44 protein-coding genes (1 of these 44 running past the window's edge) are annotated in these 57,671 nt (G+C 57.9%); 18 read left to right on the top strand and 26 right to left on the bottom strand.

The genetic code is table 11. The features are described from left to right. From GSQ73_RS12940 to GSQ73_RS12930, 3 genes are all read right to left on the bottom strand, one after another. Window positions 1-220, bottom strand: the 5' portion of a protein-coding gene (locus tag GSQ73_RS12940) for a hypothetical protein (RefSeq protein ID WP_158884616.1). The gene continues 26 nt to the left of window position 1, outside the view; only the first 220 of its 246 coding nucleotides appear in the window; the start codon lies at window positions 218-220; its stop codon lies beyond the left edge, outside the window. A gap of 247 nt (window positions 221-467) precedes the next feature. Next, window positions 468-644 (bottom strand): hypothetical protein, encoded by a 177-nt coding sequence (locus tag GSQ73_RS12935; protein WP_158884614.1) that lies wholly within the window; start codon window positions 642-644, stop codon window positions 468-470. Window positions 645-1,056: 412 nt separating this feature from the next. Next, a complete protein-coding gene (locus tag GSQ73_RS12930) occupies window positions 1,057-1,674 on the bottom strand; it encodes a GIY-YIG nuclease family protein (RefSeq protein ID WP_158884612.1) in 618 nt (205 codons plus the stop codon). A 152-nt stretch (window positions 1,675-1,826) separates the two neighbouring features. Between GSQ73_RS12930 and GSQ73_RS12925 the strand changes: the two genes are divergently transcribed. After that, window positions 1,827-2,459, top strand: a complete 633-nt coding sequence (locus GSQ73_RS12925) for an NAD(P)H-dependent oxidoreductase (RefSeq protein WP_158884610.1) — start codon at window positions 1,827-1,829, stop codon at window positions 2,457-2,459. Between the two features lie 55 nt (window positions 2,460-2,514). Here GSQ73_RS12925 and GSQ73_RS12920 read toward each other — a convergent pair whose 3' ends face one another. Beyond that, the gene (locus tag GSQ73_RS12920; RefSeq protein ID WP_158884608.1) at window positions 2,515-3,105 is read right to left on the bottom strand and encodes a type 1 glutamine amidotransferase domain-containing protein; all 591 of its coding nucleotides are present in this window, start codon (window positions 3,103-3,105) and stop codon (window positions 2,515-2,517) included. 197 nt (window positions 3,106-3,302) lie between these two features. On the opposite strand from GSQ73_RS12920, the gene GSQ73_RS12915 reads away from it, so the two are divergent. Together GSQ73_RS12915 and GSQ73_RS12910 are read left to right on the top strand one after the other, a co-directional pair. Then, a complete protein-coding gene (locus GSQ73_RS12915) occupies window positions 3,303-3,455 on the top strand; it encodes a DUF3309 family protein (protein WP_216844814.1) in 153 nt (50 codons plus the stop codon). A gap of 75 nt (window positions 3,456-3,530) precedes the next feature. Continuing rightward, a complete protein-coding gene (locus GSQ73_RS12910; RefSeq protein ID WP_158886469.1) occupies window positions 3,531-4,139 on the top strand; it encodes a UdgX family uracil-DNA binding protein in 609 nt (202 codons plus the stop codon). A 13-nt stretch (window positions 4,140-4,152) separates the two neighbouring features. Here the strand turns inward: GSQ73_RS12910 and GSQ73_RS12905 are convergent, their stop codons facing one another. The 7 genes from GSQ73_RS12905 to GSQ73_RS12875 all read right to left on the bottom strand — a co-directional run bounded on the left by GSQ73_RS12905 (window position 4,153) and on the right by GSQ73_RS12875 (window position 11,127). Beyond that, a complete protein-coding gene (locus GSQ73_RS12905; protein WP_158884604.1) occupies window positions 4,153-7,242 on the bottom strand; it encodes an error-prone DNA polymerase in 3,090 nt (1,029 codons plus the stop codon). Further along, window positions 7,239-8,642 carry a DNA polymerase Y family protein gene (locus GSQ73_RS12900; RefSeq protein WP_158884602.1) on the bottom strand — a complete coding sequence of 468 codons (1,404 nt, stop codon included), beginning with the start codon at window positions 8,640-8,642 and terminating at the stop codon, window positions 7,239-7,241. The genes GSQ73_RS12905 and GSQ73_RS12900 overlap by 4 nt, the downstream gene beginning before the upstream one ends. 12 nt (window positions 8,643-8,654) lie before the next feature. Next, window positions 8,655-9,278 (bottom strand): translesion DNA synthesis-associated protein ImuA, encoded by a 624-nt coding sequence (gene imuA / locus GSQ73_RS12895; protein WP_158884600.1) that lies wholly within the window; start codon window positions 9,276-9,278, stop codon window positions 8,655-8,657. After that, complete coding sequence (gene lexA, locus GSQ73_RS12890; RefSeq protein ID WP_158884598.1) at window positions 9,278-9,898, bottom strand: transcriptional repressor LexA; 621 nt, start codon at window positions 9,896-9,898, stop codon at window positions 9,278-9,280. The genes imuA and lexA overlap by 1 nt, the downstream gene beginning before the upstream one ends. Before the next feature lie 101 nt (window positions 9,899-9,999). Further along, on the bottom strand, window positions 10,000-10,290 hold the full coding sequence (locus GSQ73_RS12885; RefSeq protein ID WP_158884596.1) for a DUF3253 domain-containing protein: 291 nt from the start codon (window positions 10,288-10,290) through the stop codon (window positions 10,000-10,002). Further along, complete coding sequence (locus GSQ73_RS12880) at window positions 10,290-10,481, bottom strand: hypothetical protein (RefSeq protein ID WP_158884594.1); 192 nt, start codon at window positions 10,479-10,481, stop codon at window positions 10,290-10,292. Before GSQ73_RS12880 ends, GSQ73_RS12885 begins: the two co-directional genes overlap by 1 nt. Window positions 10,482-10,566: 85 nt before the next feature. After that, on the bottom strand, window positions 10,567-11,127 hold the full coding sequence (locus tag GSQ73_RS12875; protein WP_216844779.1) for a hypothetical protein: 561 nt from the start codon (window positions 11,125-11,127) through the stop codon (window positions 10,567-10,569). A gap of 2 nt (window positions 11,128-11,129) precedes the next feature. Here GSQ73_RS12875 and GSQ73_RS17925 point away from each other — a divergent pair, with 2 nt between their 5' ends. Beyond that, window positions 11,130-11,309 carry a hypothetical protein gene (locus GSQ73_RS17925; protein ID WP_216844778.1) on the top strand — a complete coding sequence of 60 codons (180 nt, stop codon included), beginning with the start codon at window positions 11,130-11,132 and terminating at the stop codon, window positions 11,307-11,309. Window positions 11,310-11,345: 36 nt separating this feature from the next. Here the strand turns inward: GSQ73_RS17925 and GSQ73_RS12870 are convergent, their stop codons facing one another. The 6 genes from GSQ73_RS12870 to GSQ73_RS12845 form a co-directional block, all read right to left on the bottom strand. Further along, window positions 11,346-11,645, bottom strand: a complete 300-nt coding sequence (locus GSQ73_RS12870; RefSeq protein ID WP_158884590.1) for a hypothetical protein — start codon at window positions 11,643-11,645, stop codon at window positions 11,346-11,348. Between the two features lie 88 nt (window positions 11,646-11,733). After that, window positions 11,734-14,328, bottom strand: a complete 2,595-nt coding sequence (locus GSQ73_RS12865; protein WP_158884588.1) for a glycoside hydrolase family 3 C-terminal domain-containing protein — start codon at window positions 14,326-14,328, stop codon at window positions 11,734-11,736. A 155-nt stretch (window positions 14,329-14,483) separates the two neighbouring features. Further along, entirely contained in the window at window positions 14,484-14,738 is a 255-nt protein-coding gene (locus GSQ73_RS12860) for a CsbD family protein (RefSeq protein WP_158884586.1), read from the bottom strand. A gap of 75 nt (window positions 14,739-14,813) precedes the next feature. After that, on the bottom strand, window positions 14,814-15,983 hold the full coding sequence (locus tag GSQ73_RS12855) for a PAS domain-containing protein (protein WP_158884584.1): 1,170 nt from the start codon (window positions 15,981-15,983) through the stop codon (window positions 14,814-14,816). Window positions 15,984-16,274: 291 nt separating this feature from the next. Further along, complete coding sequence (locus tag GSQ73_RS12850; protein WP_174236122.1) at window positions 16,275-16,544, bottom strand: hypothetical protein; 270 nt, start codon at window positions 16,542-16,544, stop codon at window positions 16,275-16,277. A 24-nt stretch (window positions 16,545-16,568) separates the two neighbouring features. Next, window positions 16,569-17,660, bottom strand: a complete 1,092-nt coding sequence (locus tag GSQ73_RS12845) for an NAD(P)-dependent alcohol dehydrogenase (protein WP_158884582.1) — start codon at window positions 17,658-17,660, stop codon at window positions 16,569-16,571. Between the two features lie 257 nt (window positions 17,661-17,917). Here GSQ73_RS12845 and GSQ73_RS12840 point away from each other — a divergent pair, with 257 nt between their 5' ends. Beyond that, window positions 17,918-19,081: a zinc-dependent alcohol dehydrogenase gene (locus GSQ73_RS12840; protein ID WP_158884579.1), complete on the top strand. Its 1,164-nt coding sequence runs from the start codon at window positions 17,918-17,920 to the stop codon at window positions 19,079-19,081. 278 nt (window positions 19,082-19,359) lie between these two features. Here GSQ73_RS12840 and GSQ73_RS12835 read toward each other — a convergent pair whose 3' ends face one another. After that, window positions 19,360-20,013 carry a response regulator transcription factor gene (locus GSQ73_RS12835; protein WP_254063404.1) on the bottom strand — a complete coding sequence of 218 codons (654 nt, stop codon included), beginning with the start codon at window positions 20,011-20,013 and terminating at the stop codon, window positions 19,360-19,362. 203 nt (window positions 20,014-20,216) lie between these two features. Here GSQ73_RS12835 and GSQ73_RS12830 point away from each other — a divergent pair, with 203 nt between their 5' ends. The 9 genes from GSQ73_RS12830 to GSQ73_RS12790 all read left to right on the top strand — a co-directional run bounded on the left by GSQ73_RS12830 (window position 20,217) and on the right by GSQ73_RS12790 (window position 30,637). Then, the gene (locus GSQ73_RS12830; RefSeq protein ID WP_158884577.1) at window positions 20,217-23,117 is read left to right on the top strand and encodes an ATP-binding protein; all 2,901 of its coding nucleotides are present in this window, start codon (window positions 20,217-20,219) and stop codon (window positions 23,115-23,117) included. 495 nt (window positions 23,118-23,612) lie between these two features. Beyond that, window positions 23,613-24,056 carry a hypothetical protein gene (locus GSQ73_RS12825; protein ID WP_158884575.1) on the top strand — a complete coding sequence of 148 codons (444 nt, stop codon included), beginning with the start codon at window positions 23,613-23,615 and terminating at the stop codon, window positions 24,054-24,056. Between the two features lie 189 nt (window positions 24,057-24,245). Next, window positions 24,246-24,650 carry a hypothetical protein gene (locus tag GSQ73_RS12820; protein WP_158884573.1) on the top strand — a complete coding sequence of 135 codons (405 nt, stop codon included), beginning with the start codon at window positions 24,246-24,248 and terminating at the stop codon, window positions 24,648-24,650. Between the two features lie 809 nt (window positions 24,651-25,459). Further along, a complete protein-coding gene (locus GSQ73_RS12815; protein ID WP_158884571.1) occupies window positions 25,460-26,233 on the top strand; it encodes an SDR family oxidoreductase in 774 nt (257 codons plus the stop codon). Window positions 26,234-26,349: 116 nt separating this feature from the next. Further along, on the top strand, window positions 26,350-27,108 hold the full coding sequence (locus tag GSQ73_RS12810; RefSeq protein WP_158884569.1) for a type 1 glutamine amidotransferase domain-containing protein: 759 nt from the start codon (window positions 26,350-26,352) through the stop codon (window positions 27,106-27,108). A 141-nt stretch (window positions 27,109-27,249) separates the two neighbouring features. Next, window positions 27,250-28,068: an SDR family oxidoreductase gene (locus tag GSQ73_RS12805; protein ID WP_158884567.1), complete on the top strand. Its 819-nt coding sequence runs from the start codon at window positions 27,250-27,252 to the stop codon at window positions 28,066-28,068. A 102-nt stretch (window positions 28,069-28,170) separates the two neighbouring features. Continuing rightward, entirely contained in the window at window positions 28,171-29,547 is a 1,377-nt protein-coding gene (locus tag GSQ73_RS12800) for an aldehyde dehydrogenase family protein (RefSeq protein ID WP_158884565.1), read from the top strand. A 234-nt stretch (window positions 29,548-29,781) separates the two neighbouring features. After that, window positions 29,782-30,045 carry a hypothetical protein gene (locus GSQ73_RS12795; RefSeq protein WP_158884563.1) on the top strand — a complete coding sequence of 88 codons (264 nt, stop codon included), beginning with the start codon at window positions 29,782-29,784 and terminating at the stop codon, window positions 30,043-30,045. 346 nt (window positions 30,046-30,391) lie between these two features. Next, window positions 30,392-30,637, top strand: coding sequence for a hypothetical protein (locus GSQ73_RS12790; protein WP_158884561.1), 246 nt, complete (start codon window positions 30,392-30,394; stop codon window positions 30,635-30,637). Window positions 30,638-31,804: 1,167 nt separating this feature from the next. On the opposite strand, the gene GSQ73_RS12785 is transcribed toward GSQ73_RS12790, so the two are convergent. From GSQ73_RS12785 to GSQ73_RS12775, 3 genes are all read right to left on the bottom strand, one after another. Next, the gene (locus GSQ73_RS12785; protein ID WP_158884559.1) at window positions 31,805-32,710 is read right to left on the bottom strand and encodes a LysR family transcriptional regulator; all 906 of its coding nucleotides are present in this window, start codon (window positions 32,708-32,710) and stop codon (window positions 31,805-31,807) included. A gap of 337 nt (window positions 32,711-33,047) precedes the next feature. Beyond that, the gene (gene bamE / locus GSQ73_RS12780; RefSeq protein ID WP_158884557.1) at window positions 33,048-33,881 is read right to left on the bottom strand and encodes an outer membrane protein assembly factor BamE; all 834 of its coding nucleotides are present in this window, start codon (window positions 33,879-33,881) and stop codon (window positions 33,048-33,050) included. A 92-nt stretch (window positions 33,882-33,973) separates the two neighbouring features. Continuing rightward, window positions 33,974-47,077 carry an ESPR-type extended signal peptide-containing protein gene (locus GSQ73_RS12775; RefSeq protein ID WP_158884555.1) on the bottom strand — a complete coding sequence of 4,368 codons (13,104 nt, stop codon included), beginning with the start codon at window positions 47,075-47,077 and terminating at the stop codon, window positions 33,974-33,976. A 339-nt stretch (window positions 47,078-47,416) separates the two neighbouring features. Here GSQ73_RS12775 and GSQ73_RS12770 point away from each other — a divergent pair, with 339 nt between their 5' ends. From GSQ73_RS12770 to GSQ73_RS12760, 3 genes are all read left to right on the top strand, one after another. Then, entirely contained in the window at window positions 47,417-48,010 is a 594-nt protein-coding gene (locus GSQ73_RS12770) for an ECF-type sigma factor (protein ID WP_158884553.1), read from the top strand. Window positions 48,011-48,354: 344 nt separating this feature from the next. Then, window positions 48,355-51,195: a protein kinase gene (locus GSQ73_RS12765; RefSeq protein ID WP_158884551.1), complete on the top strand. Its 2,841-nt coding sequence runs from the start codon at window positions 48,355-48,357 to the stop codon at window positions 51,193-51,195. 124 nt (window positions 51,196-51,319) lie between these two features. Then, window positions 51,320-51,973, top strand: coding sequence for a response regulator transcription factor (locus GSQ73_RS12760; protein ID WP_158884549.1), 654 nt, complete (start codon window positions 51,320-51,322; stop codon window positions 51,971-51,973). 656 nt (window positions 51,974-52,629) lie between these two features. Here GSQ73_RS12760 and GSQ73_RS12755 read toward each other — a convergent pair. Both GSQ73_RS12755 and GSQ73_RS12750 read right to left on the bottom strand, forming a co-directional pair. Beyond that, on the bottom strand, window positions 52,630-52,995 hold the full coding sequence (locus GSQ73_RS12755) for a hypothetical protein (protein ID WP_158884547.1): 366 nt from the start codon (window positions 52,993-52,995) through the stop codon (window positions 52,630-52,632). 62 nt (window positions 52,996-53,057) lie between these two features. Then, window positions 53,058-53,711: a hypothetical protein gene (locus tag GSQ73_RS12750; protein WP_158884545.1), complete on the bottom strand. Its 654-nt coding sequence runs from the start codon at window positions 53,709-53,711 to the stop codon at window positions 53,058-53,060. A gap of 49 nt (window positions 53,712-53,760) precedes the next feature. Between GSQ73_RS12750 and GSQ73_RS12745 the strand changes: the two genes are divergently transcribed. After that, on the top strand, window positions 53,761-54,033 hold the full coding sequence (locus GSQ73_RS12745) for a hypothetical protein (RefSeq protein WP_158884543.1): 273 nt from the start codon (window positions 53,761-53,763) through the stop codon (window positions 54,031-54,033). A 139-nt stretch (window positions 54,034-54,172) separates the two neighbouring features. On the opposite strand, the gene GSQ73_RS12740 is transcribed toward GSQ73_RS12745, so the two are convergent. The 3 genes from GSQ73_RS12740 to GSQ73_RS12730 all read right to left on the bottom strand — a co-directional run bounded on the left by GSQ73_RS12740 (window position 54,173) and on the right by GSQ73_RS12730 (window position 56,117). After that, the gene (locus GSQ73_RS12740) at window positions 54,173-54,508 is read right to left on the bottom strand and encodes a hypothetical protein (protein ID WP_158884541.1); all 336 of its coding nucleotides are present in this window, start codon (window positions 54,506-54,508) and stop codon (window positions 54,173-54,175) included. Between the two features lie 325 nt (window positions 54,509-54,833). Then, the gene (locus GSQ73_RS12735; RefSeq protein ID WP_158884539.1) at window positions 54,834-55,427 is read right to left on the bottom strand and encodes a hypothetical protein; all 594 of its coding nucleotides are present in this window, start codon (window positions 55,425-55,427) and stop codon (window positions 54,834-54,836) included. A gap of 354 nt (window positions 55,428-55,781) precedes the next feature. After that, window positions 55,782-56,117 (bottom strand): hypothetical protein, encoded by a 336-nt coding sequence (locus GSQ73_RS12730; protein WP_158884537.1) that lies wholly within the window; start codon window positions 56,115-56,117, stop codon window positions 55,782-55,784. Between the last annotated feature and the right edge of the window lie 1,554 nt (window positions 56,118-57,671).

The following is a 57,671-nucleotide window of genomic DNA, read 5'->3' as shown; positions in this document are numbered from 1 at the left end:
CCTGACTTAAAAAATCCCCGTATCGCCCAAGGATGATGGTGGATTGCGGACCGGGCATTTCGACGCAAATCTGGCGACCCGATCGCAGATGCTCATCGCGTGCCATCTCCCGGGCCAGCTTGATCGCCGGAGCCAGTTTCATGTCGCTGAATAGCGCCACATGCGACCGGCAAACGCTCCAACTACCTTTCGTGGAAGCCTTGAGTTCGATAGTTACCATGACGTCCCCATCCAGCGAGCAAGAAGGATGGGGTGCAATCCGGATCAAGCCGCAGATCCCCCGTATCCCAGGCTGAAATGTGCCATGGGCGAATGCGGCGATATGTCGGCCAAAGCCTACATATCGTGTGCGGGAATGAGTCTGAAGGAACCTCAGGCAATAATTGCAATGTATTAAGAAGCTGGCGCCATCGTCAGACAGGTCGTGCCGTCACACTCGACATCCTTACGCAAGCCTCAGGACCCTTTCACCCCACCACGAATCTCTGACCAAACTTCTCTGCGTGCGCTGCGACGTAAGCATCGAAAAAATCCTGATCCGATGCGTACGTATTGGCTTGCAGCTCGCTGGAAAGATCTCCATCCATCCGATCTTTTATTTCACTGAAATCGAACGATTCGTCGTTGTAAGTAACCGTGCTCATATGAAGGCCTCGCATGAAAAAAAAGTGGCGTCATCGAAGACTGAAACTACTTTCGTCAACCAGACGTGTTTGAAAGCTGAACTTCAAGTCGTTCGTTCCATGGCATCACGTCGCTTTGAAGGTCGCGCGAGTACATAACGTCGCTAGTACATAACGTTTTGATGCAACGCTCAGGGACTAACGATGAAAATCGAGTCGACCGCCCAACGATGCGCGCACCCGCACTGCGCATGCCACGTCAAACCCGGCGATGCTTACTGCAGCGAACACTGCCGGAAACGCGTGGAGTCACCGTTGTCCGACATGCAAGGTCTTTGTCAGTGCGGACACGACGAATGCGAAGAAAGAAATAACGATCATCCTTGACCGCACGCACACGACACGCAAAAACCAAGGGCAGAAAGTTTGCTCGCTAACTAGCGGAACCGAAGAATCCCGGGTTTTCATACCACTCGAATACTTGAGCGGAGACTTTCGCCTGAACGTCCACGCCAAGCGCGCTGTACATACCCAGCATGCTCCGTAGGTTTCGTTCCGTTTTGGTCACCGCGAAGTTGAAGTGCTCATACTCCACCACTTCCAGCATGCGCGATGCCCATTGGTAGAGTTGATCGCTCCATGCATCCAGTTGACCTCTCAGCCAGGGACGAAGGGGGGCGTGAAGCGCGAATCCCTCCGCGAGACTTACTTCTCTTGCAACAGCATTCACCAGTGGATCGATGCCGCGATACCACTCCGTATGCCCTGCCGCGGATCGCGGCACGACCAGCGGTGCGAGTGCTCGATAGTCAACAAATGTCTCGATGAACATTCGTTCGATGCGTCGTGCATCGCGTAGGCGATCCGTTTCAATCAAAAGACCACGGTCGAGATCGAAGAACTCATGGAAACGAGAATGCAGTGTCCGAAAACGGTGGAGCGGATCGCGTGAAAATCCGATCTTGAGCAGATCCTGGTCGCGGCATGGCAGAACGTAAACGTAAGTCCGTCCGCGTTCTGCGCGTCTGGGGTAATCAGCTTGTTCGTCCACGACAATGCTCGACTTGAAGATTACTCAAAGTGTTCCAGCAGGCCGGTGTTCCGCGTGAATGAATCCGTCGACGCCGACACGACCGTCCCTTCATCCCCGAGCGACGCAGCGCCGCCTACGCTCTGCTCTCTCGCTCAGCCATGGAAATGAACATGACGGATTCAAAGAAGAATGGGGCGTCGCTTTCCGCCTTCGGTCTGAATTGCACGCTCAAATCTGGCTCGGAAACATCATCGACACAAAAATTGCTGGATCAGATTCTGCATGCATTGGCGGGCTACGGTGTTGAAACCTCCTCCGAGCGCATCGCCGACTACAACGTGAAACCGGGCGTCAAGGCCGATGAAGGCGAAGGCGATGAATGGCCGCCCATACGCCAGAAGATACTCGACGCCAACATTCTGGTTTTCACCACGCCGATCTGGATGGGGCAATCATCCAGCATGGCGCAGCGTGTGCTTGAACGGATGGATGCATTTCTCGATGAGATCGATGACGACGGCCGCTATCCCACGTTCGGACGCGTGGCTATCGTCGGCATCGTCGGCAACGAAGACGGGGCTCACCACATCACCGCCGAACTCTATCAAGGCCTCGCCGACCTTGGGTTCACGATACCGGGTGGCAGTTCGGCGTACTGGGTTGGTGAGGCGATGGGCAGCACCAACTACGTGGACTTGAAGAAGACCCCGCCAAAGCTCGCCAGTACCATCAAGACAATGGCGTGCAACGCTGTGCACCTTGCTGCCTTGCTGAGAAGTCATCCCTACCCTTCGCCTTCCTGATCGATTCAAGAAAACGGATCGTGCAAACAGCGCGATCCGTATCGACCATTAGCAATCAGACGGCCAATTGATCGATAAGCGTTCTCGCGAAAGCGGGAATATCATCGGGCTTGCGGCTGGTAATCAGCTGTCCATCGTGAACCACTTCGCGGTCTTCCCACGTCGCACCGGCATTTTCCAGGTCCGCGCGCAGCGATGGCCACGACGTCATCGTGCGTCCTTCGACCAGCTGTGCATCGATCAATGTCCAAGGACCATGGCAAATGGCAGCGATGGGTTTACCTGATTCGCCAAAGGCCTTGATCAGCTCCACAGCTGCGGATTCCAGCCGGAGCTTGTCCGGATTCATCACGCCACCCGGAAGTACCAGCGCGTCATAGTCCGCCTCGTCCGCATCGGCGAGTGCGACATCGACATCAACGGATTTTCCCCAATCCTTCTTGTCCCAACCCTTGATTTTCGAAGCACCACCAGGAGCGATGACGCTGACTTCGGCACCGGCTTCCTCAAGCAGTCGTTTCGGTTCGGTGAGTTCGGATTGCTCGAAACCATCGGTAGCGAGGATGGCAATGCTTCGTCCGCTGAGTCGAGACGACTGATCGCTCGTTCCTGATTTTGTGTTTGCGCCGTTGGTTGGTGCGGTCATGCTTTTCTCCTTGGGATGAAAAGCACAGGCTGATATTTCCGGCATGCAGAACACGTCGCTGCATCGTGAGCCTGTCGTGATATTGGGTGATGGACCGTCAGCTTGACGATTCGTCGACGAGGTACTTGCGAAGGTGCAATTGCTATTGCGCATACCGCAGCTGCTCAAGCCACCATCACGAGGAAAAAATCATGACTATTTCAACCCTGTTGATCATCGTGCTCATCCTGCTGCTGATCGGCGCCATTCCGGCATGGCCGTACAGTCGCTCGTGGGGTTACCGTCCGGTTGGTGGGCTCGGACTGGTCATCGTCATCGTGATTGTGTTGCTGCTTCTGGGCGTGATTTAGGAATCGCGCACACAACGTGAATTCTGCCCAAACTGGTATAGCGGAAACTGTGCCGCTGGCCAAACGGGCAGCGACATTCCATCTGGCAATCTCGATACGTTACGGCGCAAATCCAAGGCGTGTCGGGATTGCCCGCTCTGGCGTCATGCGACGCAAACTGTATTTGGTGAAGGACCGCAGCACGCATCCATCGTGATGATCGGCGAACAGCCGGGCAATCATGAAGACATCGCAGGCAAACCTTTCGTAGGTCCCGCAGGACAATTGCTCGACCGCGCAATGGAAGAAGCGGGCCTCGATCGCGCTCAGATATATCTGACCAACACCGTGAAGCATTTCAAGTACGAGACGCGTGGCAAGGCACGACTGCATAAGCGAGCCAATGCATCCGAGCAGGCAGCATGTCGCCAGTGGTTGGCGGCGGAATTGTTGCGCGTCCATCCCCGAATCATCATTGGTCTTGGTGCCATGGCGGCACAGACGATGTTCGGCAACGCTTTCCGAATCACTAAAGAACGCGGCCGATGGCAACAGCTAGGCGATGATGTTCGCGGTCTGGCCACTTGGCATCCGTCGGCCGTGCTGCGCATGCCGAAGGAAGAACGCAGGCACGAAGCCTTCGCCGAGCTGGTGGAGGACCTGAGCAAGGTCGCTGACGCCCTCGCCGACCTTGGACCCTCGTAGGTAACAATTCAACTCAATGGAAATCACGCGACCGTGCATCCAGCGCACCGAGCAGAGGCGTGAGGTCTTTCAATCGATGGGCGATCAGGTGACTGACGCCGTCCACGTGTTCCCACTGCCCTTCCACCGCCAGCAGACGCGCTTGCAACAACGGACGACGTTGCGCATCGGCCACGTGTCGCCACACCACAACATTGATCAAGCCATGTTCGTCTTCCAGCGTCAGAAAAATGATGCCGCTGGCGGTTTGTGGTCGCTGTCGTGAAGTCACCAGTCCGGCCACGCGCACGCGACTGTTATGCGGCTGCGTGCGCAGCATTTTTCCGTCAAGGCAATGGGCCGCATTGAGGCGGGCGCGAATCTGTTTCAGCGGATGCGGCCCAAGGCTGACACCCACGCGTGCATAGTCGGCGAGCGTGTCTTCCGCCTGCGTAGGTAGTGGCAAAATCACCGCCTGCTCGGCCGGGCTTTCGATGCCGAACAACGGCCATTGTGCCTCGACACCAGCGACTGCCCAACGCGCGTGATGACGATGGCCGGCCAGCCCGCGCAGCGCCGCCGCGTCGGCGAGCAGATCCTGTTGGCGGCGATCCAGATCGGCACGTGCACAAAGATCGGCGATGTCGATGAAAGTTTTTAGCTTGCGCGCAGCAGCCAGGCGAAGCGCTGCCGCTTCCGGAAATCCCCGCACCATGCGCAAGCCCAAACGGATCGCGCGTGCATCGGCGTGTCCACGCGCATCGTTTTCCAACGTGCAATCCCAGTCGCTGAAACGCACGTCCACCGGGCGGACTGCGATGCGATGACGTTGCACATCCTGCACGATCTGGCTCGGGCCATAGAAACCCATCGGTTGCGAATTGAGCAACGCGCAGGCGAAAGCCGCAGGGTAATGACGTTTCAACCAGCACGATGCGAAAACAAGATTCGCAAAACTGGCCGCGTGCGATTCGGGAAAACCGTAGGAACCAAAACCCTTGATCTGCTCGAAGATGCGCGCGGCGAATTCCGCCGTGTAATTTCTATCCAGCATGCCCTGCATCAGCTTTTCGCGATGCGGCTCCAGTCCGCCGTGACGTTTCCATGCAGCCATCGAGCGACGTAACTTGTCGGCTTCATCGGCGGAAAAACCCGCAGCCACCATCGCCAGTTTCATCACCTGTTCCTGGAACAACGGCACGCCAAGCGTGCGCTCCAGCACCTCCCTGGATTCCGGCGACGGATAGTCGACCTCTTCCTCGCCGTTTCGACGCCGCAGATACGGATGCACCATGTCGCCCTGGATCGGCCCGGGCCGCACGATCGCCACCTGGATCACCAGGTCGTAGAAATTCGTGGGCCGATGCCGCGGCAACATCGCCATCTGCGCGCGGCTTTCGATCTGGAACACGCCGACGGTATCGGCGCGCCGGATCATCGCGTACGTATCCTTGTCACCGGCATGATTTTTCGCGATCGACGCGATCGTCTTGTCCACGCCGTGTTCGTTCTTCAACAAGCTGAAGCATTTGCGCAGACAGGTCAGCATGCCGAGCGCGAGACAATCGACTTTCAGCATGCGCATGTAATCCAGGTCGTCCTTCTCCCACTGGATCACCGTGCGATCCGGCATCGCCGCGTTTTCGACAGGCACCATTTCGCTCAGCGACGTATTGGAAATCACGAAGCCGCCGACGTGCTGTGACAAATGCCGCGGCATGCCAAGCAATTCAAATGTAAGTTTCAGCACGCGGCGAATGATCGGGCTGTCCGGATCGAAACCCTGTTCGCGCAATCGCTGTTCGCATGTGCTGTCGCCCCAGCCGCGCGCGAAGACATCGCTGAGTTGATCGGCCTGATCCAGCGGCAAACCCAGCGCCTTTGCCACGTCGCGTACGGCGCTCCTTCCGCGATAGCAGATGACCGTAGCCGCCAGGGCGGCGCGTTCGCGTCCGTACTTTTTGTAGATGTACTGGATGACTTCTTCGCGTCGTTCGTGCTCGAAATCAACGTCGATGTCCGGTGGCTCGTCGCGGTCTTCACTGATGAAGCGCGCGACCAGCAGGTTGTTGACCTCCGGGTCCACCTCGGTCACGCCGAGCGCAAAACACACGGCGGAATTGGCGGCCGAGCCTCGTCCCTGACAGAGGATGCCTTCGTCGCGTGCAAAATGGACAATGTCGCGCACGGTGAGAAAGAAGGGTTCGTATTTCTTCAATGCGATCAACGCCAGCTCGTCATCGATCAACTTGCGCACCTTGTCGCTGACGCCATCCGGCCAGCGCCAGCGGATGCCTTCTTCGGCAAGCTGGCGTAACCAACTCGTCGACGAATAACCTTCCGGCACGAGCTCTGTCGGATAGTCGTATTTCAATGCGCTCATGTGGAACATACAGCGCTCGGCGATGTGCACACTTTCCTGCAACAAGGCGTCGGGATACAGATCGACCAGTACATCGCGTCGACGCAGATGCCGTTCGCCGTTGCGGAAGATCAACGCGCCCGCTTCGGCGATCGGCACGCGATGCCGTATTGCAGTGAGCGTGTGTTGCAGCGCCAGTCGACGACGCACGTGCATGTGCACGTCGCCGCTCGCAACGAGCGGCAAATCCAGTGCCCGCCCCAGTTCCTGCAACTCTCGCAGTCGTGTGGCATCGTCCGGCCCGCGATGCAGTTCCACTGAGAGCCACGCGCGATTATCGAACGTGGTGCGCATCCAGCGGCCGTGCGCGATGTTCGGTTGTACCTCGGGAATCCACAAAGCGAGCGTGCCCGGCATTCCGCTTTGCAGGTCTTTGCAGGTGAGTCGATACGTTCCTTTCTCCGACGCTCGACGTCCACAAGTAATCAGTCGACACAGCTCGGTATAGCCCTGCTTGTTCTCGCATAACAGCACCAGCTTCGGACCATCGTTGAGCTGGAATTCCGCGCCGACGATCAGATGCAATCCGATGTCCTGAGACGCCTGATACGCGCGCACGATGCCAGCCAGCGAGCACTCGTCGGTGATCGCCAGCGCGCTGTAACCGCATGCCTTGGCGCGTTCGAACAGCTCGCGTGCGTTCGATGCGCCACGGCCGAAGGAGAAATCAGACAGGCAATGCAGTTCGGCGTAATCAGTCATGCAAACCAGCCCTGCAGCATCCAGCCGGTCTGCTCGCCCGGCTGACAGAAAGCCCACGCATATTGCCCGAGCGACGTTTCGATCACGTAGTAATCGCGGCGCGCCTCGGCGCCATCCCACCAGCCTGTTTCCAGTCGCTCGGGCCCGGCGATGATGCGCGGCGGTGCACCGCGCAACAGCATGGGGCGATCCAGCAGCCAGGTCGGACGCGGATGCGGTTCGTCATAACCAGCGCTTGATTCGGCAACACCCTGTGCGTGTTCGGGACGCGGATCGGTGGTGCTGCCCAGTCGATACACGGCGCGATCGCCCAGCCTTGCGCGCAACCGCTCGCGTAGTTGTGTGATCGGCAAGGCGTTGGCCGGACGTTCGTCGAACAGATCGCGGCCGGTCGGCACAAAACTCGGCAGATCGCGCGCGATCATTCGCAGCGCCAGCACGGGTTCGGGCAGTTGCATCTGTTCCAGTCGTCCGCGCGCCACTTCGAAAAGCATGCCGGCATCGCGCTCGGACGCCAGCAACCCGACCTGCACCTCGGTCGTTCTGCCTTCGCGATGTTCGAGCTTCAACAGGAATCGCTGCACACCGCCGTCTCTGCCCGCCAGGTACGCGCCAAGGTCGCCGGTCATGCGGCGCAGCGGAAAAACCAGCGCGGCGATATTCTCCACTTCGTGCATGAGTTCGACATGCAGGTCGAAAACATCGGGTGGGCGATAGTTGTCGAGTCCCGATGGCGAGTCGCCCAGTAATCGATCGATAGCAGCCAGCAACTCGCTGCCGAATCGTCGACGCAATCCATCGCGCGGCAGTTTCAGCAATTGCCCGAGCGTGCGTATGCCCATGCCCGACAATGCATCGACGGATGCAGCCGGCAGTCGGCTTTTGCGCATTGGCACAGGCTGCAATGCCTGATGCAGGTGATCCGGCGAATGGACGGCCAAACCATCGCGCATGCCCGCCAGCACATAAGCCGCATGCGGCGTCGGTGCGAGTGCGATGCGATGATGGAAACCGAGCGCACCGATATCCTCGCGCAGCATCGTTTCGAATTGTGGCCACGGTCCGAACAGGGCAAGGCTACGACTGACTTCGAGCACGATCGCGTGCGGCAGCAGGCTCACTTCGGAGCTGTAGCGATATGCCACCGCCGCCAGAAAGCGTTGCCAGCGATCGACGGCGCAGGCGTCGTAAGGCAACGCATCGAATTGCGCGAGCAAGGCGTGCGCAGCGATCAGTCGCTGGCCGACCCGCAGCCCGGCGTCGCGTGCCGACGCATTCGCCGCAACGATGACGCGCGCGTTGACGGCGCCATCCACCAAGACCAGAGGACCTTCATCCGCGCGACGGCGAAGGACACCATCCAGCGCGAGATGTGGCAGCAATACGCAAGCCCACAACATGATCGGCCGCCATCAATGCAATGAACGAGCGAGCGGGAACGGCTGCGGCGGCTCCACGCCACCGCGACACTTGCGCACCCACACGCGGGCGCTTGGCGAAGTTTCGATTTCCAGCCGCAAGGCTGCTGGCGACGCGCTGGAAAGATGCCGTCGATCGCGAAACACAAAAGCCAGCGCACGTCCCGTATCGGCCGCCACCTGCAGCCGACGCAATGCGCGATCGTCGGCCTGCCGTGGCCATGCCAGCACCGCAGCGCAACTGCCCGAACGCAGGCATTGCTCGGTCGCCCACAACACATCGGCCTGTTTCGCAGCGACGATATCCACCTTGCGCATGTCCACGCCGTGTTGCTGCCAACCCGCCACACACGGCGAGTACGGCGGCGTCACCACCATCACGGAACGAGCGGCATGGCTTAGGCGCGCCAGCGTGGGCAGCAGCAGGCGCAACTCGCCAACACCATCCGCCGGCAACAGGATTTCCGACAGCGCAGCATCTGGCCAGCCACCGGCTGGCAATGCGGCATCGAGCGCTGCCCAACCGGTCGGCTGATCACCGGCCGGCACCGGCATGGCGCGACCACGCCATATCTGACGTGCATCGAGCATGCTCGACAGGGCAATCACAGCGCCCATCAGCAGCCCCTCAGCAAACCAGCGAACAGGCCTTCGATGGCGAAGTCCTCGGTCGGGTCAGGATCGATCGGCCGATGACCCGCGCTGTTCGGCAACAGCCTGATCACATCGCCTATCCAGTGCAGCCGCTTGATGGTGAACTGGTTGCCACCGACGCGTGCCGCAACGACTTCGCCGTGGCGCGCCACCGGCGTCGCGTGCACGCCCACGAGATCCTGATCGAGGATGCCTTCATCGCGCATCGAGTCGCCGATGACCCGCACGAGATAGTCCGGCTTCAGCCGGAACAGCCCACGCGACACACGCACCGTGCGTTCGACGCGCGACTCTGAAAACAGCGGTTCGCCAGCGGCGATACGCCCGACCAGTGGCAGATCCATGGTGTCTGCATCGATGGGATCGGGCGCGGTCACCAGCCGGATGCCGCGCGATCGATTCGGTTCGATCACCAGCCGACCCTTGGCCTCCAGCGAACGCACATGCTTGAGTACGGCGCTGACATTGGGCAGGCCCATTGCCTGGCCGATTTCATCGAGCGTCGGAGCAGAGCCGCCGTGCTCGAGGCGGGTACGGATGAAGTCGAGGATGTTGGATTGGCGGGAGGTCAGCTGCAGGCTCATGCCGATATATTTTCACCTTTTAAGGTGAAAATACAGCAATACATGAGATCACCTGCCCGAGCCGAAGAATCGGACGCCGATTTGCGACAGCGCGGCCTGGATCAATTCTGAAAAGCCGCGCCGCGGTGAAGCCGAATTGGTCCACCTTTGATCGAATCCAGATGCAGTCGCCGACCTCCACGGGTGATCTCGATCCGGTCTTCACGCGCAAGGGCTACCGCTATCGAACGAATCTTCGGCATCAACGCCCGCCATGCAGGCTCGTCATCGGGAAACAGCGCACGTGCAACGTCCGATGGACAAATCGACGACTCCGGCTTGCGCTCCGCCAGCAGACTCAGCAACTGCTTCTGGATCGTGGTGTTGTCGACGTGGTCGGCGCGATGCGGCATCAATCGTCTTTCGGCACCTTGGCCGGCACGAAGGGCGATACCGGATCACTGGTGGGGAAAGTTTCCTTCAATGCCTCATCGAGATTGTCACTGGCCTTCTTCTTGCGCTTCGCACGCTGGCCACTGGTCTCGCCCTGATCGGCCGATTTTTGCGAATGATGCTTTACGTCTTTGCGATCATGGATCGTCATTGGATTTCTCCTGGCGAAGGTGACTTCAGTATTCGCCACGTCAGGTGAAGGCAGGATGCTTGTCTCGCACTCGACGTCCGTTCGCCTATTCGTCGTCGTTGCTACCGTCATCGCCAAGCGACACGTCGGCATCGCCTATCCGAAGATAATTACCGTCGCCCAATGGCTGCGAAAGATTCCCACCCGGATCGCCCGGCGTCTGCGCGCCGATATTGCGTGACGATAGTGATGCGTCATCTGCATCGTCGTCTTTATCAGATTCACGATGCAGCCTGCCTTTGTCATCCGCGTCCATCGAGCCGTCGTGTCGAGTGTTTGCCTGGTCGGCATCGATGTTCTGTCCGGGAATGCGATTTGGCGCGCCTTTGGGGCCGCCCGGAGAACGGCCGGCATCCTTCGGGACATTCGACTCGTGACGACCGCGACCGGATGCTTTCGGATGATGTTGCTGATCGTGATGATTCATGACGATTCCGCTTGGAAAGCCGGCGACATTGCCGACGCATGCAGTCTTCCCTTTCGACTGTTCGAAGCACGTGGAGTATTCGGCGCCGATGCTTGACGACCGCTTCACCACGAAGCGATCAGCCTCTCGATCCGGCGAAACGCATCCGCGTTTTTGAACCATCCCATCTTGGCGAAGCAAGCATGACTGAGCGGACAGAACATTCCTTTTCGGTTCCACCGGTGTTTGAAGACAACGCTCCCGACACTGCAGAATCACCTTCAGGCAAAACATCGAAAGTGTTTACACGCATCGACGATGCGCACGGCGAAATCAGCGAAGTCGGCATCGGCCCACTTCGTCGTCCAGTGAATTCAAAGTAACGCGCACATCCGTTTAGCCGTCCATGACAGCATTGCTCACGACAGCGGCGTGAGGCCAGCCATCGCCTGCGGGTTATGCACGCTGTTGATGCGTTCGATCAGGCCCATGGCTTCTTTCGTCGCAGCATCTTGGTCATCGCCATCACCCCATATCACCGTCTCGCCCTGCACCACCACGCTGACCTGAAATCTGTCGGCGCTGGATTGCACGTTGACGGACGTAACGGCGCCGAGATGCAGGTACTGCGAGCCACGATCAACACTCGAATCGTTACGCAGCAAAAGCCAGTTGAAGACGGCGGAATCGTCGATGTTCGGATTGCGCGTAAAAGCCATGGGACTGCTCCGATATGCGGTAGCCCTGTATGCAGGATGCGGAGTGAAAACGGCGACAAGCACCGCCGTCAGGCGGTGATGCAGGCCATCAGCGCGGCAATGCGATGCGCCCGATGATCATGAAATCTCCGCCGATGCCTGGCGCATCACCGGGCTGACCGCCGCCAAGAAACACGCGATAGCGGCCTGCCTCGACCGCGCGATGGCCATCCTCGTCGACCGAACTGAGCTGCCGTGGCGAAAGGGCAAAAACGATGCGACGACTCTCGCCCGCAGCAAGATGCACGCGGCGAAAATCCGTCAGTGCGTGACGCGGTGCTTGTGCCGTTGCAGGGCTGTCGAGATACACCTGCACCACTTCGTCGCCGACACGATCACCGTCGTTGCGCACCACGGCGCTGACCGTCAGCGACTGGCCGGCCTGCAATCGCGCGGTCGATAGCGATGCATCCGCGTAGGAAAAATGCGTGTAGCTCAATCCGAAACCAAACGGATACAGCGGCGTGCCGGTGAAGTAGCGATAGGTACGCCCGTCCATCGCGTAACTCACGAACGGCGGCAGATCGGTGGTGGCGCGGTAGAACGTCACCGGCAGGCGACCGGCTGGATTTTCGTCGCCCGCCAGTGTCCGTGCGATGGCGCGACCACCTTCTTCGCCCGGATACCACGCATCGACGATCGCATCGGCGTGTTCCTGCGCCCAGTTCATCGCAACCGCGCTGCCCGACATCAGCACGACGACGAGTGGCTTGCCGCTGGCGGCGACGCGTTCGAGCAACGCACGTTGTGCCGCCGGCAAGGCGATGTCGGTGCGGTCGCCGCCGGAAAAACCGGGTATGTCGATCGACAGTTCCTCGCCTTCGACATCCGGCGACAAGCCAACGAAGGCGACGATCGCATCAGCATGTTGCGCAACCTCCCCGGCCTGCGCGAGTTGTGCTTCGGCCGGCGCCAGCCATTGCAGTCGCACGCCCTGATCCTCACCACTGTGTACGAGTTCGAGTCGTAGCGCGCGCGGGCGCGTGTCGTCGAAATGCAAATCCACTTTCATGTGCGAGTCGTCGCCGACGTCAACGATCACCGGCTTGCCGTCGACGTACAAATGCACCGGATCATGTCCCGCGCAATCGAAGCAGCGATCGATGTGAACGGCCAGCATGTAATCGCCCGCGCCCGGCGGCACGAGTTCACCACTCCAGCGCACGGCGTAGTGGTCGTGCAAATTTTCGGCGGGAGATACGTGATCCCAGTCGAAGTCCACGCTGCGATCGATGCGCGTAATCTTCGGCGTGCCGCGAAAATCCGGCGTGTCGAAATATTCGCCAAGCAGGCCGGCGTTGGCGCCGTGACGCAATGCACTTTCCGGTATCGGCAACGGAACACCGGAAGCGATCGGCGCGCCTTGTGCGTAGCTCACGTGATCGGCACCAAAGCGTTCGCGCAACCCCTGCAACGGCGTGATCACGGCGTGCGATGTCCCGTGATAGTTCGCCTCGAGCGTTTCGATCGTGTCGGCATTTGGACCGATGACCGCCAGATGCAATCCATCGCGCAACGGCAGCATGTGGTGCGCATTCTTGAGCAGCACCATCGATTCCAGCGCCGCCTGCAACGCAAGCCGTCGACTCGCCGCGCTGTTGATTTGATCGACGCCGATGGCGGCATAAGGGTTGGTGTCGTTCGCAGTCATCTCGCCAAGCCGGTAGCGCGCGGTAAAGAGCCGGATCAACGCCGAGTCGAGTTCGGATTCCTTCACGTGGCCACCCTGCGCAGCCTGGACCAGACCGGCGTACGCATTGCCGCAATCCAGATCGGTTCCGGCCTGCACGGCCGCCGCGGACGACTGCGCGTTGTCGCTGCGAAAGTGATGGAAGTTCGTCATGTCGTCGATGGCATCGCAATCGGATACGACGTAACCGTCGAAGCCCCAATCCGTGCGCAGCAGATCGGTGAGCAACGCATCATCGGCACATACGGGCGTGCCATGCAGCGCGTTGTATGCACACATCAGCGAACCGGCATGGCCTTCGGTGATAGCCATCCGGAACGCTGGCAGGTAGGTCGCCTCCAGATCGTGCGGCGACACGTCGATGTCGAAACCGTGGCGTCCCGATTCCGGCCCGCTGTGCACGACGAAATGTTTGGGCGTAGCGATGGCGCGCGGATGCTGCGGATCATCGCCCTGAATGCCGTGAATGAAACCGATGGCCAGCTGGCCCGTGAGGTACGGATCTTCACCGTAGGTTTCCTGTCCCCTGCCCCAGCGCGGATCGCGAAAAATATTGATGTTCGGCGACCAGATGGTCAGGCCTTCGTAACGGCGATGGTCGTGACCGGCGCCGACCGCGTTGAAGCGCGCGCGCGCTTCGGTGGAAACCGTTTCGCCGACTTGATGCAGCAAGGCGGGATTCCAGCTCGCTGCCAGTCCGATGGCTTGCGGAAACACGGTGGCAAGTCCGTCGCGCGCCGAGCCATGCAATCCCTCGTTCCACCAGTCGTAAGCGGGCACGCCGAGACGCGGAATCGCAGGTGCGCTGCTCTGCATCTGCGAAACTTTTTCCTGCAAACTCATTTTGGCAACGAGCGCGACAGCGCGATTGTGGTCACCACTGGTCGCACGTGCATCGATCGCAACCAGCGCCATTAGAAGCCCAAGCAGCCGTTGCTTCCACACGGTGGTCATGGCTGCGGATCCCCTGACTTGCTGCCCCGGATCGACGAATGAATCGTCGACATGCTCTGCCGTTCGTACGCAGATTCCGGGGATTCTATCGCAAGCCTTCGCCGTGTCGCGACGTCATCGCTTCAACCGACGCCGCAAAGAACACGGAACGGACTTCAGTCACGACGTGCCCACAACGCACCGAGAGCAAAGCCGATCACCGCAGCCGCGACCATCGAGCCGACCGGACGCTGCGCAGCCATCTCGCGTGCCGAGTTGAGCGCTTCGCCCCCTTTCTCCTGCAGACTGCCGGCAACTTGCTGTGCCTTGCCTTTCAATTGCAGGCCGGCATCACCCGCCAGCGCACCAGCGGCATCCTGCACGCGTCCACCGATATTGCGGGCAGCGCCTTCAAATTCATTGCTGTTCATCACTGTCTTCCTTCGATCGTTGCGGGTGCGACAGTTATAGACAGCGCATCGTCCGCAACCTGTGAAGGCCATGTATCAGGCTTGCATGCTTTCCGAATCGGTTTGCCACTGCGCGTGATCCAGCCAGCCGTGATCCTTGCCGAACGCTTCCTCGATCTGGCGGGCGATGCGGTCGCCGATCTGCGTCACCGGATTTTCCGATGCGAAACGGCTGACCTGCGCCACGGATTTCTGCAGCATCTCGGCCAGCATCATCATGCCGCCGGAGCGGCGGCCGCTCTTCTCCGCATCGTTTCCCAGTTGTTGTAGCAGCGCCCGCACGTTGCGATGACGGACTTCCTTAACGTTCATCTGTTCGACCAGTTGGCGCCATTTTTTCTCGCTCACCAGCAGCGCATCTTCGGCGCGTTTCCGCTCCGTGATATCCAGGATGATGCCAATGAAACGATCCGGCCTGCCCTCGGTGGAAATCACTTCGCCGCGTCGTGCGATCCAGCGAATTTCTCCGCTCACCGGATCGATGCGGCGATATTCCACATACGCCAACCGATTGGACATGCCCAGTCGTTGCGGACCGACGACGTGACGATCATCCGGATGCACCAGCCTCGCCAGCAGATCCAGCGTGACAGGTACGTCCGGCGCTATTCCCCAAATGCGTCGGTACTCCAGCGAAACTTCGAGCCGGCCGGTCTCGGGAAAAAGTTCGAACGTGCCGATACGCCCCGCTTCCTGCGCGATGCGCAATCGTTCCTGATTCTGGAATCGCTCGGTAACGTTGTTGATGATTCCCAGCATGCCCGCGGGTTTTCCGCTTTCGTCCACCACCGGGCTGTAGTCGAGGTCGAGATACATGTCCTGCGGTTCGCCGTTGTGGATGAGCGGCAGACGATGGTTGCGATATTGCAGCGTTTCACCATCCAGCACCCGATTAAGCGCACGTTGCCTGAACTCCGCCACCTCCGGCCAGTTTTCCAGAAGCGTCTTGCCGAGCATGCCGGGATGACGCGCGCCGGCAATGGCACGGTAGGCATCGTTATAGATCATCCAGCCTTCCCGTCCCCATTGCAGGGACATCGGCACAGCGGATCGCAGCATCATCGCTGTCGTGCTGCGCAGGTGAGCAGGCCAGTCGGGCAATGCTCCCAAAGAGGTTTTCGACCAGTCGTATTGCCTGATCAGTTGATCCAGGTGCGATCCATTGCCGAGAAAAAATGACGCGTCGGGCACGGTGGAATCGTGCATGCGAATGAAAGGCCATGACTAGAGGGACCGGCACCATACCGCGGCAATCGCAAGAACCTGTGATGACCCGTTCACAGCTTGAGCATGTGGGCATCATCACGTGGAGAAGGCAATGTTCGGAACGATGCCGCTGCCTGATGGGCCGAGATGCCGCAGGCAGCATTGTTCGAGCCGGGCCTGACCGGCAATGTCTACGGATCCTGCGCTGGCGTGAAGAAACAATAGCCGTCCATATGCATGTGATCGGAAGGCCTTCTCGAATCTTGATCGCATCTGCATTGATCGAGGCTTTCAGCTCCGACCCTGCCGCGCCTTGTTCCGATGGAATACCCACTGACCCGCAATCGCCGTCAGCAAGATCACCGCGTTGGAAACCACGAACACGCCGTTATGTACTCGCAGGCTGTAGAGCAGAAAAAGAACAGAGGCCGAAATCTGGCCAGCAAAGAGCCAGCGGCTGACGCCCTTGTCGCTATGCGTTTTCGCCTGCGTCCATACCTGCCAGAGCAAGGTCACGATGAGGATCGCTGACGCTAGCCATCCGATGATCGACGTAAACAGTTCAGTGCCCACCGGTGTCCGCGCTCAGCTTTTTTCGCGCGCGAGCGTTGCCATGTCGATGACATATCGAAAGCGAACTTTGCTGTCGATGATTTTCTTGATCGCGACATTGATGTCCTGAATCGGGATGAGTTCGATGTCCGGACCGATGCCGTGTTCGGCGCAGAAATCCAGGACTTCCTGCGTATCGGCAATGCTTCCGATCAACGATGCAGCGACCTGTTTGCGATGAAAGGCCAACGCCTGATTGTCGACCGGTTTCATCGGCTCCAGCGCTCCGCAGACAACGATGACGCTGTCGCGCTTGAGCAACTGGATGAACGGGTTGATGTCGTGCGATTCGGGAATGGTCGACAGGATGAAGTCGAACGAACTCTTCATCAACTTCAGCGCTTCCTTGTCGTCTTCGCGAACGATCTCCACGCCCAGCGATGACGCGACATCGAGCTTGTTGTCGGTCGCAGTGAATACCGTGACGTGCGCGCCCATGGCCTTGGCGAGTTTCGCGGCCATGTGGCCCAATCCGCCGCAGCCCAAGACACCTACCCGATCACCGGCCTTGACGCCCCAATGCTTGAGCGGCGAATACGTGGTGACGCCGGCACAGAGAATCGGTGCAGCCACTTCCGGGCGCAGATTTGCCGGAATCTTCAGAACGAAATCTTCGGGCACGACGACGGTTTCGGAATATCCGCCGAACGTGTTGTCGCGCCCGTACGTGTTGATCTCGCCCGGCGCCTGCTTCGCAGGCACCATCGGTCCGTTGTACGTGGCGAGGGCACCGTTCGGCCCTTCGCAATAGTTTTCTTCTTTCAACTTGCAGGGCTCGCACTTTCGGCAGCTGTCGATCATGCAGCCGACGCCGACGAGATCGCCCACGGCATGGCGCGTGACGCTCGTGCCCACCTTGCGAACCACGCCGACGATTTCATGCCCGGGCACGCATGGATAAATGGTGTTGTTCCATTCCTTCTTCACTTGGTGAATATCGGAATGACACACGCCGCAAAATTGCACGACGATCTCGACTTCATTCTCAGCGCATGGATCGCGTTCGAATTCGTAGGGAGCAAGATTGCTGAAGGAATGCTTGGCGGCATAGCCGAGCGTTTTCATGATGGATGTCCTGTTTGATGCACTGTCTGACGATATGTCGTTCGCTTCAAGCGAATTCCGCAGGCGCCGTTTATCGGGCATCAATCGTGAAATGCACGGCAAGTCGGAATGATCGTCGCGACGACTATCTCGGTGATCGCCATCGATGGGCAGAACGACGTGGAATGTCGAGGCCGTGTCGATTCGACACGGCCATTCGCTCACTGCCGGTTGACCCGTAAAGCCTCACGGTTGCTGCACCACTTCCGGAGATGAGCATGCAAGCACTGACCTATCACGGCACCAAGGATGTTCGCGTCGAATCCGTCGCCGATCCCTCGCTCATCGCATCCGACGACATCATCCTGCGCGTCACGGCCACGGCCATTTGCGGCTCGGATCTGCATTTGTATCGCGGCAAGATTCCCGAACTGAAAAACGGCGACATTCTCGGTCACGAATTCATGGGAGTGGTCGAAGACGCCGGCAAGGATGTCACTGCCGTGAAGAAAGGCGACCGCGTGGTGATCCCCTTTGTCATCGCGTGCGGTGAATGCTTCTTCTGCGCCAAGGAGCTTTATGGCGCGTGCGAGACCACCAACCCGGATCAAGGCGCGGCGCTCAAGCACAAGAATCTGATCACACCGCCCGCGGCGTTATTCGGATACAGCCATCTCTACGGCGGCGTACCCGGTGGCCAGGCCGAACTGGTTCGCGTGCCCAAGGCCAATGTCGGACCATTCGCGGTGCCAGGCAGCTTGGCCGACGAGCAGGTGCTGTTCCTGAGCGACATTCTTCCGACCGGTTATCAGGCCGCGTTGAATGCCGAAATCACCAAGGGTTCGTCGGTGGCGATTTTCGGCGCCGGTCCGGTCGGCCTGATGAGCGCGGCGTGCGCGCGCATGCTGGGCGCCGAAACGATCTTCATGATCGACAGCGCGAACTATCGACTGGAATTCGCCAGGACGACCTACGGGGTTATTCCAATCAATTTCGACGACGTCGAGCCGTCAGAGCAGATTCTGTCATTGACCCAGGGTCGTGGCGTGGATGCGAGCATCGATGCAGTCGGCTTTGAAGCCAAGGGCAGCACAGGCGATCAGATTCTCACCACCATCAAGGCCGAAACGAGTTCCGGCGCGTCGCTGCGCCAATGTATTGCTGCAACACGAAGAGGCGGCATCGTTAGCGTACCCGGCGTCTACGCAGGGTTCGTCCACGCCTTCCTGATCGGCGATGCGTTCGACAAGGGCCTCTCGTTCCGGATGGGTCAGACACACGTCCAGAAATACCTGCCCGAACTTTTGAACCACATCGAAAACGGCGACCTCCAACCCGACGCCGTCATCTCGCACCGGATGAAACTGGCAGACGCAGCCGAGGGCTACAAAACCTTCAACGAGCAGGCGGACGATTGCAGAAAGGTCGTTCTTACGCCTTGAGTTTCGTTCGCTGGCCGACCCGACGACGACGAAGTCGCGGTATCGCTGCACGCTTCTCGTGGTGATGGAATCGGTACAAACAAAAGCCCGCAGAATGCGGGCTTTTGTTTGTACCGACTACCGGGAACGGATGCGAAGTTCGCAATCATCAACGGACGGCAAAGGGTTCAACTGGGAACTAATTCAGCGCGTACCAGTAGCGATTTTTGCAGCAACCTCAAACCTGTTCCGGCATCCAGCCGCACGAGCAGCTTGAGGCAAACCACGCAGACGGCAGCTCAGGAGATCAAGCCGTAAGTCCTGGCGTATTGATAAAGCTCGCTGTTGCTGGTCAGACCCAGCTTACGCATCGCATCGCTTTTTTGCTGGCTGATGGTCTTGACGCTGCGATGCACCTTTTCGGCAATTTGCGTGACACTGAGGCCACTGGCATACAAACGTACGACTTCCGCCTCGCGTATCGACAAAGCGGCACCCGTATTCGGCGCGACATCGTTGGACGCAGGTGCGTGCGCCTCGGCTTGCGCTTCGCGCAGGCCGTCACTCAGGTAGTTGCGGCCACCGCTGACGGCACGGACGGCCATCAACAATTCCTTGGTGAAGGCTGCTTTTTCAACAACGCCCTGCACACCGACGGAGAACATGCCGCGAATCAAGGTCGGATTGTGGATAATGGTGAGAACGATGACGGGCAAGGCTGCATAGTCACGTCGGATACGCTTCAGAAGCGGCAAACCGTCGGTCGATGCCTGTTCGTCGGGCATCGAGAAATCAGTAATCAGCAAGTCACACGGCTTGGTAGCAAGCAGCCGGAGCAACTCACCACCATTGTGTGCCTCGTCGACAACTTGAAAGGCATCGCCTTGCGTCTTGAGCAGCGCCTTCAGCCCCATCAGGATGACTGGATGGTCGTCGGCAATGATGATCTGCACGATTAGAACTCCCTGAAAGGTCGGAGACGGCCCAACCTATTCCGATGCGTGACGGCGACAATCGTGACGCACAATCAAAGTACTCTCCAGCGTACCGACGGCAAGCATAATATGGACTTACTGAACAGGCAGCGAGAAAGTCCGCAATCTTTTAAGGTTTCGATGCGGACAGTCGCTGTTTTGCAAATGCCCGGGTGAACGTCATGGGAATGATCGCAACACCAACTGTTTCGACGATCGCGTTGCTCGACGTGTCGCCCACGACCGTGACGATTTATGGATTAGCCGCCTTGCTCACCGTTTCGGCGATAGTGGCGCTCCTGCTGCTGAGGAAATTGCGTGCAGCCGGTAGGAAGCTCGATCAGGCAGCGCAACAACTGGCCGAGCAGGAAACATATACGCAAGCGGTACTGGATGCGCTGCCTTTCCCGGTGATCGCGAGAGATCGCTGCGATGTTTTCCTGATGATCAATTCGAGAAGCCGAAGCGAATGTGGCATCGAGAGTTCGGCGCTCGGACACACAAGCCTGGCATTGCCCGCGCGCGGTTCGTTCATAGGCGAAGGCGGCGAGACCGCTCATCGGCGCTTCTACGATACCAGTCTTGCATCCGTCGCCAGCGGTGAAGCGCAACAACGCGAAATCAACTACACCGACCTCGATGGCGGTCGCAGGGTAGCGATCTGGCACGACTGCCCGATCCATGCCGGCGATCGCGGCGTGATCGGTTCGCTTGGTGTGCTGTTGAACATCACGCGTTATCGGGAGGTGCAGGACAACCTACGTATCAACGAACAGAGTCTGCGCGAAATCACACAGCGCATTCCGCTTGTGGTGTTTACCGTTCACCGCGGCAAGGACCAGTTACGTCGACTGGCTTACCTTACCGGTGACCTGCATGCGCTTTTCAATGTCGATCCGGAACAGTTGGTGGCAACGCGCAACATACTGCGCGATTGGCCGATCCTGGAACGCATCCATCCGGATGATCAGCCCAACGTGATCCGGATGACACGCGACGCCACGCGGCATCTGAACAGCACGTCGCTGGATTTTCGAGCCTTTGGCGCCGATGGACTTCACTGGATTCATCTGGCGATGGCGCCACGCCGTTTGCTCGATGGAGCCATCCACTGGACTGGCTACCTGCTCGACACGACCGCCATCAATCGGCACAACGAAACCCTGCTCGCTGCACGTGATGCCGCAGAGCGCGCATCCAAGGCGAAGGCGGATTTCCTGGCCACGATGAGCCACGAGATTCGCACGCCAATGAATGGCGTCCTTGGGATGCTGGAATTGCTCGGCCATACAAAACTCGACGCCGAGCAGCAGGAGTTGCTCAGCGCGGTCGAAGATTCCGCCGGCGTGTTGCTGCAAATACTCAAGGACGTGCTGGATTTTTCCAAACTCGAAGCGGGCAACCTGCATCTGAACGAAGCGCCCTTCGATCCACGCACGCTGGTCGACAACATCGTGAGCAGCCTGTCGTCGCACATGCACCGCAGTGGGCTGCATGTGCAGGTAACGGTCGACGCGGCGCTGGCGGGCACGCTCAAAGGCGACAGTGTCCGCATACGTCAGATTCTGCTGAACCTGATCAACAACGCCAGCAAATTCACTGAACATGGAAGCATCGTCGTCGGGCTGCGAGTACTGAGCGACGACGATCTTTCGCAACGCATACGACTTACGGTTCGCGACACTGGCATCGGTATCGCCGAGGAGAAACAGGGACTCTTGTTCACGCCTTTCGCGCAGGCCGAATCCTGGACCGCTCGCCGTTACGGCGGCACGGGATTGGGTCTCGCTATCTGTCGCCATCTGCTGCAGTTGATGGGCGGCAGCATCACGCTGGAAAGCCGGCTGGGCGTCGGCACGACCGTTACGGTCGAGCTGAAATTGCCTATCGACAAGCGCCAGGTTGAACGTCCGCCCGGCCTCACCGGAAGGCATGCCGTGTTGCGACTCGAATCGAACGAAACGGCTGTGGCGCTTTCGGATCATTTGACCGCCCTGGGCATCACAGTGGAACGTATCCATCGTTCCGAGACGTTGCGTGCCGGTCTGGCTGCGAACCTGCTGTTCGTGGACGTGGGCGATGAGCAAGGTGCAGGTGCCATTGCGGCACAGACGGTAGTCGTGGATCGCCATTCCGTTTCACGCGCCGGGCCTTTCGCCAAAAACGACCTGATCCACTTGAGCGCTAATCCACTGAAATGGCAATCCGTGATGCGCGCGTGCGTGATGGCACTCGAGCCGATCAATGCGCATGATCGCACCCCGGCAGAATCGGAGCCTTCGTCGACGCCAGACGAGGCGACAAAATCATCGCGAGGAAGTCGCGGACGCGTTCTTATCGCCGAGGATCATCCGGTCGGTCAGGCGCTGGCACGTCGGCAATTCGAACTGCTCGGCTGGGCATGCGATATCGTCGACGACGGCGAGGCTGCTTACGATGCGCTCATCCACGGCGATTACGCCTTGCTCATCACCGACTGCCAGATGCCGGTAATGGACGGCTACGAACTGGCGACCACCTGGCGTCAACACGAGGCCATACAGGGCATGACCACGCGCATGCCGATCATTGCCATGACCGCCGGCACACTCGACGACGAGGTCATTCGTTGCCGCTTGGCGGGCATGGACGATTACATGAGCAAGCCGGTACAACTGCGTGAACTTGATCTGATGCTGGAGACATGGCTGTCGAATCGATCGGTCGAAACAAAACCACGCCATATGGCGGCACGCAAGGCGAATGAAGAACGCGACTTGCCACTGGAGCCCACCATCGTCGACGAGGACATGATCCGGGTCATGGTGGAAACCAGCTGGTACGACCTGCGCCAACTCGATCAGGCAGTCACCGCTGGCGATACGGTCGAAGCAGCGCGCCGACTGCATCGCATGCTGGGCGCTCTGCAACTGTTCACCGACGGCCCCATCGTCACGGAAGGCCGCAAGTGGCTGGAAGATCTGAGCAAGCCTGACGCTGGTCTGACCTTGCAGAAGTTGTCGCCCTACCTGAAACGCCTGGATATCCTGATCGAAGACCTCGACCGACCAAAATTGAATCAGGCCCGTCTTCGCGGCATCTGATCCCGCGTTGCACATCGCGATTACAGTGCTCAATGGTCGCGAGTTTGTACCAGACGACCGTCCCTATCGAACGGGCACACTCCCGAACTCCGTCGAAAAGACGGCGCCGTGTTTCTGTGCAACGCACAGATCGGGTTCGAAGGAACGCCCTAAGCTTTTAGGAAGTGGAAGCGGATATTCGCGCGTGCATGGTCGCGACGATGCTGAGCTTGCCAGCCACCGCGTCGGTCCTCGCACAGAATTGCATTACCGCGTCCGACCAATCTCAGACCAGACTTCAAGATCAACCCTCTCGGCATATCGACGAGCTAGGTTCGGGAATCTGATATGTGCGCCTGCAGACGACTGATTTCGACGGGCTTGGCGTCATTTCACCCAAAAATACGATTCAGTAGTAGACAAGCGCGGATCGAACGCCGCACTTCAGAGCGCTGGATTCCCTCGTCAGAAGGGACCCTTACGCTGAGAGGAACGTCCCATACAAGGATCAGCGTCATGGAACCCTTTGCACACCATTGCTATAGCAATGCCGAAGTACTGGCGATTGAACGGCAAAAACATGCTCACATCGTCAGGATTAGAGCAAGAAACGTGTGTGGGGTGATCGCCGTTCTGACGCTTGCCCTATTTGTACTGAACGCATTCGGGACTCATATGGAGTCGATGGCGCTCGGCCTCGTAGTTGCGAGCCTAGTCATTTTTGGCTTCTCCCTGATGCGCATCCCACCTATGCCGGACGAATCCTTGCTGGGCTACCCGGAAATCGATGACCTGCGAAAGGTGTCATATCTCAGCCAGCTGTACGAACAGATCGATCGAGCCCTGGCAGAGTGGCTGAAGGACGGCAAACAATTGCGTCTGCGCGACGTTGAAGCCATTGAACGCTATGGACTTTACGCTGCTCGTTCTCAGGGCAGTGACATCGCGCTAACTCGATGAAATTTCCTTAAAGCCATTAGTTGTTTGTTGAGCTACTTGAAAATCCTAAGAGCATGACTACCGCTGCTCTATACCAAAGACAGCGATTGCGATCTAAAAGGTTTTTTATTATATATGACAAAACATCGAATAAATCAAAACGAAAGCATATCTCCGTCAGCCGACATGAATTCAAAATGTTCGGGTTATATGAGTGAAGCATCTGCTGATTTTTGCAAGGATCTTTTCATAAAGACCGGTAAGTTCGTTCCAATGGATTACCGCGAAGCGGCCGAAGGTTCTCAACTGATCGCAGATGGAATATTGCAGAGAACCTCAACCCGACGGGATGAGTGGGCCCCCTCTACCCGTCGACTCATTGAACGACTGCTTGATCAGCTCGATGAAAGAAGACGTGCCGCAACTTATGGCGAGGATTTGTTCTTACGGCAAGCTATCCATGCCTACAGTAACGAAAAATATAAAAAGGCTGTCGAAAGTTGTTGGTGGGCAGCCCTGACCGGTGACGACCATCTTGATGGCTACCCTAAAGAGTCAGGGCGCGCGCTTACCCTTCGCGAGCTTTTTGCAATGGCGGTGACGCGCTTGAATTAGCTAAGCGGAAGTTCCACGCGACGCGCCAACTGCTCCGGATAGTCACTGTCATCAAAATTAACGTGATCATCCGCTGACCATTAATTGGTCGGTCGGAACCATACGGCTTCAACACCGCGGGCACGATGAGCCTGATGAGATGCGACAACGGAAGCCGTCCATAAAACGATCTTTCTGTAGACCACATCGCCCATTAAATAAAACGCTGGACCAACTACCAACACAACGAGATGACAGTAAAAATCTAGTGGACTGGATACGCGATTGTCATCTCGTTGGCGACTGCTGACAAGATGAAGCCAGTCGCAATAATCATGCGTCCGTGGTGAAAATTCGCGCCAGTTCGCCCGACTCCTCAGAGAAAGTGATAGCTACGTCGTCATCTTGACTAGTCAAAGTGGACGAATCATATCGTCGGTATGCTAAAAATTTGACCAGAGAATACGATCAGGAGCAGCGATATCCTTGATAAGTCTATCAGGACTCGCACCCAGGATCGCTTAGCGCCAGTATCACAAATAATGTCATCGCTCGACCAATTGATCTTCTTCGAATTGCCGCCAGATAGCTACGGAATGATTGCTGAAATCGCTATTGACTGAAAGAATCACATACACGACGAGCGGATAATTGACGATAATTTGAAATGGTGAGCTGGTTAAATTATTTTCAACCGTTACATACTCGTTAATTATCTCAATTTATTAGACAGATTTTCGGGACATTCCATCCAATTCAAGATGGCTTATTCGGCGTTTATTCAGCGCCTACACTCGAACACTTTGCTGTAAACATTTGAGGAGACTGACATGGCGGACCATTCTATCAAGGGCAAGATCGCCCTCATTGCCGGCGGCGCAAAAAACCTCGGGGGCTTGATCGCTCGCGATCTCGCGCAGCAAGGTGCCAAGGCTATCGCCATCCATTACAACAGCGCGAGCAGCAAGGGCGATGCCGATGCAACTGTTGTCGCGATTCAGTCAACTGGAGCACAGGCTGTCGCCATTCAGGCCGACCTGACGACTGCTGCGGCAGTCGAGCAATTGTTTACTGACACTATCGCCGCAGTTGGCAGGCCGGATATCGCGATCAACACCGTGGGCAAAGTGTTGAAGAAGCCGTTAGTTGATATCAGCGAATCCGAGTACGACGCGATGATAGCCGTCAACTCGAAAACTGCTTTCTTCTTTCTCAAGGAGGCAGGCAAGCATGTCAACGATAACGGCAAGATCGTGACGCTAGTCACCTCTCTGCTTGGAGCGTACACGCCGTTCTACGCTGCCTACGCAGGCACCAAGGCACCGGTCGAACATTACACGCGTGCAGCGTCCAAGGAATTCGGCGCGCGTGGCATCTCGGTCACCGCAGTGGGTCCGGGCCCTATGGATACCCCATTCTTCTATCCAGCCGAGGGTGCCGACGCACAGGCGTATCACAAATCAGCCGCGGCACTCTCGCCATTCAGCAAAACCGGCCTGACCGACATCGGAGATGTGGTGCCGTTCATTCGCCACCTCGTCAGTGAGGGCTGGTGGATCACCGGTCAAACCATTCTCATCAACGGCGGCTACACCACCAAATGAGATTTCTGGTCAATCGACACATCAGACTTTGCCGAAGCGCAGAGTCGTGGCTTTGCCAACCGATCGAATGATGGCTGAGAGGTTGTAGCGCACTTATATCTTTCGGGAAGATAACAATGCCAGCAGCAGACCTGACAATGGAAACTCGTACGAGCGCGGAGCGCAAGCCGCGACGCGTCCTGTTGATCGTATCCAACACGACCCGGCTCAAAGGCTTTCTGGTTGGTTTCTTCGCCGAAGAAATGACGCGTGCCTTTCTCATGTTCACTGAAGCTGGGCATCAGGTGCACCTCGCCTCTCCAAACGGCGGACAGGTGATGTTCGATACCCACAGTGATCCACGCACTTCTGGCGGGGCCTACTCTGACGATTTAATCAGCCTTGGCTTTGTACATCATGCGACGTACGCGGCAATGCTGCAGAACACCCTTTCCATCAATGGGCTTGCCTTTGATGACTATGACGCGGTTTGGGTTGCTGGAGGCGGCGGCCCACTCCTAACCTTCAAGGATAATCCGGCGCTACATGGGCTAATCACCTCCTTCTATGAGACTGGCAAGATCGTCGCGTTGATCTGCCATGGTTCCTCTCTCTTGCTCTGGGCCCGTCTGTCCAACGGAAAGCTTCTGGCCGAAGGCAAAAGCTGGACCGGCTTTACTGATGAAGAAGAAGACGACGTGAATGCCGCTTTTGGCATGAAATTGAACGAATACACCATCCAAAGTGAAGCTGGTCGCATCCAAGGCACTCGCTTTCTGTGTGGCCCCGCCAATAAACCTTTCGCTGTTCGCGATGGACGCCTGATTACGGGGCAGCAGCAATACAGCAGCAGGCTCACCGCCGAAATCGTTTTGGATGCGCTTGATGAATATTGATTATCCACATTCCTTTTGGCGACGCTGCCCTGCAGATGAGCTCTACCACTAAGCAGTCAAATCCCCAGGGGCATATTCCAAAGAGCGCTCTTCGCATCGCTGCTAACAGAAAGAAAGATTTTTCCCGGTAGGAGTAAGAAAATGGTCGCCATTGCTCATCAACAAATCCGCAAATCGTATCCTTCCGCAACAAGCACTGGCGCGCGCCGCTTCGTTGGCAAGACCGCGATCGTTGTCGGCGCCTCTGCCAATGTGGGCAAGGCACTGGCTGAATTGCTCGCGCAAGAAGGAGCCGACGTCGTGGTTCACTACAACTCCGCGTCCAAGCAAAAGCAGGCCGAAGAAACTGCTTCGGCTGTGCGCGGACATGGCCAGGAAGCCCTGACGTTCCAGGCCGACCTCACCAAGCCCCCACAAGCTACGGCGCTGTTCGATGCTGCCATGGCCAAGTTCGGCAAGGTCGATATCCTCATAAATACGGCCGGCAAGATCGTCCGCAAGCCGCTCGTCGAATTTGAAGAGACCGAGTTCGACGATCTGTTCAACGTCAATGCGAAAGCCGCCTTCTTCCTGCTGAAGGAAGCTTCAAAGAGACTTTCCGACGAAGGTCGCGTTCTGAGCTTCGTCACTACTATGGTCGCTGCTTTCGCACCAACTTATGCGGGCTACGCCGGCAGCAAAGCGCCGCTTGAGCATTTCAGTAAAGCGCTCGCCAAGGAGTTGGGCCCACGTGGCATCACCGTCAACTGTATTGCCCCCGGGCCGCTTGATACTTCCTTCTTCTATCCCGCCGAATCCAACGAGAACGTAGCCTGGCTCCAGTCGATGTCGATAGACGGTGGTCTCGGCAACATCGCGGACATCACGGGCCTCGCGTTGTTCCTCGTTTCACCGGAAGCACGCTGGATGACTGGAACCACGAGCTTCATCAATGGCGGCATCATTTCGCCAATCAATTGACCGGCGAAAGCCATCGCTCATCTGTGGCGGCGATGGAGGATGCGTCTGAGCTCAATATCGACGAACCCGGTACAGCTGGGCATTTCGCAATGAAGGGACGGCATGACCAATAAATTTCAGACATTGCTAGATGCGCAAAGAGCGCATTTTCTGAGCGACGAAACGAAATCTTACGCCTGGCGAATCGACCAGCTGGACCGCATGGAACGGATGCTGCGTGATAATCAGCATGAGTTTTGCGCTGCGCTCTATCAGGATTTCGGCAAGCCGCCGTTCGAACAGCTTTTCGAGATCACCGTACCGCTCGGAAATATCAAGTACTACCGCGACAACCTCAAGGAACTTATGGCGCCGCAATCAGTGGCGATTCCGAAAGGTCTGGAGGCGACCGGCAACCGCGGCCTGATCCTCAAGGAACCGTACGGTGTTACGTTGGTCATCGGCCCGTTCAACGCTCCTATCCTGCTTTTGCTCGACCCCGCTATCGCTGCGCTGGCGGCGGGAAACACGGTCGTCTTGAAGCCAGCTAATACAACACCGACTACTGCGGCGCTATTCCAGAAACTCGTGCCGCAGTACTTCGCACCGGAGAACGTGGCTGTCGTAACCGGTGGACGCGAGGAAATCGCCGATCTTCTGGCGTTACCGTTCGACTTCATCTTTTTTACCGGCAGTTCGGCTGTGGGGAAAATCGTGATGCGCGCTGCCGCCGAGAATCTGACACCAGTGATTCTGGAACTTGGCGGACAGAATCCGACGATTGTCGACGAGACGGCCAACCTCGATATCGCGGCAGATCGCATCGCCTGGGGACACAATGCCATCTCTGGCCAATGGTGTATCGCGCCAGGGTATGTGTACGTGCATGAGAGCGTCGCAGATGCTTTCATCGTCAAGCTAAAAGCCTCGATCGTAAAGATGTATGGAACCGATCCTCAGCAGAGCCCTGATTTCGCGCGCATGATCAGCGAGCACGACACGCAGCGTGTGGCCTCCTACATCGTTGCCGAAAAGGTCGTGCACGGTGGCCGATCGGACATTCAGTCCCGATATGTCGAGCCGACGATTCTTTACCCTTCAACCTGGGACGATCCAGCGCTGCAGCAAGAAGTTTTCGGGCCCGTGATGCCGGTGATGCCCTATGCCGATTTGAAGGAAATTCTGAATATCATGAAGCGCAAGCCAAAGTCGCTCGCCGCCTATATTTTCAGCAAGAACCAGACAAACATTAATCTGGTGCTCAGCAGCCTTTCTTTTGGCGGCGGATGCGTCAATCAGACCAACCTTCATTGCTGGATCGATAGCCTGCCCTTCGGTGGCGTCGGTTACAGCGGCATGGGCAAGTATTACGGCAAGGCCGGCTTCGATGCGCTCAGTAACACAAAAGCGATGCTGATCGGAAACCCAGACTTGGACCTGGATGTCTTTCCCCCCTACGCCGGCAAAGATATCGCAAAGAATTTGAGCATCTTTTCCTGAGTGAACACGACAAAAAATATGTCGCATCATTTTACAAAAGCGGATTGACTATCCTGCACTTGGAGGCGTCTTTGGCGCCCGTTACCTTGTGCAAAAAGATTGAACTTTTGATGACTTGACGGAGGCGGTACTGCTGCCAGCCGCGCAGTACAACTATCTATTTCATCAGCACGGCAAGGAAGACGCTCGTGGGCATATGCCAAACGCGGGTTCGGAAACGAACAAGGATTTCATATGCGTACGCTCCTGGTCATTGTGACCGGAATAGTCCTTTTGGGTATTTTTACCCTAGCCGGATGGCTTGGTGCTCCTAACGCAAGCGCGGTGGCACTCGCCACCCAAATTTTCGTTCCAGCTTGGTTGATCATCGCCACCGCCAATTTCTGGATTGGCGTAAATCGCATCGGTTACAGCCTACGGGAACAGCTATCGACTCTGCTTCTCGTGTTTTTTGTTCCTGCTCTTTTTGCCTTAGCGGTATCGCGGTTCTCACAGTAAGCCGCCGATCGTTGATACCGTGGTTATCTAGGAACGAGCCTATCAATTAGCACCACTACACGCCCGAGTCAGTAGCTTCAATGCGGCACTGCAGAAGATTTTCCGGCGATCGTGAGTGCCGTCTTGGGGGCGCATAAGGCATGTGGCAGACACCTGCAACTCATCGGCCCATCGGCTTAACGCTACACGTGCCGTACTACGATCGAATCGGCCAACTTTTTTGATTTCAAACAAAACAAAAAGCCCGCTCAAACTGATCTGAGCGGGCCTCCGTCTACGAGAAAAACACCGGCTCCTCGCACGGCGTCTAATAGATCCCGACAAACTCGACTCAGGGGGTGAGGCCTTGTCTGCCGCCGATAAAGGCACACATCTATCCTTAGATATGCGGGAACTGGTGGCGAGAAGAGCAGTTTTGGCAACATCTAAGATGACCGAAAACGTGCTGCATCGCGTCCATGAGTTAATTATCCCTATTACCTCGCCAAATGCATATCAGACGATTCTCAATTTTCCTATCAACCTTTACAAAAAATGCCTGAACAGACCATTGAACCAATTTGGCTCAAGCTTAAGAGAGCAATGCACCTGAATATAAACGAATCTACACAGATCTGTAAACGAAACCTACTGTCAAAGACAGTCGCCACCTGCAAATCTTCATGAGTGACGTGAAAGTTATTTCCTAACATCCGCTTTAGACGAAATTTGTGATTAATAGCTCAATCGAGTTTTCTTTACTTAAAAACTTCGATGCAGCGTCAGAAATAGCCGCATCAAAATTTTCGGACTGTATGTCTTGTAAACAAAAGAGCTCCGATAGAAATCCAGCCCTAAACCTTTACAAAGATCCTCTTCGGCGGAGCTTTACGCGACGGAATTGGTACCAATCGAGCAGCTCCATCAACGCCAAGCCCAAGACGATGATGTTAATCAAAACCAAGAAGCCGGTTCCAGAAACGATTTCAGCGACACGGTCTAGTGATGTCACCCTCGAGATGCCCGCTCGAAGCAGTTGACTCGACGGGGAGCAATCAAGTACCAAGATTCGCGAAACGAGAACAAGCAATCCTCCTGATGCCGCCAACGTCAGAAACCTCGAGCGTGTTGGACGCAGGAGCAAGTATGCAGCTAGGGGCATGACAACGGGAAGTAGGACCAGAAGCCAATACGAAACATCGTTCATGGCGGCATTCCTCAGGAAACAATGGCCACTCGACAAAAAAGTCTCGCCTAGGCCCTTTTTGCTCCACATGCGCGTTGGATGTTAAACAGACGCGCTTGCATACCCAATCTACACCTATAGTTAATGTATCGAACTTCAGATGCGTCTCATCGATGTTTTTTTATCCGCTGACGCCGTCTGACGGCCAAAAGCCTGCGCTGAATATCGTGAGCCTCAGCGACAAAGATTTTTACCGTGCTTGCCTCGCCCAGATGACGCGCCGGTCGCGCGGCCTGCATGCATCGCTGGCGACTCTCGAAAAGGTCGTGAATCAAAAGAATAGATGTAGGCCTGACTGAGCTTTTTAAATAATCGTTGTCTGAAATTTTCGTAAGCTGCTTCGAAGAGTCTCAGCAGAATTCCAAGAGTAATTTTCTGATACTCACATGAGATTGTTCTAGATAGCTTGGCCACCAAGTTATATAACGCATTTTAAGGAAAAAGCATTCTGATTAAGAGAATGCTAGTGAAGGCTATGGACGAACCCTAGTCTTGATAGATCGAGTGCGGATATCGCTGATCGCGTATGTTTTGTTACGCGTCTAAATAGGGCAGCATTAGGGCTTCGAACCATTCAATGAAGGCGCTAACTCGCCTTGAACGCTGTCGACGGTGCGGATAGACAATCGACATGGGCATCGGTGAAGCACGAAAATCCGGCATAACTTCCGTTAGCTCACCCTTGTCGAGAAGGTGCTGCACCTCGAAACGTGGAACCTGGATCAATCCCATGCCGGATAAACTGCAAGCTATGTAATTCTCGATATTGTTTACAATCACACGACTCGGCATCGTGACGAGCTCTGGATTGCCCGAGACAAGGTATTCCCAAGGCAGCTCCCGCCCCGTCGAGCTCGAGGTATATCCGACAGACCAATGAGCATGAGTCAGATCTTCCGGCGTTGTAGGCACACCATGGTCACGTAGATAGCTATCCGCGGCGCAATTAATCAATGTGATATATCCAAGAGGACGAGCGACTAGACTGCTATCGCTCAAGGTGCCGACGCGCACCGCGCAATCCACCCCCTCCTGCACCAGATTGACGAAACGGTCGGTCGACCCCAGCGCCAATCGTAAACGTGGGTAGCAACGAAAAAGGCTTGATAGTGCGGGAGCGATCAGTCGGCGGGCGATTCGACTAGGCACATCAACATTGAGTCGTCCCGAAATCTTGTGTACACCCGTATTGAACAGTTGATCGATATCTTCCGCATCAGCCAAAAGCAAGCGAATGCGATCCAACAATTGAGCGCCATCCGTAGTCAAGCGAACCTGACGAGTCGTCCGATGCAGCAAGCGCGTACTCATGCTTGATTCGAGCTGCTGAATGGCAGCAGAGACCGAAGCGCGTGGCAAACTCAAAGCATGGGCAGTTTTGATAAAACTGCCCATCTCGGCAACCTGGGTAAAAACACGGTATTGATCAAGCTTGTCCACGTATTTTTCTGCAAAAACCTTCTTTAATTACCAACTGGACCTATGAGTCTACTGACACGAGGTGACCCTCTTTTAGTAGAAAACGCTTCCTGTTCGGCTACTTGTGTGCGTTTCATTAGTCCACCAAGCCCAGGACTTATCGCCTTGTCATCATGGTGCCGCCCACTCACAATCGCAGCCACGCGACAGGTAGATCCGTACACAAATATTTCTGCAAAAACGAACGCTACGATCGAGAGATCGAGGCCTTGGTAGTACGTGTCGTAGACACGATCACCATAAACTTGTCAGTGTGACCAGTCAGGTTCGACTGGTCATCGACGAGTTGGCATCCACCCTATTGAGCGCCATCAACCCGCACTTCGACACGACGATTCGGCGCGAGACAAGCAATCAAAGCAACATGATCCTTGATGTCACACATTGTGACCGGATCAGATTCACCTCTTCCTTCCGAGTTCATGCGATCTGCGGGGACGCCGTTCTCCTGAAGCACCTGCATGACAGTGTCAGCGCGCTTTTCGGACAATGTTTGATTGTAGGTATCGTCACCCAGGCGATCGGTGTAACCGACAACGTGAATGTGGCGAACTTCTCCTTGGATAGCTTCGACTTTCTTCGCTAGTTGCACTAACTGTTCGGTGCCGCCTGGCTTGATATCCTTCAAGCCAGAGCGGTCAAAAGCAAATAGCGCATCGGATTGCAAAGTAAACGTCTGCTCCTTGACGACTTGCGGCGCGCCGGCCTTCTCTTCTTTCAGCAGGGCTCCGCAGGACTCCGGCTTCCAGTAAAAGCTGCGCGCCAGCTTCTGTTCGTCAAACAACACCTTGTATTGACACTGTGTTACTTCATCGGATCCAGGCTTGCGAAAATTGAACAGATAGTTCCATTCGCGTACGCCCCACACGCCTTCGCTGAAGTGAGGTGCACCTATCAGCTGCAGAATCTGCTGTTTGTTCATACCAGACTGGATAAGGCGCAGATCCGATACGTTTGGAAATGTGCCGTCTCTGTGGATCGAGATTGCGCTTTGAGGCGATGGCCAGATTAGCTGCTCCGCAGTACTGCCATCGGCAGCGACTTTGTGGCTGATGTTGCCGCAGGCGCACAGTGCTCCCGCAAACAGCAACACAGCAGCCATTCCCATACTTTTTGTCAATGAAATTTGCATGTCGTTCTCGTTATTGGTGGGCGCGCATCCGGCGCACCGCTTCAAGGAATCGACGCCTTACGGAAATTCGCAAAGCGTCGCAGTCATCGCAATCACCAGACCACTGCAGCTCCCACGCCCACGCCAGCATCGCCGCGCGTGTTGGCCGAAGCATTCACCTTGAAAATGTAATGACCGCTCTCGGTAATGGTAGAGACACCGACCGCAATACCTGTCTCGCCGTGGAAGTTGCCCAGCGCAACAGCCGCCGAGCTCTGGTTAGGCTGGTAGGCCTGAGGCAGGCTGGCCATGGCCATGGCCGAAGCGACGCCACCGTTCGCACGGTTGCCGATCGTGTTGAGTTCGCTGTTGATCGTGCTGAGTTTCTGGTCCGTGTAGTTCTTGGCCCAGTTCTCGGCGGTCGTGATCCCTTGGTTCAACTGGCCGACGTTCACTCCGTCGGTGTTTGCCGTACCCGCACCAAGATTGTGGATCACCGTCGGATCGCCACCCGGATCCAGCGTAACGTTGTGATAGTCCACGCTGCCGTCGACGTTAGTGTTGTACTGCACATTACCTGCCTGCGCCGCCGACACCGACTGCTTCAACTGGCTCACGTTCACCGCGTCGGTGTTCGCAGTTCCGGCAGCTACATCGGTGATCTGGCGCTCGTTGCCCGCCGAACCCACCGAAACGCTGTTGTCCCGATCTGTGACTGAACCCGAGCCGATCGCTACGCTGTTGTCGTTGATCGCCTGAGCACCATCACCGATCGCCGTGCTGCTCTGGCCCGAGGCTGTGCTGGCATTACCCATGGCCGTGCTGTTCTGACCGGATGCCATGCTGCCGTTTCCGGCAGCAATGCTGCTGTTGCCAGAGGCCACGGAGGTCGGGCCGATGGCCACGGCATTCGTACCCGTCGCCTGGCTATCGGCGGCTGTCGAGTTAGCGTGGAAGTACTTGCTGTTGACGTTTCCGTTGTTGATGTTGCTGACCACGGTGCCTAGGTTATCCACCGCCTGGTTGGTGGCATACAGCTGGGAGCCGTTGACCGCATCGGTACTGGTGGCCGTTACCTGCCCGGCTGCCACATTGGTGAGCTGGCGTTCGTTGCCCACGCTGCCCACGCTGACCACGTTCGCGGGGTTGATGCCCGCAAAGTTGTAGGTCACGCCGTTGATCGTCACGCTGGCGGTATCCACGGCAGCCGCCGTGACGGAGCCCGCACCGAGCGCGACGTCACCGTCGTTGTTGGCCGTGGCATTGACGCCGATCGCAACACTGTCCACGCCCAGAGCCGCGCTGTCCGCACCTGTCGAATTGGCGTGGAAGTACTTGATGCCACCACCATTGTTGATGTTGCTGATGTCGGTGGTGTTCTGAGTCACCTGCTGGTTGGTGGCAAACAACTCACTGCCGTTCACCGCATCGGTGCTGGTCGCGTTGAGGCGACCAGCGGCCACGTTGGTAATCGTTCGCTCATTGCCCACCGTGCCCACGCTGACCGTGCTGGTCGGAGCGCCACCGGCGAAGGTGAACGCCACGCCGCCGATGGTGGCGCCGGTGGTACCGACGGCCGCGGCGGTGGTGCTGTTGGAACCCAGCGCCACATCGTTGGCGTTGTTGGCGATCGCGTTCGGACCGACTGCGGTGCTGTCGGTGCCGAGCGCCTGGCTGTCCGCCAGCGTCGAGTTGGCGTGGAAGTACTTGATGCCGCCACCGTTGTTGATGGTGTTGACGGTGGTACCGATGTCGCCCACTTCCGTGTTGGTTGCAAACAGCTCGCTGCCGTTCACCGCATCCGTGCTGGTGCTGCTCAGCTGACCGGCGGCGACATTGGTGATGGTCCGCTCGCTGCCCACGCCGCCCACGCTCACCGTGCTGGTCGGGGTGCTGCCGGCGAAGGTGTACGCGTTGCCGTTGATGGTGGCGCCGGTCGTGGCAACAGCCGCCGCCGTCACCGAGTTGGAACCCAGCGCCACGTCGTTGGCATTGTTGGCGATCGCGTTCGGACCAACCGCAGTGCTGTCCGTACCCACTGCCTGACTGTCCGCCAGCGTCGAGTTGGCGTGGAAGTACTTGATGCCACCACCGTTATTGATGGTGTTGATGGTGGTACCGATGTTGTCCACTTCCGTGTTTGTCGCAAACAGCTGACTGCCGTTCACCGCATCGGTGCTGGTCGCAGTTACACGACCGGCCGCCACGTTGGTGATCTGGCGTTCCGCACCGACCGCACCGACGGATACCACACTGGTCACACCAGCAGTCGCACCGGCAAAGTTGTACGTTGTGCCGTTGATCGTCGCGTTTGGCGTGAGGTTCACCGTACCCGTCACTGCATTGGAGCCGAGCGCCACGCTGTCGTCGTTGTTGGCCGTGGCGTTGTAACCCAATGCCACGCTGCGCGCGCCGCTTGCGCTGTTGAAGGCGCCCACGGCTACTGACGTATCGCCTGTTGCCGAAGCCTTGTAACCCACCGCTGTGCGATAGGAATCAGTGCTGTCGTCGTTCGGATCGGCCGGATTTGCACCACCGGTGTTGGCGTACGTGCCCATCGCCGTGTCACCCACGCCGTCGGCCTGCGAACCGAAGCCCACCGCTGTGCCGAAGCGGCCTGCGCTATTGACCTTCGCCGGATTGGTGTAGTCCCCACCACCAATTGCCGTGCCGAAGTTGCCGAGCGTCGTCGAGCCTTGGCCGATCGCCGTGCTTTGCAAGCCTTCAGCGCTGGCGCCGTAGCCGATCGCCACGGCATTGGCCGCCCCCACCGCCGTACTTGCATTCACACCGGCGGCCAGGCTGTTCGAACCCAGCGCACCATCGTTGGCAAAGTTGCCGCTATGTACGCCGCCGTCGTTGACACTGTAGTAATGCGTCGCGGTATTCGTGACAGTGGTGGACAGATCGTCAATCGCCGAATTGGTGGCAAACAGCTGCGAGCCGTTGACCGCATCGGTGCTGCTGCCGGTAACCCGACCCGCCGCAACGTTGGTGATCGTGCGCTCGGTGCCTACCCCCCCCACGCTTACCGTGCTGGTCGGCGCCGTGCCGGCATAGCTATAGGCTACGCCGTTGATTGTGCCGCTCGTTGTCGCAACTGCCGCCGCCGTCACCGAACCAGCCCCCAGGGCCACGTCGCCGGCGAAATTCGCCAGCGCAGAAGTGCCGACGGCGACGGTGTCATCGGCGCCCGCGGTCGCTCCACTCCCCGCAGCAAAGCTGTTGACACCATTGGCAGAGGTCGAATAACCGAGAGCGACAGCTTGCGCACCGCTCGCAGTGTTGCCGTAACCAAGTGCGCTAGCAAACTGCCCGCTGGCCGTATTTGCCGTGCCAAACACAGAACTTTGGTTGCCCGAGGCGGTGCTGCCGCTGCCCACAGCGGTCGCTTGCAAACCGCTTGCTGTGTTGGCTACGCCCAGTGCTACAGCGCTGTCGCCGGACGCGGCATTTTGATTGCCGAATGCCGCGCTGTAATCACCTGAGGCTGTATTCGCATATCCGGTCGAGGTCGCATAGATGCCGCCGGCCGTGGCATTTACGCCTGCTGCCAGACTATTCGCACCTGTCGCGCCATCGTTGTCGTAATTGCTGCTCGCCCCCGTAATGGCGGAGTTGACACTGTAGTAGTGGGTCTTGTTCGCCGTGACTGTGGTGGACAGATCATCGATCGCCGAATTGGTGGCAAACAGCTGCGAGCCGTTGACCGCATCGGTGCTGTCGCCCGCAACCCGTCCCGACGCCACGTTGATGATCTGGCGCTCCTCGCCTGCCGCGCCCACGCTCACTACGCCGTTGGCTGCCGAACCCGCACCGGCATAGGTATATGGCTTGCCGTTGATCGTGTCGCCGCTTTCGGTGGTGGCCGCGCGGTCGGTGGAGGCATTGCCCAGCACCACGCTGTTGTCCTGCGTCGTGGTCACGCCGCTGCCCATCACCAACGTGCTGTTGTTGGCGACGGTGTTGTTGTTGCCGACCGCGTACGAACCCGTACCCGACACGGTGCTTGGATCGCCAAAGGCACCCGAGTTTGCCCCGCTCACCACGTTGCCGTTGCCGAGCGAAATCGCATTGCTGCCAGTGGCCTGCGCACCCTTGCCGATGGCTACTGCGTTGTCTGCAGAAGCTAGCGCGCTGTTGCCGACGGCTACCGTGTTGTTCACCGAAAGCACACCGCCGGTGAGAACATCATTGGCTCCAATCGTGGTGAGCGTTCCGGCAGCGTTACCGATCGCGACGTTGTTGTCGCCCGTTACCTGCAAGCCCGCGCCCACGCCGGTAGCAGTGTTGTTGCTACCGGTGACACCCGCACCTGCGTAGTAACCCGCCGCCGTGTTCCGGTCGCCCTGCACGCTGTTTCCGGCAATACGACCGGTCGCAGTGTTTTGGCTACCTGCCACCGTGTTACCGGCCCAGTTGCCTACGCCGATGTTGCCGGTACCGGTCACGTCGCTACCTGCCGAGGCGCCGTACGATTCGTTGTTGTCTCCGGTCACACTCTGGCCAGCCACCGTGCCGGTCGAAACGTTGCCTGAGCCCGTCACGTTTCGTCCCGCACCATCACCGAAGGCGTGGTTGTTGGAACCCGCTACATTCTGGCCCGCGCTATCGCCCAACGCATCGTTGTCAACACCGTCAACGTTCTGGCCTGCACCATTACCGATCGCCACATTGTTGGCATTGGTGGCGATGCCACCCGTGCCCGCTCCAGTGCCAATCGCTATGGCATTGACGCCTGCTGCCGAAGCCCCAACTCCAGCGGCCAGCGCATTCGCGCCGGTGGCACCATCGTTGTTGTAGTTGCCGCCCTGCATTCCGCCGTCGTTGACGCTGTAGTAATGCGTCTGGCCCGCTGTCACCGTCTGTGCGAGCGACTGCAACTGGCTCACGTTCACGGCGTCCGTCGCATTGCTGCCGGGCGCTACGTTGGTAATCTCGCGCTCGGCTCCGCTCGCACCGACACTCACCGCACCGCTTGCTGTGCCGGATAGCGGACCGGTGCCCGGATTGTAGTACGCCGTGTTTGCCGCAGCTACCGTCGTGTTCGCACCCAGCGCCACCGAGTTGTCCACCGCGTCCGTTACGTTGCTGCCCAGCACGAACGCGTTGTTCCCCGACACCGTGTTGTTGTTGCCGATCGAATACGAACCCGTGCCCGAGACCGTGCTTGGGTCACCCAACGCCCCCGAATTGGCGCCACTCACTACATTGCCCGTTCCGATCGATATGCTGTTAGCCCCGTTTGCGGCGTTGCCATCGCCCAGTGCGATGGACCCGGTGCCGTTCGCTTGGTTTGCAAAACCAACCGCAGTGGCAGAATCGCTGGTCGCAGTGTTGAAGGCGCCGACCGACGTGCTGCCGTAACCGTCCGCTGTCTCGGTAAATCCGATCGCGACACTGCTGATGCCGCTCGAACTACTAAAATTGCCGAAAGCCTGACTGTAATCTCCGGAGGCAGTTGCGTTGGTGCCGACAGCCAGGCTGGATTGGGCACTTGCAATCGCATAGGCTCCCAAGGCATTGGCTTGGTGACCCGTTTCCTGCGCGTGAAAACCAATCGCACTTCCCTCCGAACCAACCGCATTTGCCGTATCGCCCACGGCAACGCCCGAGTTGGTGCTCGCCGTGGCGTTTGTACCGATGGCAATACTGTTGTCGTCTTCACCAGAGCCATTCGGATTCCGGTTCAGGCCAGCGAAGGCGTTCGTACCGATCGCGACGTTCCCGCTACCGCTAGTCGTGCCCGGAGTGCCGGCTGCAACACCTGCCACGCTATTCTGACCCATGGCGATGTTATTGGTGCCGCCTGCGGTGCCGCCATAGGTGGCAGCCGTATTGCCAACGGCGATATCGAAAGCGCCAGTCGCCGAAGCATTGACGCCGGCTGCCAATGAATTGCTTCCGGTGGCGCCGTCGTTATTGTAGTTGCCACCCTGCGCGCCGCCGTCGTTGACGCTGTAGTAGTGCGTCTGCCTAGCGGTGACGTTGCTGGCCAGCGACTGCAACTGGCTCACATTGACTGCGTCGGTCGCGGCGGAACCGGCTGCGACATTCTGGATCTGCCGCTCATTGCCCGCTGACCCCACCGAGACGACGCTGGCCGGCGACGTGCCCGCCAACGTGCCGGTGCCTGGATTGTAAGCTGGACCTGTGGGCGCCGTCGTCACCGAGCCCGAGCCCAGCGCGACGTCGCCAGCGGCCGTCGCCTGGGCGCTAAATCCGAGTGCAGTGGCGTAGTCGGTCGCTGCGCTTGACGATGCGCCCAAGGCCGTGGAAGCGAAGCCAGTGCTAGAGGCTCCCGTCCCGCTGGCGATGGCGTAATCGCCGCTGGTTACTGTGCCATAGCCAATTGCCACAGAATGGAACCCGTCAGCCTCGGTAGCACTTCCCAGAGCTTCGCTCCCGGATCCCAGCGCTTGCGCGCCTGTGCCCAGAGCAGTGCTGACCGGGCCGCTGGCGACAGATCCAGTCCCCACGGCCGTGGCCTGTAGATCGGTAGCCGCTGCGCCGCGTCCGATCGCAACCGAGTCGCCACCGGCGCTTGAACCAAGGCCGACCGCAATAGCGTTGAGACCGTTGGCATTCGCACTATTTCCTACCGCCACCGAACTCTGACCACTCGCCGTCGCATTCACGCCCGCCGCCAGGCTGTTCGTGCCAGTCGCGCCGTCGTTGTTGTAGTTGCCGCCCTGCGTGCCGCCGTCGTTGACGCTGTAGTAGTGCGTCTGTCCGGCGGTGACGTCGCTGGCCAGCGACTGCAGCTGGCTCACATTGACTGCGTCTGTGGCCACGCTGCCTGCCGCTACGTTGGTGATCTGGCGCTCGTTGCCCACGCCACCTACGCTCACCACGCTGGTTGGCGAAACGCCCGCCAGCGTGCTTGTGCCGGGGTTGTAAGCCGGGCCGCTAGGTGCTGCCGTGATCGAGCCTGCACCCAGCGCCACATCGTTGGCATTCGTCGCGATAGCGCCAGAACCCAGCGCTATTGAATTGTCGCCATCGGCGAATGCGTAATAGCCCAGCGTCACCGATTGGTTGCCGATGGCATTCGAGGAGGTGCCCAGCGCGGTGGAGTTTTGTCCGAACGCGAAACTCTGTCCGAGGGAGATGCTGTTGTCTCCCCCCGCGAATGCCGATCCGCCCACCGCGGTCGCGCCGACGCCGTTCGCCTTCGCCTTGTCGCCGATCGCCACCGAGCCGTCGCCAGTCGCCACCGCATCGGTGCCTGCCGCCAGACTGTTGGTGCCGCTCGCGCCGTCATTGTTGAAGTTGCCGCTCTGCGTGCCGCCGTCGTTGACGCTGTAGTAGTGCGTCTGGCCGGCGGTGACATCGGTGGCCAGCGACTGCAGCTGGCTCACATTGACCGCGTCGGTCGCGGCGGAACCGGCCGCGACATTCTGGATCTGTCGCTCATTGCCCGCCGAACCCACCGAGACGACGCTAGTCGGCGAGATACCGGCCAGCGTGCCGGTGCCCGGGTTGTAGGCCGGCCCGCTCGGCGCTGCCGTGACCGAGCCCGAACCCAGTGCCACATCGCCCGCGCTGGCCGAGGCGGTTGCCCCGGCGCCGATCGCCACGGCATTGTCCAAGCCACCCACCGCTGCACTACCAAGCGCGACCGTGTTGTTCACAGTGAGCGTGGAAGCCGTCGTTGGGTTACCACTGGCGTCGAACTTCCAGGCGGTGCCCGCCCCACTGCCCAGCGCGACATTATTGCTGCCTGTCACACCAGCGCCAGCGCCAGCACCCTCTGCCGTATTGGCGCTGCCGGAAACCTCGATACCAGCTTGACGTCCGCTAGCGACGTTGTTGTCGCCGGCAACAAGGAAGCCCGCGCTGACGCCCGTTGCGACGTTGTAGTCGCCGGTGACGCTTTCGCCCGCATCGGAGCCAGTAGCGGTGTTTTGATTGCCGGAAACGCTAGAACCGGCGGAAGCGCCATAGGCCGAGTTGCCCGTTCCGGTGACGGCATTGCCGGCGATCGCTCCCATCGCGGTATTTGCATCGCCTGCGACCTCAACGCCAGCGGCCAGACCATCGGCAGCATTTTGGCTTCCCGTGACAAATTGGCCAGCCTGCAAACCGGTAGCCGTGTTGCTGCTGCCAGTGACATGGAACCCAGCGGCCACTCCAAAAGCGCTATTGGAATTGCCGGTGACATTGGCGCCAGCATTCAAGCCGATGCCGACGTTCTGATAGCCAGTGACGTTCTGTCCGGCCTGCCGACCGATCGCCACGTCGTCCTGATTGCCCGTTATCGGATCGGGGATGGCGCCAAGACCGGCACCATCGCCAATAGCAATGCTTCCATTCCCGGTAGCGAGCGCATTGACGCCAATGGCGGTGCTGCCATTGCCCACGGCCGAGGCGCTTACGCCCGAGGCCAGACTGTTGGTGCCGGTGGCGCCGTCGTTGTTGTAGTTGCCGCCCTGCGTGCCGCCGTCGTTGACGCTGTAGTAGTGCGTCTGTCCGGCAGTGACATCACTGGCCAGCGACTGCAACTGGCTCACATTGACTGCGTCAGTCGGCGCACCACCGGCCGCAACGTTGGTGATCTGGCGCTCGGCGCCCGAGCTGCCGACGCTGACGACGCTTGCCGGGCTGGTGCCCGACAGCGTCGAGGTGCCCGGATTATAGGCGGCGGTGGGCGCGGCGACGCTGCTGTTGCTGCCCAAAGCCACCGAACCATCGAGGCCGGAGGCGATAGCGATGTTGCTGCCAATTGCGAAGGCGTTGTCGGCGGCGACCGTGTTGTTGTTGCCAAGCGAATAGGAGCCGGTGCCGGAGACCGTGCTGGGATCGCCGATCGCGCCCGAGCCGACGCCCGACACATTGTTGCCGGTGCCAATCGCGATGGTCTGATTGGCCTGCGCCTGGTTGTTCTGGCCGATCGCCACCGCCGAGGTGATGGCGGACGCCGTGGCATCCGTGCCGATCTGATTGCCCTGGCCGATCGCGGTGCCAGCGGTGATCGCGCCCAGCACCGTGTTGCTATCGCCAAGGACAGTGTTGCCGGTCGCGGTCGCGCCGCTGTTATTTGTGAATGTGTTGTTGGACCCCGCTACCAGAAGCCCCTGAGTGAACGACCCGGCGCCGCTGGTCGAAACGTTGGTTCCGTCTCCCAGGGCGAAGACATCGAAGTTGATCGCGCCCTGATCGGCCGAGACAGTGGAAGCCAAGGCCGCGATATTCAGGTTGGCTCCGCCATTGGCGGCCAACAGATAGCCAAAGCCCCCCGCAAGGAATCCGGAGTTTATACCGCCGCCGGTCGCGGAAACGGTGGCACCGAAAACGGCCCCTCCGCCATTGCTGCTGCCCGGGCCGTCGGTCGTCACGTAGGAGTTCGGGCCTACCACCAGGCCCTGGTTACCGTCGGCGCCGCTAGTGCTGCCGTGGGCCGCGGATACGATGCCACCCAGCGCTATCACAGACTGATTCTGGCTGCCCGGATCGGCGGCCGTGATCGTGCCGTTGATCGCCGCATTGCCCTCGGAATTGATGGTGCCGCCGGTCACCGCGGCGTTATCGCCGATCGCAACCGAATTCTGGTCATTCACCGTCGCGCCCAAGCCGATGGCGATCGATCCGGTCGGCACCGTCTGGTTCTGCCACGACAAGGTGGCGCCTCCGGTCGCCGAGGCGCCGGAACCGATTGCGACGTTGTAACCCGAAACCGCGCCGGCCGTGGAATTAACCGGCAACGTTGTCGTGCCCGTCGCCGCGCCATTGCCCAACGCAATGTCGCTGACGCCTGTTGCCGTGGCCGCGACGCCCGAGGCGATCGAGTTCAGACCCGTCGCGCCGTCGTTGTTGTAGTTGCCACCCGGCGTGCCGCCGTCGTTGACGCTGTAGTAATGCGTCTGTCCAGCAGTGACGTCGCTGGCCAGCGATTGGAGCTGGCTCACGTTGACCGCGTCGGTCGGAGCACCGCCGGCCGCAACGTTGGTGATCTGGCGTTCGGCACCTGAGCTACCGACGCTGACGACACTTGCCGGACTGGTGCCCGAAAGCGTCGAGGTACCCGGATTATAGGCGGCAGTGGGCGCGGCGACGCTGCTGTTGTTGCCCAAAGCCACCGAACCATCGAGGCCGGAGGCGATAGTGATGTTGCTGCCAATTGCGAAGGCGTTGTTGGCAGCAATATTGTTGCTGTTGCCGACCGAGTACGACCCCGTGCCCGACACCGTGCTCGGATCGCCGAACGCACCCGAGTTGTCACCGCTTACAATGTTACTCGTGCCGATACTGATGGAGTTGACGCCGGCGGCCGCTGCACCATAGCCGATGGCGATCGTCGAGTTACCGGTAGCTTGCGAGCCAAGGCCAATCGCCGTGGCATCGTTGCCGGACGCGTTGCTGACGATGCCCACCGACAGACTTCCAGTTCCAGAGGCCTGGGCCTCGTTACCCAACGCCACGCTGATGGAGCCGGTGGCCTTGCTCGCAAAGCCGAACGCCTGTCCACCGTTGGAAGCAGCTGTCATATAGCCGATGGCGGTGCCGCTGTCGGCAGTTGCGCCGGCGCCGATGGCTATGTCTCCTTGACCCGTGGTGGATGCTCCATCGCCCACTGCTACCGAGATCACGCCCGCAGCGTTTGTTTGGAAGCCCACCGCGGTGCTCTGAATGCCGGAGGCAGACGCATCCTTGCCCGCAGCCATTGCGTTTGAACCTGTAGCACCGTCGTTGTCGTAATTGCCGCCCTGCGCGCCGCCATTGTTGACGCTGTAGTAGTGCGTCTGGCCGGCTGTGATTGTGCCCGCCAGCGATTGCAACTGGCTCACGTTCACTGCGTCGGTCGATGCGCTGCCAGCGGCCACGTTGGTGATTTGCCGCTCGTTACCCGCCGAACCGACGGAAACAACGCTGGTCGGCGCGGTGCCCGACAGCGTGCCTGTGCCCGGGTTATAGGCTGGCAGCGTCGGTGCCGCCGTGACCGAACCGGCGCCCAGCGCCACGTCGTTGGCGTTGGTCGCCACCGCCGCCTGGCCGATCGCCACGCTGTTCAGACCCGTCGGCGTGCTATCCGTGCCGGTGCTGTTGGCATGGAAATACTTGGTGCCGTGGTCGTCGATGTCGGTGACCTGGTCGCCCAGAGTGGTGACATCACCTTCCACCGTTGTCACCCGGCCATCCAGGCTGCTGATGTTTGTGGTGTTGGTATTGACCTGCGTGCCCAGATCATTGATCGCCGAATTCGTGGCAAACAGCTGCGAGCCATTGACCGCGTCGGTGCTGGTGCCACTCACCTTGCCCGCCGCCACGTTGATGATCTGGCGCTCTCTGCCTGCGGCGCCGACGCTCACCACGCCGTTGGCTGCCGAACCTGCACCGGCATAGGTGTATGCCTTGCTGTTGATCGTGCCACCGGCTTCAGTGGTCGCCGCGCGGTCGGCGGAAGCATTGCCCAACACCACGCTGTTGTCCTGCGTCGTGGTCACACCGCTACCGACCACGAAGGTGTTGTTGTTGGCGACGGTATTGTTGTTGCCGACCGCGTACGAACCGGTACCTGATATTGCATTCGGGTCACCGAACGCACCCGAGTTGGCACCGCTCACTTTATTGCCCGTGCCGATACTGATGGAATTGCCACCGGTTGCCTGCGCACCCACGCCCAGCGCGATGTCGTTGACTTTGCTGCCGCCGCTCGCGCCAGCCACACTGTTCTGACCCAGCGCAATATCGCCGGTGGCGTTGGCCTCTGAACTCGAGCCGATGCTGACTGTGTTGTCGGCAGTGATGCCGCTACCGGAAGAAGTTCCCAGTGCGACGTTGCTGGTACCTGTGACCTGTCGCCCAGCAAGTGAGCCCACGGCAACGTTTTGATCGCCAGTGACCGTATATCCAGAACCGACGCCAATAGACGTATTCTGATTGCCCTTTGCTCCAGTCAGCGCGCCATTGCCGATAGCTACGTCATACAAGCCACTCGCGTTCAGCCCGGCTTGCGACCCAAGCGCCAGATTGTATTGACCACCCGCCAGAAACCCGGCACTGAGGCCCACCGATACGTCACCAAAGCCATTGGCGTTGGCTCCGTTGCCCAGCGCAGTGCTCGACGCCCCGATTGCGATAGCACCCGCACCGGCTGCCAGCGAATTGCCGCCGCTTGCCTTGCTCAAGTCACCCACGGCGATGTCGGCAGCCTTGGTTGCGGATGCGCTGTCGCCAATGGCGACGCCGCTCGAACCGGTGACGATCGTATTGTTGCCGAGGGCAACGGTGTTGTTTACCACGACTTGCGCGGCCGGCCCGGACCAGTTGGCTCCGCCGGCGTCGGTATCGCCGGTATACGCGCTGCCGCCGGGGTTGTTGGCTTCGTAGCCGAGCGCGACGTTGTTGTTACCCTTGAGATTGTTGCCGGCGAGATCGCCGGAAACCAGATTTTGGCTGCCGGTTAGGCGCTGCCCTGCCTGCGCGCCCACGATGGTGTTCCAGCTGCCGCCGGTGCCATCGCCCGCGGCCGAAGTGACTGCACCAGTAGCATGGTTGCCGGTGAGTACCGGCGCAGAGCCGTCACCTGCGCGATAGCCCAGCGCAATGGTGCCCGTACCCGTGGCAGCGGAGGCATTACCGATCGATACCGCACTGCCGCCGTTCGCGTAGGCGCGCTGGCCGAGCGCCACGGAATTGCCGACACCGCCGGTCGCCATGGCGTACTGGCCGATGGCGATGCCGAGATTGGTGTCGATACCGTAGTTGGTGAACTCACCGATCGAGATGTTGTTGAAGCCGTTCGTGAACGACGCGTCGCCAATCATTTCGCCCGAATTGGTGCCAATGTTGATGTTGCTTACCGCACCGGTGCTGGTGGCTGACTGTTTTTCGCCAACACCCGCATTGCGCCCAAGGGAATAGCTGTCATTGGTGGCGAAGGCGCCACAGCCCATCGCGACTGCATAGCCTGCATTGGCGGCGACGCTTGCCGTGGTGCCGGTGAAGCCGCCACTGTTGCACTGCGAGGCACTGGGCGACTCCCAGAAAGATGAATTGCCGGCCCCACCGACGCCACTTGACTGGGCAAAGACGCCACCCGGGAGCGCAAGCATGATGGCCAAGGTCAGCAAGGCAAACCCATTGCCCCTGGCTGGATGGCTGGATCGGCTTGCGCCTTCCGAGGCCTGCCCGCCCTGTTGGCCACTGGCAAGCTCCGAGGCCACTACCAACTGACCCAGCGACTTGTTCCAAACCTTGCTGTAGATCTTATTCATCTGATTTGTCTCTAAAGGCTTTCCGCAAGCCCGAAATTGTTTTGGGTTGGCAACAAACGTCAGCTCGGCAGGCCTGCGGACAAGCCTTCGAACAGAATAGAAACCCGCGGCAAAGCCGCACCCTCAAGCCGGCAGCATTGATGCCGCCACCCGCCAGCGAGTGAAGATTCTTTGGCCCCGTATCCCTGTTCTCGACGTTGTTGTAGATTCCTTTCGTCTGCTCTTTTGCAGCTCTGCTGTGAGGGGCTCGCGCGAAATCGGGCCCTTGTCTGTGTTATTCGCGAAACCGGAAGAAAACACGACACAGATCACGTTTTCTTCGGATAGGAGCGGCAAACCATGAGCACTGAAGCCAGCCTCCACGTGCATGACATCGCGGATTCGGTCACGCCGCTTCTCAAAGAGGCACAGCAGGGTCGGACCGAAGCCTGGGACCGTATCTATGCGTTGCTCTACGAGGATCTCCACCGCATCGCCAGGTCTCAGATCAGGCAGTTGAAAGGGAGGCAGCTCTCTCCCACATCGCTCATCAGCGAATCCTGGCTCCGGCTGACCCAGGCCAACCTGTCGGCGGAGAATCGGTCGCACCTGACCGCGCTGTTCGCACGTGCGATGCGCTATGTGCTAATCGACCAAGCGCGGCGCGTGCTCAGCCAGAAGCGCGGCGAAGGCGCGGAGTTGCTTCCGCTGGACCGCGCGCTGGTGGTGCCGGCAGGGGCTCCTCTGGAGCAATTACTGCAGATGGATCAGGCTCTCGACGCGTTGGCCAAATTAGACGAGCGCGCGGCCAGGGTCGTGGAGATGCGCTATTTCGGAGGTATGAAAGAGGCAGAAATCGCCGCTACGCTCAATGTCACAGAGCGCACGATCAGTCGCGAATGGCGTAAGGCGCGCGCCTTCCTGCGCCGACATTTTGACGACACTCCCTCTTAAGAATTTGAACGCTTAGGTACTTGAACGAGCGTTGCAAACGGTTATTCGCCCGCTTTTCCAACATGAGCGATCCTGCATCTGTTGCTGAAGCGAACGGCGAAGAATTCGGCCTTTGCCGGGACGGCGGGCAAGTCAAATACCTTGATATAGAGCTATCGATTTTCGATCACACGTCGTGTTTTGTCAGTTAATCCGATTACTACTAATAATCGGGTAGCGGAATTGGAAGGGAGCTGTCCGGGCGAATTAAGCACTGTAGAGAGAAGCATGATGCAAGCTACCGATAGTCCAATGCGTTGGCTCACGAAAACGTTACTTCTGTGAGCTCGACTCAGGCAGCAGCCTTGGCGCTGTTTGACGAATTTGCCGAAATGAGCAAAGCCGAGAGACGGCGGGCTTTGGCGCGCATCAAAGTGCACGACACCGAGCTTCACGACGAACTGAGCGAACTACTTGCGGCCGATGTCGCCCGTTTCCCTTTGCTTGAACATCCCGCGCTCTGGGCCTTTCCCGGCGACATCCCGGACATTCCCGATGTACCGGGCCTGTCCCGGATTGGCGCGACGTTCGGCGCGTGGAGAGCTGTCGGAATTCTCGGACAGGGCGGCATGGGCGCGGTCTATGCCGTCGAGCGGTCAGATGGACGGCATCGCCAGGCTGCCGCACTCAAGCATGTCCGCTCAGAGTTGAGTTCGCCGCGTGTCGCCGCCGCGTTTACGGACGAGCGCGACCACTTGGCGAGCCTCGATCATCCAGGCATCGTGCCGTTACTCGACAGCGGCGTAGATGAGCAAGGACGCCCCTGGTTTGTCATGCGCCATATCCATGGCCAGCCTATTGACCAATGGTGCGACGATCAGTGCCTTTCACTGCGCGAACGTGTCGCCTTATTCCTTGAGGCTTGCGATGCGGTGGCTTATGCCCACGAACACGGCGTTCTACACCAAGACCTGAAGCCATCGAATCTCCTGGTCACGCCCGATGGTCGCACGCAGTTACTCGATTTCGGACTTGCAACCGCATTGCTGAATGCTCCGGTGGGCTATCAGGCACTGGGGATGACAACGCAATACACAGCACCTGAAGTGCTTCATGGAGACTACCCCTCCGAGCAAGCCGATGTGTATGCGCTGGGTACACTTCTTTATCGCCTTTTGTGCGGGCAATTTCCCACTAAGCCTGAACACTCGTTCGCCATTCCGCTCCAGCTCTCCGAGCCACTCGCGCCAGAGGCGCCGAGTGATATCGCTCGCTGCGCCAGTCGGCAGATAGCGCTTCAACGTGGTTGCCAGGGAACGCGCCAGTTGTCGAGGAAGCTGTCTAGTGACCTCGACGTCATTGCTTTGGCGAGCGTCGATCCTGATCCTGGCAAGCGATATCGCGACGTGATGCAACTTCAGCACGATTTGCGGCAGTGGCTGGCCTCTCGCCCGGTTTCCGTGCGTTCCCCTACGTTGTTCTATCGAATCCGATGTCTATTGCAACGCCGCAGACTGGCCGCAATTGCTGTCGGCAGTGCCAGCCTGCTGCTTATGGCGGCGCTGGGCTTTCTCGGCTACCAGCAGATTCGCGCCCAGCATGAAATGGCCGCCGCCAGCGAGGTCGATCGCCTGTTTGAGCGCATGCTTACACAAGCAACACTCTCCGGTCTAAGCGACAAACCCACGTCGCCCAAAACAGTGTTGGAACAGACCGAAGTGCAATTGCGTGCACATTCGGTCGACAAGCCGGCGATGCGAGCGCGCGGACTGGCAGTGCTCGCACGCAACTGGGCATTAGCTGGCTACTATGAAAAAGCCAGAGCGCTGGCACTCGAAGCAAGCCAGCTCACGCACGGGGAATCGCTCCTGGAAGCGTTCGATCTGGCCTTGCTGGCCCAGACGCAGAATCTGGAGGCGAATTTCCCCGGGGCCGAGAAGTCGGCGCGCAGCGGCCTTTCCATGCTGGGCATCGGTTGGACCGCGCAGCACCGACTCGCGCGCGTTCTGCTGGAAACGCAACTGGCTACTGCGCAATCTGGTCAAGGGCAGCCGCATAAGGCGCAGCAAACAATGAATGCGGCGCTGGAGCGGTCGGAAAAACTGGATCCCGCTATAGGCAGTGTCGCCACAGCTGAATTACTGATCCAGAGAGGGTCGTGGCTGCGTGCCCAAATTCGTCTCGACGAGTCCGAACGGGATCTCACCCGCGCCGTGTCTCTTGCCGAGCCTCTCGATCCCGTCGTGACAGATGATGCGCGCGAATCGCTGATGCGTACCGTACGCTTTTCAAACCGCCCCGATCGCGAGAAACGATTTCTGGCGATGGCCGAACAGCTCTTGCGTAGCCGTCAGCACTCTTTGGGCATGAACCATCCGCGGACGGGAGCTGCATGGGCAGAACTCGCCTACGCGCAGTTGATAAACAGAAACAATGCCTCAGCCGAAACATCCATCCAACAAGCCGAGTCGATCCTCAAGGAGTCCGTGGACAAGCACCACCCCGCTCTGGCGCGCGTCTATTGGGTCAGGGCCGACCTGGAGACGCTTCAAGGCCATTTGGATGACGGGATCGTTTGGACGAACAAAGCCCTCGAGATAGATCGCGAACGTTACGGACCCGTTCATGAGTTCACGCTCGAAGCCCGCTTTCTGTTGGGCGATCAATATTGGTGGAAATTTGATGCGGATGGCGACAAACGCGAACTGGAGAAGGCTCGCAAAATTATTGGCGACGGCATTGCTGACAGCATGGCAACGTACGGCGCGGTCCGAGCCATCGATCGAATGGCTTACGCCACTTTGTTGAATGACGCCGGCATGCCGCAACAAGCCGCGCAACAATTGGCACTGGCCCATGCAGATACTGCTCGCCGATTCGGCGTCGACAGCGAACTCATGCTACATGTCAGGCTGGCCGAAGCATCGTTTCTTATTGGCTCTCACGCAGACGAGCATCGCGTTGAAGAATCACTAAATTTGCTTATCGCGGACGCTGATAGAAAAAGCAGTACTTACGCTATGTCGATCGAATATTCAGCCTTGCTCGAACAGGCCAATTGGGAGCAGACAAAAAATCGACTTGTGGAAGCGCGAAATTCGCTAGAAAAGGCGGCCAAAGTTGCCGACAAAGCGAATGAACCGCTTTGGCAAAAAAATATTCTCAAGAAGTTGAGTGATTTGAGTGCGCATACATCGAAAGATTGATAAAAAGTATTTTCGATCGACTTCTCAACCCGCTGATAGCGACGGTATCGCAGCGCCCAACAGTGCATCCCTGGACCGCGAGGACCATGCCATGGCTTACACCAGAAAATAGAGCAAGCCAGCTATGCAAATTATTATTGCAGACGACCATCCTGTCGCTCTGATGGGGCTGAGGGCTTTGCTCACAGAACAAAACGAGGTCTTCCAAGTCGTTGGGGAGGCTTATAACGGCTGTGAGTTACTCCAGATACTGGCAAAGCGAACTTGCGACTTGCTCATCACCGATTTCTCCATGCCCACTGGCCACGATTCGATCGATGGTTTGAGTCTATTGAAGCGAGTACGACGCAGCTATCCGAATCTGCCGATCATTGTGCTGACAATGATCCACAACCCGACCTTGATTTCAGGCATGTACCGCGCGGGAGCCCAAGCCGTTGTAGAAAAAGCAGCATTCACCAGAGAAATGCTGCTTGCCATACACATCGTAGCTAATGGAGGCATTTATCAGAACAACCAAATCCGTACCGACGAACCACCAAGCAGGTCGACAGTTCCCGCAGAAACAAACCGATGCAGGATCGCAACACTTTCCCCCACCGAGGCCGAAATTGTGCGTCTGTATGTGGGTGGATTCACGGTTACGCAAATTGCCGAGAAGTTGCGACGGAGTGCCAAGACAGTAAGTCGTCAAAAGAGCGACGCAATGCGTAAGTTGAATCTCGCAACGAGTTTGGATCTCTATGACTATGCAAAAACTTATGGCTTGGTTTTTTGATCTACTGCCCATAAGCGAGTTGGCATGTGAAGCATGCCAGCGTTTTTCCCTTTGTCGTCAACGTCTAGAAGCTCTAGTCGTGAACAGCTATACGCTCTCAGAGTGCGCGCGTACCGCGTCGATACTCAATGGTGAAAACGTGACTGTTCAAGCCTGCTACCGCACGCCCTGCAGCAGCCCGCGCAACCTTGGCCCATTGCCATCCACTGGCAAGTACGCCTTATCGGCGTGTTTTGCCTCGCGTATCTGAAGCTCTGCTAACGTGCTGCCAAGCAAGGCACGCCTCGAATCAATTTGGATACGAATGGCGGGTTCATACCCAAAGCCTACACAAAGACCTTCGCCCCCTTTGGCCATCATTGGACAGCCCTGGACGACACATAGGAACAAAAAAACCCCGCTTCTACGCGGGGTTATCTGTATATCTGGACAGATTCGTACTGTTATGAAAAGTACAAAGCCATCAATTGGTGCCAAGAGGGGCAACGAAAAGTAAGTCTTTATAACGCTTTCTAGCGATGCTCGCGAAAAATACCCCCAAATTTACCCCCAAGTTGCTGATGCTTGGTGCGCGCGCAGCGGTCACCAGTGGCGTATCAACTTGTACCTCAGTTATCAACAAAGCGGCGGCGAAGCCGTCCGCCTTGAACGAGTTGTTAGCTGCCAGTGCGGATCGCGGTCAGGCCAATGGCAATATGGCCGACCGATACGGTTGCCGGCTGGCCAGCCAGCACGACCATAGCTGGCGCTATGGAACCGTAAGCCGTGTCTAGGTGGGTAACAATTTTGAGCTGCCCTTTGCCACCATCCGCGACGTTGAGAGCGAGCTTGTAACCATTGGGCCCAGATACAGCAACGGTTGCGTCGGCGCCGTCTTTGATGACGACCGAAGGTGAACCGAAGAGCTTGCCGTTGTGAGAAAGGTCTAAGGAAACTTTGTAGAGCTGCGCAGCGAAGTTCGCGGGTGAATTGCCGCAAAGTGCCAGAGCAAGACCCGCCGAAACTAATTTAACAACGCGCATAAATCTCTCCTTGCAGCTAACGCTGGAGTTAAGCGGCGACGCCGTCCGCCTTGAACGAGTGGTTAGCTGCCACCCGCGACGACGGCAAATTCGCCAGTGGCCGCGGCGGTGATGATATGTGGAACGCGACCATCAGTGGGCACCTCAATCACCCATACGCCGGAAAAGGACGGAACGCGGACAATTGTCTTGTGAAGCGCTAGGAGTTCTCTGAGTTGGATCATTGCTGAGGGAAGATCAGCGGCGAGGTTCACGAACCCCTTGTCATGACCCCATGGATTATCGGCGTGGAGAAATTTTCCAAGCCTGTCGTAGAACGACTCAAATCGTGCCTTTGTAAGGTAGCCATCCGCCTTTAACTCGAAGTGCCAATGCCCTGGCGCCTGCTGTGTGGCAGGTAGAAGTGGAGTCGGGTAGAAGTCGGGATTGATTTTAGCGAGGTGTCGGAGAATTGCGCGAGCGTTGTAGTCTTTTCGGTAGTCTGCAGGTTGCGCAGCTCGCGCACGAAATGCCTGATAGCGCTTTTCGTTTGGTGCAATGGCGGCATATGCGACCGCTTCGAGCGCCTTGCGCGCCTGCAGAGCTGCTGCTTCAAGGACCGACAGTGAACCGCTTGAGGCGTATGCGTCGAGAAATACACCACAAGCATCAATCCGAGCTACGGACTCATTGATGCTACGGAGGTAGATTTCCTGAGCTTCGGTTGCAACGGTCATTTGTAGTGGCAGCTAACGCTGGAGTTAAGCGGCGGCGGAGCCGTCCGCCTTGAACGAATTGTTAGGTTGCTCACGCGGGATCATCGTCGTCTGTTCCGTTGATGAGTTGATCGAGCTCGAACGGGTCCATGCGTTTGATTTCTTCCTCGACCTTGCGGTCGTACTGGCGATCATTTGGCTCGACGCCTCGCTGCGCTTTACGCTGATACTGACGCATGAAGTCGCCAATATTGCTGCGAAGCCATTTGTGCTTACCATTGCCGACCATATGCGACCTAATTACCAATTAGACGGACCCCTGGGTCCGGTTATTTGTTCCTGAACAGGCAAAGACGTTACGCCGCAACGCCCTGATTCCACGCGAGCTTATCCGTGCTCGGTCCGGCTAACAAGTTGGCGAATAGCCGGATGGAGAATGCCTTTGGTTGACAGTCCGCTTTGGGTCGAAAGCAGACGAAGAATTAGTCCGCCCTTACTGAGGACGGGCTGGCGTGCACGTTCGCGAAAGCAGGCACGGTTGCTCCTCTGATGGATTCATCACCGAGAAGAATGGACACCATCGCTTGGGCACTGAAACATTGATCGTCATCTGTCATGAGCGATGCCATATAGCTGAACAGACGATGCTGAATTTCGAACAGCTTTCTGAAAAAATCTTTTGCGACAACATCGGCAATTTCGGTTCCGTACGCTGATCGCGCCACGATCGTGAGCTGGTGGCCATAGCGAGCAAGAAACACTAAGCGTTCTGGCTTAGTTAAAGCCGCGAATTTGGCTGTAGCTTCATTCAAATCCATCTGACCAGCTCCACAATTGGTTTCGAGACCATGTCCGCTCTGGGTCGAAAGCAGACATGTCCTTACCCCGCTTTTAGCACGATTCGGGACATCCCCGGCTCAATGATCACAATAAGCGGTTGACCAGCGATTGACCTTCGCCACCCCGAAAATCGTCCCATACCGAATGAAATGATCCTAGGTCTGACCCGAATCTCTCTATCTTGGCGCCGGATGCAACACTGCGGTGGATGACCTGCAACAAGACGGGGATATTATTTAGCGCGGCTGGGGAAGGCCAAGTGCGCGTCCATTAACTTGACGGCGGACCCTTTGTTTTCCTCAATTAACAACCCCTACCCTTTGCTCGGGGACCTTTTTCGTAGTATATGGCTGATTTTGATCTGTCGAAGATATTTAGTATTGGATACATCAAGTGATATGCAATCTTACTCACTAATCCGATTGCAAACTTTCCATCACGAATCTTGGCTGATGAATAAAAGCCTAGACCCCACTTCGAACCATGCAAAAATGACGACAGGTAATATCTTGCAGCTGATGCATAGTCTTTGTTGAATTTTTCATACGAAAACCCGATAAGAGCCCTTGCTTTAATGTTTCCGTCTAAAGCGATTGCTTCATCGCACAAACGCTTAATTTCATCAAAGCTCTCAATATTTTCTTCTTTGAAAAGAACTCTCGCATACCCAAGTAATCCTTTGCTTCCAACCTTGTCCTTATTCTCGATTAATAATTTGTAATCATTTTTTGCAAGCTCGTAGTCAATAGCTCCATACCAACCACCCTCGTAGCCTCGTGCTCTCAGAAAAAGAGCTGCGAGTCCATCAGATGACCGGGGATTTTCTTCGATCACTTTGTCGATCTTTACTTTAGCCTTCAAAAATCCACCCTCTCGTTTCAAAACCCACAATGCCATATTGGCCGGCTGGAGCATCCGCTAAGGGGACCGTGTTTCGTATTGGGCAAGCGTCGGTCGACCAGCATGCCCAGCACGGAGAAGCGAGACCGTAAATCCCACCAGTGCAACTGGCCGTTACGAGTCCGGAAGTAGTTCGGGTCGACGGTGTTTAACCGCTGCGCAAGCCGCCAAGTCATCACTTGCGTGATGATCAGAGCGACCCCCAGTGCATCGACAACGGGCCCAAACCGCATCACGCGTCCTCAAAAGTGAATCAGTCGCGCAGTTTTTACGAAGTGTCCGCTTTGGGTCGAAAGCGGACACTCTACGCTCGATCTAAGCGGCGGCGTAGCCGCCCGCTTGGATGATTGGTTAGACGGCAGCACGCACGCTAAGGCTTAGATTTGGGAACGCACTTGAAGGTGGCGTCGGCGCTGCCACCCGTGCAAATGCAATGCCGTGATGGGACTCGGCCTTTTCAACTAGGACGTCGCGTCCACGTTGCTCGCAGAAGGTGTTGGCCTGCTGCAAGATCACCACCTTGTCGTGGTCACCAGTGTTGAACGCGCTCCCGGCTTTTTTGATGATGTAGTAAGTCTCCGGCCCGACCTTGATTGGACCACTGTTCGAGCAGCCAGCGAAAACCGCCAGTAATAGCAAGAACAAGGCGTATTTCATCGCTCCCCCTTTTGCGGTGGTTGATGGCATGGACGACTCCACTGCTCCAACGCTAGAGTTAAGCGGCGGCGAAGCCGTCCGCCTTGAACGAATAGTTAGGCGTCTATCATTGAGTCGCGACAGATAGCGACACCATGAAGGCAAAAAAAAATATGATGAGCCAAATGCGCAGGAAGCTGACGCGTTTACTTAAAGACAGGTCATTGAGGGAGGTTGATTCGGTGCTGAAAAGAAATTTAAAGAACCGCACATTTGTCCGCAAGTTGTTGTTTTGCGTTAGCGAGGGCTTCCCCAGCTCCTCGTATTTTTGAGGGTGTTTTGCCGACATTGACCGAAAGAGGTTCCTGACTAGTAGGAGCCAGACAACCGCCATGGCGAATACGCACAGGAAGAGTACGTTGCCTGGTGAGAAGGTCATAAAGTTCATATGCGCCTAACGCTGGAGTTAAGCGGCGGCGAAGCCGTCCGCCTTGAACGAGTTGTTAGGCGCCAGGTGCACGCTCGCTACAAGCCCGAAAAAACTAGAAAGCATACAAGTCCGAACAGGCCTGCCTTGAGCGTAAGCTCCAACAGCGAGCTGCGCCAGATACCAGACGAAGATTCAGGATTGGAAAAGCCACCCCTTGCATCGTCGTCGAGTGTCGTGAGGTGACCAAAGAGAGCCAAGCCTGCAAATATGACTGGTGCGACACCAACTTTGAAAGCCAACGATGGCGAGTAGAGGCGAGCTATTGCGAATGAGGCAACGGACAAGGCCAGCACCATACCCAGAACCACCAATTGAGCACGCTTTGACATAAGTGCCTAACGCTGGAGTTGAGCGGCGGCGGAGCCGTCCGCCTCGAACGAGTGGTTAGGTGCCGCCCGCTTACGGCACATAGACTAGATGAATCTGGATGAGGAAGCCCGGATTGGCCTCACTTACTCGTACGTGCAACACCAAATCGCTTTGACCCTCCTCTTGTGTCCAGAGGTCTACTAGCGCATCCCAGTGGTCGCCGTACCAGATACAGACGGAGGAACCCCAGATTGCGTCTGGCAACGCTATGAGCGTCGCGCCGTAGTCCTGAAGATATTTGCGGATGCGCGAAGCGGTTTCGGCGGATACCGGTGAGACGTTAGCCACCCCTTTCTCTAACCCGTAGTCACCAGCAACGAAAGCCTCAACGACGGCACTGAGCGTTTTTCGCCAAGCCGTTGGGATCGGTCCCTCGACCTCATTTTTGAGCGCAATAACTTCGCTGCTGTGACTCGAATCTTCATGCTGCGAGGCATTCCATTGCGGTACCTAACTACCAATTAGACGGACCCCTGAGTCCGGTTATACGTCCTTGAACTTGCGAAGCCTTCGCACCGCAAGATCATGATTCCACGCGATCTTATCGGTGCTCGGTCCGGCTAACAAGTTGGCGAATAGCCGGATGGAGAGTGCTTTTGGTTGAGAGTCCGCTTTGGGTCGAAACCGGACACTCGACGCCGAGCTAAGCGGCGGCGAAGCCGCCCGCCTTGAACGAATTGTTAGGCTGTACAGCTACTCCGAGCTGTACTCGTACCTTGAGACCAGCGTGCCACCAGACGAGTATC

The organism is Rhodanobacter sp. L36 (assembly GCF_009765755.1).
In the GTDB taxonomy this organism is placed as follows: Bacteria; Pseudomonadota; Gammaproteobacteria; order Xanthomonadales; family Rhodanobacteraceae; genus Rhodanobacter.
This window is presented reverse-complemented; position numbering and strand designations above follow the sequence as displayed.

Excerpts from the sequence above, each read along its gene's own strand:
- GSQ73_RS12855 (WP_158884584.1), bottom strand. The coding sequence starts at position 15,983 with ATGCACGATTCCACCGTGCCCGACGCGTCATTTTTTCTCGGCAATGGA.
- GSQ73_RS12815 (WP_158884571.1), top strand. The coding sequence starts at position 25,460 with ATGGCGGACCATTCTATCAAGGGCAAGATCGCCCTCATTGCCGGCGGC.
- GSQ73_RS12750 (WP_158884545.1), bottom strand. The coding sequence starts at position 53,711 with ATGACCGTTGCAACCGAAGCTCAGGAAATCTACCTCCGTAGCATCAAT.
- GSQ73_RS12935 (WP_158884614.1), bottom strand. The coding sequence starts at position 644 with ATGAGCACGGTTACTTACAACGACGAATCGTTCGATTTCAGTGAAATA.
- GSQ73_RS17925 (WP_216844778.1), top strand. The coding sequence starts at position 11,130 with ATGACTGAGCGGACAGAACATTCCTTTTCGGTTCCACCGGTGTTTGAA.
- GSQ73_RS12905 (WP_158884604.1), bottom strand. The coding sequence starts at position 7,242 with ATGACTGATTACGCCGAACTGCATTGCCTGTCTGATTTCTCCTTCGGC.
- GSQ73_RS12775 (WP_158884555.1), bottom strand. The coding sequence starts at position 47,077 with ATGAATAAGATCTACAGCAAGGTTTGGAACAAGTCGCTGGGTCAGTTG.
- GSQ73_RS12865 (WP_158884588.1), bottom strand. The coding sequence starts at position 14,328 with ATGACCACCGTGTGGAAGCAACGGCTGCTTGGGCTTCTAATGGCGCTG.
- GSQ73_RS12730 (WP_158884537.1), bottom strand. The coding sequence starts at position 56,117 with ATGCCATCAACCACCGCAAAAGGGGGAGCGATGAAATACGCCTTGTTC.
- GSQ73_RS12860 (WP_158884586.1), bottom strand. The coding sequence starts at position 14,738 with ATGAACAGCAATGAATTTGAAGGCGCTGCCCGCAATATCGGTGGACGC.
- GSQ73_RS12870 (WP_158884590.1), bottom strand. The coding sequence starts at position 11,645 with ATGGCTTTTACGCGCAATCCGAACATCGACGATTCCGCCGTCTTCAAC.
- GSQ73_RS12770 (WP_158884553.1), top strand. The coding sequence starts at position 47,417 with ATGAGCACTGAAGCCAGCCTCCACGTGCATGACATCGCGGATTCGGTC.
- GSQ73_RS12925 (WP_158884610.1), top strand. The coding sequence starts at position 1,827 with ATGACGGATTCAAAGAAGAATGGGGCGTCGCTTTCCGCCTTCGGTCTG.
- GSQ73_RS12805 (WP_158884567.1), top strand. The coding sequence starts at position 27,250 with ATGGTCGCCATTGCTCATCAACAAATCCGCAAATCGTATCCTTCCGCA.
- GSQ73_RS12900 (WP_158884602.1), bottom strand. The coding sequence starts at position 8,642 with ATGTTGTGGGCTTGCGTATTGCTGCCACATCTCGCGCTGGATGGTGTC.
- GSQ73_RS12840 (WP_158884579.1), top strand. The coding sequence starts at position 17,918 with ATGCAAGCACTGACCTATCACGGCACCAAGGATGTTCGCGTCGAATCC.
- GSQ73_RS12755 (WP_158884547.1), bottom strand. The coding sequence starts at position 52,995 with ATGCGCGTTGTTAAATTAGTTTCGGCGGGTCTTGCTCTGGCACTTTGC.
- GSQ73_RS12825 (WP_158884575.1), top strand. The coding sequence starts at position 23,613 with ATGGAACCCTTTGCACACCATTGCTATAGCAATGCCGAAGTACTGGCG.
- GSQ73_RS12735 (WP_158884539.1), bottom strand. The coding sequence starts at position 55,427 with ATGGCATTGTGGGTTTTGAAACGAGAGGGTGGATTTTTGAAGGCTAAA.
- GSQ73_RS12740 (WP_158884541.1), bottom strand. The coding sequence starts at position 54,508 with ATGGATTTGAATGAAGCTACAGCCAAATTCGCGGCTTTAACTAAGCCA.
- lexA (WP_158884598.1), bottom strand. The coding sequence starts at position 9,898 with ATGAGCCTGCAGCTGACCTCCCGCCAATCCAACATCCTCGACTTCATC.
- GSQ73_RS12880 (WP_158884594.1), bottom strand. The coding sequence starts at position 10,481 with ATGACGATCCATGATCGCAAAGACGTAAAGCATCATTCGCAAAAATCG.
- GSQ73_RS12800 (WP_158884565.1), top strand. The coding sequence starts at position 28,171 with ATGACCAATAAATTTCAGACATTGCTAGATGCGCAAAGAGCGCATTTT.
- GSQ73_RS12830 (WP_158884577.1), top strand. The coding sequence starts at position 20,217 with ATGGGAATGATCGCAACACCAACTGTTTCGACGATCGCGTTGCTCGAC.
- GSQ73_RS12885 (WP_158884596.1), bottom strand. The coding sequence starts at position 10,290 with ATGCCGCATCGCGCCGACCACGTCGACAACACCACGATCCAGAAGCAG.
- GSQ73_RS12795 (WP_158884563.1), top strand. The coding sequence starts at position 29,782 with ATGCGTACGCTCCTGGTCATTGTGACCGGAATAGTCCTTTTGGGTATT.
- GSQ73_RS12760 (WP_158884549.1), top strand. The coding sequence starts at position 51,320 with ATGCAAATTATTATTGCAGACGACCATCCTGTCGCTCTGATGGGGCTG.
- bamE (WP_158884557.1), bottom strand. The coding sequence starts at position 33,881 with ATGCAAATTTCATTGACAAAAAGTATGGGAATGGCTGCTGTGTTGCTG.
- GSQ73_RS12845 (WP_158884582.1), bottom strand. The coding sequence starts at position 17,660 with ATGAAAACGCTCGGCTATGCCGCCAAGCATTCCTTCAGCAATCTTGCT.
- imuA (WP_158884600.1), bottom strand. The coding sequence starts at position 9,278 with ATGGGCGCTGTGATTGCCCTGTCGAGCATGCTCGATGCACGTCAGATA.
- GSQ73_RS12820 (WP_158884573.1), top strand. The coding sequence starts at position 24,246 with ATGAGTGAAGCATCTGCTGATTTTTGCAAGGATCTTTTCATAAAGACC.
- GSQ73_RS12810 (WP_158884569.1), top strand. The coding sequence starts at position 26,350 with ATGCCAGCAGCAGACCTGACAATGGAAACTCGTACGAGCGCGGAGCGC.
- GSQ73_RS12920 (WP_158884608.1), bottom strand. The coding sequence starts at position 3,105 with ATGACCGCACCAACCAACGGCGCAAACACAAAATCAGGAACGAGCGAT.